Raw genomic sequence first — 54,077 nt, 5'->3', positions numbered from 1 at the left:
GCACCCACCTCCTGGAGCGGGTCGCGGAGTCCGACGACGCCCTCATGGAGAAGTACCTCGGAGGCGAGGAACTGACCGAGGCGGAGCTGAAGGCGGGCATCCGGGCCATCACCATCGACGGCGAGGTCAACCCGGTGCTGTGTGGCACGGCGTTCAAGAACAAGGGCGTGCAGCCCATGCTCGACGCCGTCGTCGACTACCTGCCGAACCCGTTGGACGTCCCCCCGATGATCGGCCACAAGCCGGGCGACGAGGAGACCGAGATCGTCCGCAAGCCGAACACCGAGGAGCCGTTCTCGGCTCTGGCGTTCAAGGTGGCGACGCACCCGTTCTTCGGGACGCTGACCTATGTGCGGGTGTACTCCGGTCGGATGTCCACCGGTGGTCAGGTCATGAACACGACCAAGGGCCGCAAGGAGCGCGTCGGGAAGCTCTTCCAGATGCACTCCAACAAGGAGAACCCGGTCGAGACCGCCTCCGCGGGTCACATCTACGCGTTCATCGGACTGAAGGACACCACCACCGGTGACACCCTGTCCGACGTGAGCAGCCAGGTCGTCCTGGAGTCGATGACCTTCCCCGAGCCCGTCATCTCGGTGGCCATCGAGCCGAAGACGAAGGGCGACCAGGAGAAGCTCGGCACCGCGATCCAGAAGCTGGCGCAGGAGGACCCGACCTTCCAGGTCGAGCAGGACGAGGAGACCGGCCAGACCATCATCAAGGGCATGGGCGAGCTGCACCTCGACATCCTGGTCGACCGCATGAAGCGGGAGTTCCACGTCGAGGCGAACGTCGGCAAGCCCCAGGTGGCCTACCGCGAGACGATCCGCCGCAAGGTGGAGAAGCTGGACTACATCCACAAGAAGCAGACGGGTGGGTCCGGCCAGTTCGCGAAGGTCCAGGTCACGATCGAGCCCCTGGACACCGCCGAGGGCGAGCTCTACGAGTTCGACAACGCGGTGACCGGTGGTCGCATCCCGCGGGAGTACATCCCGTCGGTCGACCAGGGCATGCAGGAGGCCATGCAGCTCGGTGTCCTCGCCGGCTACCCGCTGGTGGGCATCAAGGCCACCCTGCTGGACGGCGCCTACCACGACGTCGACTCCTCGGAGATGGCGTTCAAGATCGCCGGATCCATGGTGCTGAAGGAAGCGGTCCGTCGGGCCGATCCTGCACTGCTGGAGCCGATGATGGCGGTCGAGGTCCGCACCCCGGAGGACTACATGGGTGACGTGATCGGCGACCTCAACTCCCGCCGTGGTCAGATCCAGGCCATGGAGGACATCAGCGGGGCCAAGATCGTGCGAGCGGTCGTGCCCCTCTCGGAGATGTTCGGGTACGTTGGCGACCTGCGGTCCAAGACCCAGGGTCGCGCCAACTACACGATGCAGTTCGACTCGTACGCCGAGGTTCCCAAGAACGTGGCGGAAGAGATCATCAAGAAGATCCGGGGCGAATGAGCTTCTCCCGTCGCGTCGCCTGCCTCGCAGGCGACGCGACGGGGTTCCTCAGGGACGGCACACGTCGTCATCCCACCAGCAGCAGAACACCATAAGGACGCCCCGGCGTCAGACCAACAGTTTTGAAGGAGTACCCAGTGGGTAAGGCCAAGTTCGAGCGCAGCAAGCCGCACCTCAACATCGGCACCATCGGTCACATCGACCACGGCAAGACGACGTTGACGGCCGCGATCTCCAAGGTGCTGCACGACAAGTTCCCGGACCTGAACGCGCAGTCCGCGTTCGACCAGATCGACAAGGCGCCGGAAGAGAAGCAGCGCGGTATCACGATCACCATCGCGCACATCGAGTACCAGACCGAGAAGCGTCACTACGCGCACGTCGACTGCCCCGGGCACGCCGACTACGTGAAGAACATGATCACCGGTGCCGCGCAGATGGACGGCGCCATCCTCGTCGTCGCCGCGACCGACGGTCCGATGCCGCAGACCAAGGAGCACGTGCTGCTCGCGCGTCAGGTCGGCGTCCCCTACATCGTCGTCGCGCTGAACAAGGCCGACATGGTCGACGACGAGGAGATCATGGAGCTCGTCGAGATGGAGGTCCGCGAACTGCTGTCCTCCTACGAGTTCCCCGGTGACGACCTCCCCGTCGTCAAGGTCTCCGCACTCAAGGCCCTCGAGGGCGACGAGGAGTGGGGCAAGAGCGTCCTGGAGCTCATGGACGCCGTGGACGAGAACATCCCGGAGCCGGTCCGCGACACCGAGAAGCCCTTCCTGATGCCCGTCGAGGACGTCTTCACGATCACCGGTCGTGGCACCGTCGTCACCGGTCGTATCGAGCGCGGCGTGCTGAAGATCAACGAGGAGGTCGAGATCGTCGGCCTCAACGAGGGCGCCGTCAAGACCACCGTCACCAGCATCGAGATGTTCAACAAGATGCTCGACACCGGTCAGGCCGGCGACAACGCCGCCCTGCTGCTGCGCGGCATCAAGCGCGAGGACGTGCAGCGCGGCCAGGTCATCGTGAAGCCGGGCACCACCACCCCGCACACGAACTTCGAGGCGAACGTCTACATCCTGTCCAAGGACGAGGGCGGCCGTCACACGCCGTTCTACGACAACTACCGCCCGCAGTTCTACTTCCGCACCACCGACGTCACCGGCGTCGTGAAGCTGCCGGAGGGCACCGAGATGGTCATGCCCGGTGACAACACCGAGATGTCCGTCGAGCTCATCGCGTCCATCGCGATGGACGAGGGTCTGCGGTTCGCCATCCGTGAGGGTGGCCGCACCGTGGGCGCGGGTCGCGTCACCAAGATCACCAAGTGATCGCCGCCTCCGCGAGGAGGTGAATCACCGGGAAGGCCCCGGTCCGCTTCGGCGGGCCGGGGCCTTCCTGTATGCCGCGATTGTCAGCGTGGACGTGGTGCTGACAACCGCGACGGCGTACGCCGGTTGTCCGCGTTTTCGTGTACCCGTCTGCACGAAAGTGCGGACAACCGAGAGGGTTACGCGCGGACGCGCAAGTGGGCGCGTTCGCCCTGGGTCCCGAACAGGCTGAGCACCTCGGTCGCCTGCGGGTCCGCGCTGGCGAACCAGTGCGGCACCCGGGTGTCGAACTCGGCGGCCTCGCCCGCCGCGAGCACCATGTCGCGGTCGCCGAGGACGAGCCGCAGGCGGCCGGACAGCACGTAGAGCCAGTCGAATCCGGCGTGCGTCTTCGGATCGGGCACCGCATTCGGCTGCGCCGGAGGCAACACGATCTTCCACGCCTGCGTACCGCCGGGACGCCGGCTGAGCGGGATGTGCGTCTGACCGTGTCGCCTCACCGGCCGCAGGTGAATGCGCGGGTCACCGGTCGCGGGCGCGCCGACCAGCTCATCGATCGGGACGGCGTACTCACGCGCGAGCGGCAGCAGCATCTCCAGCGTGGGCTTGCGGCGGCCGGACTCCAGCCGGGACAGGGTGCTCACCGAGATGCCGGTCACGGCCGCGATGTCGGCGAGCGTGGCGTGGCGTTGTTCGCGTACGGCGCGCAGCCGCGGCCCCACGCCGGTCAGCACCGACTCGATGTCGTCGTCCATGCGACCTGATGTTCGCACGTCGGTTGTCAGCAACTATCTGGTGCCCGCGCCAGTAACCCGCTGACAACCGGGCTGGGTCAGGAGACCTCGTTCAGCTTCCCGGTGGCCACGTCGAAGACGAAGCCGCGGATCTGGTCCTTGTGGGGGACGAACGGGCTGGCCTTGATGCGGGCGACCGACTGCCGCACGTCGCCCTCGAGGTCGCCGAACGCCTCGGCGGCCCACGCCGGGCGCACGCCGGTGTCCTTCTCGATCGAGGCCTTGAAGTCGTCGTCGGTGAAGGTGAGCATGCCGCAGTCGGTGTGGTGGATCAGGATGATCTCGGTCGTGCCGAGCAGCCGCTGGCTGATGGCCAGGGAGCGGATCTCGTCCTCGGTGATGACGCCGCCGGCGTTGCGAATGACGTGCGCCTCACCTTCGGCGATCCCCAGCGCGCCGTACACGTTGATCCGGGCGTCCATGCAGGCCACGACCGCGACGTGCTTGGCGGGCGGCAGCGGAAGCGGACCCTCGAAGTTCTCGGCGTACGCCGCGTTGTTGGCCAGGTACTCGTCGGTGACCGTCATGGTGGACCTTCCTGCTGCATAAGTGGATACATGAACGACCATAGCAAAGTGTTATCTACGGTGAGGTGAACTTCCGGCAGCGTCCGAGCCCTTGGGGCGAAGGTCGCCGCCCGCGATGAGACGGGGTCCATCGCGCCCCGGCGGCCCTGAGAGAATGCAGTCTCCGCCGCACCCGCACAGAAATGGTGAACCGCCGTGGCCCTGACCGACCTGTCGGCCGATGAACTCCGTGATTTCGCAGCGACCCAGCGCGCGGCGTACGACGACCTGGTCGGCAAGGGACTGACGCTGGACCTCACCCGTGGCAAGCCGAGCGCTGCCCAGCTGGACCTGTCCGAGGAGCTGCTGTCACTGCCCCGCGGTCACGTCGCGGCGGACGGCACGGACGTGCGCAACTACGGCGGTCTGACCGGTCTCGCCGAACTGCGGGCGATCTTCGCCGAGCTGCTCGGGGTCAGCGCCGGCCAGATCGTCGCGGGCGGCAACGCGAGCCTGACGATGATGTCCGACACGCTGCTCTACCACCTCTTCCACGGCGGCGTGGACTCCGAGAACCCCTGGGGTGTCGAGGAATCGGTGAAGTTCATCTGTCCGGTCCCCGGCTACGACCGGCATTTCTCGCTGCTCGAGCACTACGGCGTCGAGATGCTCACCGTGCCGATGACCCCCGACGGCCCGGACGTCGCCGCGGTGCGGGCGCTGGTCGCGGACGACCCGAGCATCAAGGGGATGTGGATCGTCCCGACGTACGCCAACCCCAGCGGCGCCGTGTGCACGCTGGAGGTCGCCTCCGCACTGGCCGCCATGGAGACGGCCGCACCGGACTTCAAGATCTTCTGGGACAACGCGTACGCGTTCCACCACCTCACCGACGACGAAGCCAAGAGCGCGGACATCCTGTCGCTCGCGGAGGTGTCGGGGCACCCGCACCGACCGATCGTCTTCGCCTCCACCTCGAAGATCACCTTCGCCGGGGCAGGTGTCGCCTTCCTGGCAGGGTCGGCCGAGACCATCGCCTGGTACACCGGCCACCTCGCGAAGAGCTCGATCGGGCCGGACAAGGTCAATCACCTGCGGCATGCGCAGTTCTTCGGCGACGCGGACGGCGTGCGCGCTCACATGCGATCGCACCGGGCGATCATCGCGCCCAAGTTCGAGGAGGTGCAGCGCGTGCTGCGGGAGCGCCTCGGCGGCCAGGACGTGGCGACCTGGAACACCCCGACCGGCGGGTACTTCGTCAGTCTCGACGTGCTCGACGGCACGGCGTCGCGGGTGGTGGAGCTCGCCAAGGCCGCCGGGGTGGCCCTCACGCCGGCCGGCGCGTCCTTCCCGTACGGCGACGACCCGCGCGACCGCAACATCCGGCTCGCGCCGACCATGCCTCCCCTGGAGGAGGTCACGCAGGCCATGCAGGCGGTGGCCACCTGTGTGCTCGTCGCGGCAGCGGAGAAGCTCGGCGCTTGAGGTGGACCGGTCTGCCCGGTCTGCCCGATGGGGTGGCCCGGCTGTGCGAGGGTGAGCCCCATGCCCATGGTCGATGCGACGCCGGTCTTCTTCCTCGCAGGAGGCACCGGGATCTCTGCCGAGACACTCGGGAACATGATCCTGCAGCAGTTCCCGACCGTCCGGTTCATCCGGCAGAAGGTCCCCTTCATCACCACGGTCGAGCACGCCGAGGAGGTGCTGGCCAACCTCGACGACGCCAAGACCGACGAGGTGATCCCGCTGGTGTTCTCTACCGTCGCCGACGAGGAACTGCGCGCGGTGCTGATGCGCACCGAATGCGCGTTTGTGGACCTCTTCGGATCGCAGCTCGACCTCGTCGAGCGGGTGCTGCATGTCAACGCGACCCGGGACTCCGGCAGCGCGCACGGTGTGGGGGATCCCCTGCAGTACGACGCCCGGATGAAGGCCGTCGAGTACGCGATCGAGCACGACGACGGTCAGAGCATGCGGGCGATCGACCGCGCCGACCTGATCCTCACGGCTCCCTCGCGGTGCGGCAAGACGCCGACCACGATGTACCTGGCGTTGCAGCACGGTCTGCTGGTGGCCAACTACCCCCTGGTCGAGGAGGACTTCGAGTCCACCGACCTGCCCCGCCCGATCCGGGCGCACGCCAAGAAGTGCTTCGGCATCCTGACCACCCCCACCCGGCTCTCGCAGGTGCGCGGCGAGCGCCGTCCCGGATCGGCGTACGCCTCGCTGACGCAGTGCAGTTACGAGCTGCGGCGTGCCGAGGCTATGTTTCGAGCACATCGGATCCCCAGCATCAACTCCGCCGCGATGTCGGTGGAGGAGATGGCCGCGGTGATCATGCAGACCCAGAAGCTGAACCGCGCTCACTGAGCGCCTTGTAGAAGAGGTACGCATGGCCAGCAGCAACATCGAATGGTTCGCCGATCTCGGGCTCGACGACGTCGACCGGGTGGGCGGCAAGAACGCGTCGCTGGGGGAGATGGTGAGCAACCTGGCCGACGCGGGGGTACGGGTGCCGGACGGCTTCGCGACCACGGCCGAGGCCTACCGGCGCTTCCTCGGTGAGACCGGCCTGGCCGACCGGATCAACGGCCTGCTGGACGACCTGGACGTCGACGACACCCGCGAGCTGGCGCGGGTGGGCGGGGAGATCCGGACCTCCGTGGAGGAGCAGGACTTCCCGAAGGACCTCGAGGACGACATCCGTACGGCGTACGAGAAGCTCGTCGGCGACGACGACGAACCGAGCTGGGCCGTGCGCTCTTCCGCGACCGCCGAGGACCTGCCGGACGCCTCGTTCGCCGGGCAGCAGGAGACCTTCCTCAACGTCAAGGGCATCGACAACGTCCTGCACGCCATCAAGCTGGTCTTCGCCTCGCTCTACAACGACCGGGCCATCTCCTACCGGGTGCACTCCGACTTCGACCACGCATCGGTCGCGCTGTCGGCGGGCGTGCAGAAGATGGTGCGCTCCGACATCGGCTCCTCTGGGGTGATGTTCACCATCGACACCGAGTCGGGTTTCTCCGACGCGGTGTTCATCACCTCCAGCTACGGGCTCGGGGAGGCCGTGGTGCAGGGCGCGGTCAACCCCGACGAGTTCTACGTCTACAAGCCGGCGTTGCGCGCGGGCAAGCCGGCCGTCCTCAAGCGCGGACTCGGCAGCAAGGCCACCAAGATGGTCTACACGAAGGACGCGACGGTCGGGAAGACCATCGAGTTCGTCGACGTGGACGAGAAGGAGCGCGGGCGCCTCAGCCTTACCGACGACGAGGTGCAGGAGCTGGCGACGCATGCCCTCAAGATCGAGGAGCACTACGGCCGCCCGATGGACATCGAGTGGGGCAAGGACGGCGTCGACGGCAAGTTGTACGTGCTGCAGGCCCGCCCGGAGACCGTGAAGTCGCGCCAGGCCGGCTCCACCCTGCAGCGCTACGTGATGGGTTCGCGCGGCGAGGTGATCATCGAGGGCCGCGCCATCGGGCAGAAGATCGGCGCCGGCAAGGTGCGGGTGCTGAGCTCGATGGAGGAGATGCACGACTTCGCCAAGGGCGACGTGCTCGTGGCCGACATGACCGACCCCGACTGGGAGCCGATCATGAAGCGCGCGTCGGCGATCGTCACCAACCGCGGCGGGCGCACCTGCCACGCGGCGATCATCGCCCGGGAGCTCGGCATCCCGGCGGTCGTCGGGACCGGCAGCGCGACCAAGGATCTGGCCGAGGGGCGCGAGGTCACCGTCTCCTGCTCCGAGGGCGACACCGGTTTCGTGTACGACGGCGAGCTCGACTTCGAGGTGAAGGAGACCGCCCTCGACGAGATGCCCGAGATCCCGGTGAAGCTGATGATGAACGTCGGCACGCCCGACCAGGCCTTCGAGTTCTCCCGGCTGCCGAACAAGGGCATCGGGCTCGCGCGGCTGGAGTTCATCATCAACCGCCAGATCGGCATCCACCCCAAGGCGCTGCTCGACTTCGACACGCTCGACGCGGACCTGAAAGGGCAGATCGCGCCGCTCATCTCGGCGTACGACAGTCCGCGCGAGTTCTTCGTCAAGCGGGTGGCCGAGGGCGTCTCGATGCTGGCGGCGGCGTTCGCCCCGGAGCCGGTGATCGTCCGGATGAGCGACTTCAAGTCCAACGAGTACGCCGGGCTGCTCGGTGGCGAGGCGTACGAACCGCACGAGGAGAACCCGATGATCGGGTACCGCGGCGCGTCGCGGTACCTGTCGGAGGACTTCGCGGAGTGCTTCGCGATGGAGTGCGAGGCACTGCGCTACGTCCGCGAGGAGATGGGGCTGCTCAACGTCAAGGTGATGATCCCCTTCGTGCGCACCACCACCGAGGCCAAGGGCGTCATCGACCTCCTGGCGAAGCACGGTCTCAAGCGCGGCGAGCACGACCTGCAGGTCGTGATGATGTGCGAGATTCCCTCCAATGCCGTTGCGGCGGAGGACTTCCTGGAGTATTTCGACGGTTTCTCCATCGGGTCCAACGACATGACCCAGTTGACGCTGGGGCTCGACCGCGACTCCTCCTTGGTGGCGGCCGGCTTCGACGAGCGCGACCCCGCGGTGAAGAAGATGCTGACCATGGCGATCAAGGCCTGTCGCGACAAGGGCAAGTACGTCGGCATCTGCGGTCAGGGTCCCTCGGACCACCCCGACCTCGCCGACTGGCTGCTGGACCAGGGCATCGAGTCCATGTCGCTGAACCCGGACACCGTCGTGGAGACCTGGCTGCGCCTGGCCAAACGCGCCAAGGCCTGACCTCTCCTCATCGGGAGTACCCGCGCGCCGGATCGAGCGCGCGGGTACTCCCGATTTCGTCGTCCCCACCGCGTAGGCGGGCGAAAGCGATCAAGTGCGGTACGCCGGCCGCGGTCCAGAATCGGTGCATGGCAACGCGCGGTGACCTCTTCGGCGAGTTCGTGGCGGTGCTGGCACACGCCCTCGACGACGCCGAGAGCGCGCCCGCCGATCTGGCGGCGCGACTGTTCGTCTCGCGCTCCCACCTCGACCGGATCGTGTCGGCGGTCGCCGGCGAGTCCCCGGCGGCGCTGCGGCGGCGCCTGCTGCTGGAGCGCGCGGCGTACCGGCTGAGCTCCACCGACCGCACCATCCTCGACGTGGCGACCGAGGCCGGGTACGGCTCGCACGAGGCGTTCACCAGGGCGTTCTCCCGCGGCTTCGGGACCCCGCCTGCCGAATGGCGGCGGCGACCGGCCGGCATGGCGATCGCCTCACCCAATGACGTGCACTTCCTGCCACCGGGGAGCATCCGGCTGCCCGGACGACGAAAGGTGAGTTCGATGCATCTGATCGATCGGATGGTGGCCCATCACGTGTGGCTCACGGGGGAGATGGTCGATCGTGCTGCGCGACTGCCCGACCCGGTGCTCGACGAGCGCATCGAGTACGGGCTCGAGGACGACCCGGACGAGATGACCCTGCGGCGGCTGTTGTCCCGCCTGGTGGGTCAGATGGCGATGTGGAACGCCGCGCTCGCGCTGCGCCCGTACGACTGGGACGTCGAGCGGCACGAGACGGTCGGCTCCATGCGGGAACGACTGCGCACCGAAGGTGAGACGTTCCGCGCCCGGGTGCACCAGGCGATCGACCTCGGTGAACTCGACGACACCTTCGTGGACACCACCTGCACGCCGCCGCGGGTCTTCACCTACGGCGGAATGATCGCGCACGTGCTCACCTTCGCCGCGCACCGTCGCACGCTCGTCGCGCTCGCCCTCGACCAGCACGGGATCGGCGACCTCGGGTGGGGCGACCCCCTCGGGTGGGTGCCGAACGACGAGGCGAGCGCGCCGATCGCGCGCTGACCTCAGTCCTTCGCGCGGATCCCGGCCAGGGTGATGTCGACGGCGGCGGCGATCAGGTCGTCGTCCGGCGGACCGTCGTGCAGCATCGCGGCGTTCAGGACGAACCCGGGCAGCATCAACGAGGCTGCTTCGAGCGCGGGCCCGTGCGCCACCGTCGCGAGCATCGAACGGATGACGGCCTCGCCGTCGTCCACCATCTCGTCACGGATCTGCGCCATCTCCTTGCTGGAGACCGCGAGATCGGCGAGCACCGCGAGCAGCCTGTCCACGCGGTAGACCCGCATGACCGTGCGGAACATCGTCAGCTCGGCGATGAGGTCCTCGCGGAGGTCACCGGTCGGGGTGTGGTGCGGCATGTCGTTCAGCCAGTGGAAGGCCTCCCGGAGCAGGTCGCCGCGGGTGGGCCAGTGCTTGTAGACCGTGGCGCGCGAGTAGCCGGCGACGCGGGCGAGGTGCGGATGGGTGAGGGCTTCCTGACCCTCGTCGGCCAGGACCTTGAGGGCCGCGGCCAGGATGTCGTTACGGGTGCGGACCACCCGGGCGTCGGGAGTGTTGTCAGGAGCGGTCGCCATGGTCCACCTCGCTTCTTGCTACTGGACCGATTGTCCACTAGTTTCTGATGAGTTCACAGAAAACCGCGGAATTCATTTCCCCCCGCGGCAGCCGGGAGCCTACGCGTGACGGCGGCATCAGACGGTGTCGGCTCGCGGGGTGAGCGCGTGACGTGTCCTGTTCGAGACCTTCGCCGGTGTCGGGCGTTCGGCACGCCGGGTGCGCACCACCCGGCACCCCCACGTCTCGCACCTATCGGGAGTCTCAATGTCAGCAGTCCTGTTCGGCTCCATCAGCACCATCGCAGACACCTCCGAACTGCAGCGGCAGTCGTTCAACAAGGCCTTCGCGTCCCACGGCCTGGATTGGGAGTGGGACCGGGAGGACTACCTGGAGATGCTGGACCAGAGCGGTGGCCGGGATCGGATCGCGCAGTACGCGCAGAAGCGCGGGCAGGCCGTCGACGCCGACGCCGTCCACAGCACGAAGTCGGAGATCTTCCAGCGCGACCTCGCCTCGTCCGACACCAGGCCGCGTGCCGAGGTGGTGCAGACCATCCGCGACGCCAAGGCCACCGGTTTCAAGGTGGGTCTGGTGACCACCACCTCGCGGCAGAACATCTCGGCGCTGCTCGACGCCCTCAACCCCGACCTCACCAGTGACGTCTTCGACGTGATCGTCGACGCCACGGACGTCGACCAGCCCAAGCCCTCGGGTGCGGCGTACGAGTTCGCCCTCGAGCAGCTGGGCGAGCAGCCCGCGGGATGCGTGGCGATCGAAGACAACGTCGGCGGCGTCCAGGCGGCACGGGCGGCGGGTCTGACCTGCGTGGCCTTCCCCAACGAGAACACGGCCAAGCACGACTTCGGCGCCGCCCAGCGGCGGGTGGAGCAGGTGCGGTTCGAGGAACTCGAGAGCTTGATCTCGAGTCACTGAGTCCGCCCCACGCCTCTTACCAGACAGGAACCCCATGTCGAACCCGCACGCCACCTTCGAGGCCACCAAGACCTCGTTCCACGTCGAGGCCTACGAGAAGATCGCGTACTCGTTGTCGTACGTCGACGGCGTCTTCGCCGTCGAGAACACCGTCCTGGCGGACAGCTACCGGGCCTACGGGCGGTGCCTGATGGTGGTCGATGAGACCGTCCACGGGCTCTACCGCGAGCAGATGGAGCGGTACTTCGACCACCACGGCATCGCGTTGACCGTCTTCCCGGTGCGCATCAAGGAGCCGGACAAGACGCTGCGCACGCTGGAGAGCATCGTGGACGCGTTCGGCCGCTTCGGTCTGGTGCGTACCGAACCGGTGCTGGTGGTCGGGGGCGGCCTGACGACCGATGTGGCCGGCATGGCGTGCGCTACGTTCCGGCGGGCCACCAACTACATCCGGATCCCCACCACCCTGATCGGGCTCATCGACGCCAGCGTGGCCATCAAGGTGGCGGTCAACCACGGGTCGTACAAGAACCGGTTGGGCGCCTTCCACGCCTCCCAGCAGGTGCTGCTGGACTTCTCCTTCCTGCGCACGCTGCCGATCGAGCAGGTCCGCAACGGAATGGCCGAGATGCTGAAGATCGCAATCGTCGGCAACGGCTCGATCTTCGACCTGCTGGAGAAGTACGGCGAGGACCTGCTGGTCACCCGGTTCGGCCACCTGGACGGGACGCCGGAGCTGCGCGAGATCGCTCATCGGGTCACCTACGACGCGATCAACACGATGCTCGAGCTGGAGGTGCCCAACCTGCAGGAGCTCGATCTGGACCGGGTCATCGCCTTCGGGCACACCTGGAGCCCGACGCTCGAGCTCACCCCGACCGTGCCCTACTTCCACGGTCACGCGGTGAACCTCGACATGGCCTTCTCCACGACGTTGGCGGAGCAGCGTGGCCTGATCAGTGTCAGCGAGCGCGACCGGATCTTCTGGTTGATGAGCAGGATCGGGCTCACGCTGGACAGCCCGCACCTCACTCCGGAGCTGCTGCAACGCGGCACCGAGTCGATCGTGCAGACCCGCGACGGGCTGCTGCGCGCGGCCGTACCCCACCCGATCGGCACCTGCGACTTCATCAACGACCTGCCCGAGTCCGAGATGCGCACGACCCTGGAGGTGCACCGGGAGCTGTGCCGGCACTACCCGCGGGATGGAGAGGGTGAGGACATGTTCATCGACTCCCGCGCTCGTGAGGCCACCGACCGGGTCGCCGGCTGACGTGGCGGTCCCCGCCCGTTCGACGGCGTACGCCGCCGGCGCCGCGCGGCCGGTCACTCCGGTCGCGATCGCCGCGCGCGAACTCGCCCGACTGGTGCAGCAGGCGGAGGCGGGATCGGTCGGGTCCGGCCTGGGGCAGGAGTGGCTGGCGCAGTTGCGCGAGTGCCGCGACCTCGTCGCGGGCATCGACCCCTATCTCGAACGGTGCACCACCCCCGAGTCGCCGGACCTGCAGGCACTGGCCCGGCATACGCGCGAGGTGGACTGGGCGACGGGCCCGGGCGCAGGTCATTTGGAGCAGGAGATGCTCTCCGGGCACGTGGAGGGTCAGTTGCTGAAGATGCTGATCCACCTGACGCGGGCCCAACGGGTCCTGGAGATCGGCATGTTCACCGGCTACTCGGCGCTCGCGATGGCCGAGGCCCTCGGCCCGGACGGGCGCGTCGTGGCGTGCGAGATCGACGAGTACGTCGCCGGGATCGCTCGCGAGTGCCTGTCCGCGTCGCAGGCCGGGCACAAGGTGAGCGTGCGGATGGGTCCCGCCCTGGAGACCCTGGCGCAGGCCGCCCGTGCCGGGGAACGCTTCGACCTGGTCTTCGTCGACGCGGACAAGGGCGGGTACTCGGGCTACCTCAACGCGGTGCTCGAGCTGGACCTCCTCAGCCCGCACGGCGTCGTCTGCGTCGACAACACCCTGATGCAGGGTCAGCCGTACCTGGACCGCTCACCCACCCCGAACGGGGAGGACATCGCCGCGTTCAACCGCGAGGTCGCGGGTGATCCGCGGGTCGAGCAGGTGCTGGTGCCGCTGCGCGACGGGCTCACGCTCATCCGCCGCGTCGACCGGTGATGCGGTCCGTCATGTCCCACCGAGCCACCCAGGAGAGTCGTCATGGACACCGTCGCTGTAGGACCGGTCGGCATCAGGGTGGGTGGCCTTCCGCTGGTGGGGATCGACCCCGCCACGGTCGCAGCATTGCAGGGTCTGCTCGCCGAGCACGGGGTGCTCGTACTGCCCGACCAGCGGATCGACGATGCGACCTTCGTCGCCTTCCTCAGGGCGTTCGGGCAGCTGACCTTCTCCACCGGTGAGACCCCGGTGCGGGGGTACGACGACCTCAACCTCATCAGCAACGTCGGGCGGGACGTGCCGCCCAAGAGCACGTTCCATGTCGACACCAGCTACGTCAGCAGACCGCCCGCGTACACCGCGTTGCGAGCGGTGCAGATCCCGAGCGCCGGCGGTCAGACGCTCTTCAGCAACCAGTACCGCGCGTACGACACCCTTCCCGACGACGTGAAGGACAGGCTGCGAGGCCGCACCATCACGCACGTGGTCACCGGCCTGGATCTCGGACCGGACGACGAGACCTCGGCCGAACACCCGATCTTCCGCGAGCACCCGGTGTCCGGGCGCACGTCGCTCTATCTGACGACGGCCGCGCGCTGCCGGTCGATCAGCGGGATGGGGGAGGACGAGACGCGCGAGACGGTGCGGTACCTGCTCGAGCACTCCACCCGCGAGGACAACCTCTACCGGCACGTATGGTCGCCGGGCGATGTGGTCATGTGGGACAACGGCTGCGTGCTGCACCGCGCCGACCATGACGGCGTGGTGGGCGATCGCGTGATGCACCGGGGGATGGTGGCGGACTACCCGCGGCGGATCGCGGCGTGACCGGTGCGGCCCGCGCCACCCTGAGGACCCTCGGCACGCTGACCCTGCTCCAGGTCGTGCTGCCGCTCAATCTCGCGGTGACCGGCGTGCAACTGGTACGTCGGCGGCGCGAGGACGCGGCGCCGGCGCCGCTCACCGTGGCCCGGACGATCCTGATCAGCGGCGGCAAGATGACCAAGGCCCTGGCGCTCGCCCGGGCGTTCCACCGTGCGGGGCACCGGGTGGTTCTGGTCGAGACCGCCACCTATCGCTACACAGGGCACCGTTTCTCGCGCGCCGTCGACCGGTTCTACACGGTGCCCGCCCCGGGTGGACCCGGCTACACCGACGCGCTGCTCGAGATCGTCCGTGCCGAGGGCATCGACGTCTACGTCCCGGTCTGCGCCCCGGCGGCGAGCTACCCGGACGCGGTCGCCGGAGAAGTGCTCTCGGCGTACTGCGAGGTGCTGCACGGCACGCCGGAGGTCATCGCGCGACTGGACGACAAGTTCGAGTTCTCGGCCATGGCCACGGAGGTGGGCCTCTCGGTGCCCGAGTGCCACCGCATCACGTCGCCCCAGCAGTTGCGCGACTTTGACTTCGGCTCGCGCGCGACGCCGTTCATCCTGAAGAGCCTCGCCTACGACCCCGTCAACCGCCTCGACCTGACCCGGCTGCCGACCGCGACGCCGGAGCAGCTCGAGGAGTTCCTGGCGGACAAGCCCATCTCGGAGGCCAACCCGTGGATCCTGCAGGCCTTCATCGCCGGGGACGAGTACTGCACGCACAGCACCGTGCGCGGCGGCCGCGTGCAGGTGTACTGCTGCTGTCCGTCGTCGGCCTTCCAGATCAACTACGAGATGGTCGACAAGCCGCAGATCCGTGACTGGGTGGGCCGGTTCGTCCTGGCCCACGCGTTGACCGGGCAGGTCTCCTTCGACTTCATCGAGGCGCCGGACGGGCAGGTCTACGCCATCGAGTGCAATCCGCGGACCCACTCGGCGATCACCATGTTCTACGACCACCCGCAGCTCGCCGACGCCTATCTGCAGGACGGCCACCCCGTGGTGACGCCGCTGCCGTCCAGCCGGCCGACGTACTGGATCTACCACGAGGTATGGCGACTGCTCACCCGGCCGGGCGACGTGCCGGGAAGGCTGCGGACCATCGCGCGCGGCAAGGACGCCATCTTCGACGCGGCCGACCCGCTGCCGTTCCTGCTCGTGCACCACCTGCAGATCCCGTCCCTGCTGCTGCACAACCTGGTGCGGCTCAAGGACTGGATCCGGGTCGACTTCAACATCGGCAAGCTGGTGCAGGCGGCGGGGGACTGATGGCCCTGCGCGTACTGCACCTGGCGGGCTCGCCGGTGAGTGGGTTCTACGCCGACCTTTCGCGGCTCTACGCCGCGGATGCCCTTGTCGCCGTAGCCGATCCGGACCTCTATGAGTTCGTGGTGGCGTACGTCGCCCCGGGTGGTCACTGGTGCTTCCCGACCGACCTGAGTCCGGAGGCCATCGCCGCCGCACCGTCGATGACGCTCGGCGAGGCGCTGCACCACCTGGCGTCGTGGGAGATCGACGTCGCGCTGCCGCAGCTGTTCTGCATCCCGGGGATGACGTCGTACCGCGCCTTGCTCGACGTGCTCGCCATCCCGTACGTCGGCAACACCCCGGACGCGATGGCGCTGGGCGCCCACAAGGCCCGCGCTCGCGCGGTCGTCGCCGCAGCAGGGGTGAACGTGCCGGCGGGAGAGGTGCTGAGGCCCGGTGAGCGGCCCACCATCGCCACCCCCTCCGTCGTCAAACCGGTCGACGCCGACAACTCCCTCGGCATCGGACTCGTGCGCGAGCCGGGGGAGTACGACGACGCGCTCGCCGCCGCGTTCGAGCACGCCGACGAGGTGCTGGTCGAGTCCTATGTCGAACTCGGCCGCGAGATCCGCGTCGGGCTGGTCGAACGGGACGGGGAGCTCATCGGGCTGCCGCTCGAGGAGTACAGCGTCGATCCCGACACCAAGCCGATCCGCGACCACGCCGACAAGATCGGCGCGGTCGCGGAAGGCGGTCTGAAGCTGATGGCCAAGGACGCCGAGCACGCGTGGATCGTCGATCCGACCGACCCCCTGACCGGGCGTGCCCAGGAGGTCGCGCGTCGCTGTCACCGCGCGATGGGCGCCCGGCACTACAGCCTCTTCGACTTCCGCATCGACCAGCACGGCGAACCGTGGTTCCTGGAGGCCGGGCTGTACTGCTCGTTCGCGCGGACGAGCGTGGTCGCGGTGATGGCCGCAGCGGCTGGCCTCGACCTGCCGGAGTTGTTCGCGACGGCGATCGCCGAGGCCCTGGATCGCCCGGTTCAGTAGGCGATGCGGCCGGCGCGGTCGTGGAACTCGCCGGTCGGCCCGTCCTGGTCGATGGTGGCGAGCGCGACGGTGGCGTCCGTGCCCTCGGTGACGGTCTGGTGGCCGCTGTGCGCGTTGAAGTCGGTGTCGGTGTAGCCCGGATCGGACACGTTGACCCGCATGTCCGGCAGGTTCTTCGCGTACTGCACGGTCAGGGCGACGACGGCGGCCTTGGACGCCGCGTACGGCACCGCCAGAACCGGGTACTCGTCGTGCTCGGGGTCCTGCAGGTAGCGGGGCCATCCGACACCGGACGCGACGTTGACGATCACGGGGTTCGCGGATTTCCTCAGCAGCGGCAGGGCGGCCTGGGTGACCCGCACGATCCCGGTCACGTTGGTATCGAGCACCGAAGCCATTGCGGCCGCGTCGAGGTCGTCCACGCCGTACGCCGTGCCCAGGATGCCCGCGTTGTTGACCAGCACGTCCAGCTCGGGCAGTTCGGTGAACGCCGCCTGCACCGAGGCGCTGTCGGTGACGTCCAGCCGTACGACGCGGGCGCCGATGGCACGGACGGCGTCACCGTCGTCGGGGTTGCGCAGGCCGGCGTAGACGGTGTGGCCGGCGTCGATGAGGCGGCGCGCGGTCTCCAGCCCGAGGCTGCGGCCTGCTCCTGTGATCAATGTCGTGGTCATGCCTCCACGCTGCGCCCCGTTCCTCCCACGTGGGTACGCCCTGCCGGTACCAGTCAGCGCACCGCGCCAGCGAGCATCATGGGAGCGTGGACGAGTTCGCCGAGGTGCTGCGCGCGTGGCGCGACCGGATCGGTCCCCGCGAGGTGGGGCTCCCGCCAGGCGCTGGGAGGCGCGCTCCCGGCCTGCGGCGTGAAGAGCTCGCGACCCTCGCCGGTGTCAGCGTCGAATACCTGGTCCGGCTGGAGCAGGGCAGGTCCCGGCACCCCTCCCCGCAGGTCGTCGGCGCGCTGGCCCGAGCCCTGCGCCTCACCGACGGTGAACGGGACCATCTCTACCGCCTGAGTGGTGCCGCCGTGCCGTCGGACACCCTGGTCTCGCGGCACATCGCCCCCGGGGTGCAGCGCCTGCTCGACCGACTCGGCGACGTCCCGATCGGCGTGCACTCGGCCGCATGGGATCTGCTCTGGTGGAATCCGCTCTGGGCCGCGCTGACCGGCGACCCGTCGGGGCTGCGCGGTGTGGAGCGCAACGTCGCCTGGCGCCACTTCATGAAGGCGCCCGGCGTCATCGACTTCGACGACGAGCACGCCGAGGAGTTCTCCGACGATCTCGCTGCGGATCTGCGCGAGGCCGCCGGTCGCTACCCCGACGACCCCGGCCTGGCCGCCCTGATCGCCCGGCTGCGCGCCGAGTGCCCCGACTTCGAGCTCCGCTGGAGCCGGGCGCACGTCGCGCGGCACCGGTCCAGCACCAAGACCGCGACGTCGACCCCCGTGGGTCCGATCGCCATCGACTGCGACGTCCTCACCGTGCCCGGCGCCGATCTGCGCATCGTCGTCTACACCGTCGCGCCGGGATCGCAGGACGCCTCGAAGCTCGCCCTCCTGGACGTCGCCGGCACCCAGACACTGACGTCCTGATCGCGCCCGGTCGCACGGGACACTGGCGGGTATGGACGGGCTGTCGCTGAGCAGGCGGTATTTCGAGGACGTCGTACGACCGGTCCTGCATGCCCGGTGGCCACGACTGCCGTACGCGGCCGCGCGGATCGGGGGCGGGTCGGAGGTGGTCGGTCGCGACGATGAGATGTCGCGCGATCACGACTGGGGCCTGCGTCTCACCCTGCTGGTCGACGCCGCCCTCGTCACCGCCGCGGACCGACATCTCGAGGCGGAGCTTCCGGACGTCGTGCTCGGGTACCCCGTCCGGTTCGCGATGACGTCCGATCCGTCGATCCGGCACCGCGTCGAGGTCGCGGACCTGCACGACCTGCTCATCGGCCGGCTGGGTTTCGATCCTGTCCGCGCACCCGTCGGCCTGCTGGACTGGCTGTCGCTGTCCGGTCAGGCTGCCCTGGAGGTCGTGGGCGGTGAGGTGTTCACGGACAGCGTCGGTGACCTGGGCGCCGCCCGCAGCGCCCTCGCCCGGTATCCCGATGACCTGCGGCAGTGGCTCGTCGCGTGCGGATGGCGACGGATCGGGGAGGAGCTGCCGTTGATGGGCCGGTGCGGTCTGCAGGGCGACGAGCTTGGTTCGCGGGTGCTGGCGGGGCGATTGGTGGATGCCGCGATGCACCTCGGGTTCCTCCTGGAGCGGCGGTGGGCGCCGTACCCGAAATGGCGCGGCGCAGCGTTCGGGGAGCTCCCGCGAGCGGCGCACGCGGGTCCCGCACTCCTGGAGTGCCTGGCCGCCACCACTTGGGAGGGCCGGGAGTCGCACCTGTGCCGGGCACTCGCGGTCCTGCACGACATCGGTCGTGAGGCGGGGCTGCCAGGTGTCGAGCAGCCGCTGGTGGCGTTCCACGACCGGCCGTTCCGCACCGTCTCCGCCGATTTGGTCGAGGCCCTGACCATGGGGATCGCCGATCGGGGGATCCTGGCGCTCCCGGTGCGCGTCGGCTCGGTCGAGCAGTGCACCGACGACGTCCTCGTGCTGCTGAGCGCCCGGCGGCGTCGCGCGATGGCGGCGGCGCTCTACGGACTCTGACTCACGGCGCGCCCCGGGTGTCGAGCGGGGCGGTCGAGACGCCGTGGATCACCGGCCGCAGGAGACGACCGCCGCGCGAAGGGCCCAAGCAGGTGACACGAGCACTGCTGCGTGCGGCAGGTCACGCGTCGCGACGGCTGCTCGATTTGGCACCTGCCGGGCCCTCTGGCAGACTGTTCTGGTTGCTTGACGCGCGGGCGTCGGCAGGTGCACGGCGCTGGTTCGTTCCGGTTCGTGAAGCATCGACCGATCCCGCCGCCCCGAAAACGTACGACGTGCAGCCGTTCACGGTAGGCGCGCGGCGGGTGAGGGAAGCGCAGGCGGGGTCCCACCGGATCCAAGGCCACCCACGGGTAAGCAGTTCTGTTCCAGGCGTGCATGCGGCGTCAGGGCGACACACCCGAGCGCGGGGGTCGGAGGAACGGCAGGGCACAACAGTTCTTTTCACAGCACGATGACGGCGAGAGAGAGACGCACTCAGATGGCGGGACAGAAGATCCGCATCCGGCTGAAGTCGTATGACCACGAGGTCATCGACAGCTCGGCGCGCAAGATTGTCGACACGGTGACCCGTGCCGGCGCAACGGTGGTCGGCCCCGTGCCGTTGCCGACGGAGAAGAACGTCTTCTGCGTCATCCGTTCGCCGCACAAGTACAAGGACAGCCGCGAGCACTTCGAGATGCGCACGCACAAGCGGCTCATCGACATCATCGACCCGACCCCGAAGGCCGTCGACTCGCTCATGCGTCTCGACCTGCCGGCGGACGTCAACATCGAGATCAAGCTCTAGATCGGTAGGTGACTCATCCATGACACACACGACTGAGCGCTCCGTGAAGGGCGTCCTCGGCAAGAAGCTCGGCATGACCCAGATCTGGGATGCCGACAACCGACTCATCCCGGTCACCGTGGTCGAAGCCGGCCCCTGCGTCGTGACGCAGGTACGCGGTGACGGCGAGGGGTACCACGCGGTCCAGCTCGCCTACGGCGAGATCGACCCGCGCAAGGTGACCAAGCCGATGCTCGGACACTTCGAGAAGGCCGGGGTCACCCCCCGCCGCCACCTCGTGGAGATCCGCACCGCGGACGCCGCCGACTACCAGCTCGGCCAGGACGTCACCGCGGAGACCTTCGGCGACGGACAGGTGGTCGACGTGATCGGCCGCACCAAGGGCAAGGGCTTCGCCGGCGTCATGAAGCGTCACGGCTTCCACGGCGTGAGCTCCTCGCACGGCTCGCACAAGAACCACCGCAAGCCGGGCTCGATCGGTGGCTGCGCCACCCCGGGTCGTGTCTTCAAGGGCATGCGGATGGCCGGCCGGATGGGCGGCGAGCGTCAGACCACCCAGAACCTGACCATTCACGCGGTCGACGCCGAGCGCGGCGTACTGCTCATCAAGGGTGCCGTCCCCGGCCCCAAGGGTGGGCTCGTGCTGGTGCGCACTGCGGCCAAGTCAATCGAGAAAGGCGCCTGAGGTCGATGACTTCCGTTGACATCCAGACCCCCGCCGGCGCGACCGACGGCACGGTCGAGCTGCCCGCCGAGATCTTCGACGTGGCGACCAACGTGCCGCTGATCCACCAGGTCGTCGTCGCGCAGCTCGCTGCCGCACGCCAGGGCACGCACTCCACCAAGACCCGCGGTGAAGTCCGCGGTGGTGGTCGCAAGCCCTACGCCCAGAAGGGCACCGGCCGCGCCCGCCAGGGTTCGACCCGCGCACCGCAGTTCGCCGGTGGTGGCGTCGTCCACGGCCCGCAGCCGCGCGACTACAGCCAGCGCACCCCGAAGAAGATGAAGGCCGCCGCCCTGCGCGGGGCCCTGTCGGACCGGGCCCGCCACGGCCGCATCCACGTCTACACCGGACTGGTCGAGGGCGACGTGCCCTCCACCCGCACGGCGGCGACGCTGCTCGGCAACGTGAGCGAGCGCAAGAACCTGCTGGTGGTGCTCGGCCGTGACGAGCGCAACGCGCTGCTCTCGGTGCGCAACCTGGAGGCCGTGCACACGCTGTACGCCGACCAGCTCAACACCTACGACGTGCTCTGCGCTGACGACCTGGTCTTCACCAAGTCCGCGCTCGATGCCTTTCTTGCCGGACCGCTGCAGGCCGCCAAGCTCACCACGCAGGAGGACGCGAAGTGACCAGCCGGATCCACATCAAGGACCCCCGCGACATCCTGCTGAAGCCGGTCGTCTCGGAGAAGTCGTACGCCCTGATGGACGAGGGCAAGTACACCTTCGTGGTCGACCCGCGCGCCAACAAGACCGAGATCAAGATCGCCGTCGAGAAGGTCTTCGACGTCAAGGTCTCCTCGGTCCACACGCTGAACCGCAAGGGCAAGACGCGTCGTACCAAGGCCGGTCTCGGCAAGCGCAAGGACACCAAGCGCGCGATCGTCTCCCTCAAGGAAGGTGCGATCGACATCTTCGGTGAGGTCGGCTCCGCCGGCTGACCCGCGAGACACGTTGTCGCACATAGGACTTAGAGGGACAAGGACGTAAGGACGTAAGTATGGCTATCCGCAAGTACAAGCCGACGACGCCGGGCCGGCGTGGGTCGAGCGTGGCGGACTTCGTCGAGGTGACGCGCTCGACACCGGAGAAGTCTCTGGTGCGCCCGCTCGCCAAGACCGGTGGTCGCAACTCCTCGGGACGCATCACCACCCGGCACATCGGTGGCGGTCACAAGCGCGCCTACCGGGTGATCGACTTCCGTCGCTCCGACAAGGACGGGATCCCCGCCAAGGTCGCGCACATCGAGTACGACCCCAACCGCACGGCGCGCATCGCGCTGCTGCACTACGCCGACGGCGAGAAGCGCTACATCGTGGCGCCGAACCGCCTCAGCCAGGGCGACCTGGTGGAGAACGGTCCGTCGGCCGACATCAAGCCCGGCAACAACCTGCCGCTGCGCAACATCCCGACCGGTACGGTCCTGCACTGCATCGAGCTTCGGCCCGGTGGCGGCGCGAAGATCGCCCGCTCGGCCGGTGCTCGCGTGCAGCTCGTTGCCAAGGACGGCCCGTACGCCCAGCTACGCATGCCCTCCGGTGAGATCCGCAACGTCGACGTCCGCTGCCGCGCCACCATCGGTGAGGTCGGCAACGCCGAGCAGAGCAACATCAACTGGGGCAAGGCCGGCCGGATGCGCTGGAAGGGCAAGCGCCCGACCGTCCGCGGTGTCGCCATGAACCCGGTGGACCACCCGCACGGTGGTGGTGAGGGCAAGACCTCCGGTGGTCGCCACCCGGTCAGCCCCTGGGGACAGGCCGAGGGCCGTACCCGCCGCCCCAACAAGGAGAGCGACAAGCTCATCGTGCGTCGCCGTCGAAAGAAGCGATAAGCCATGCCACGTAGCCTGAAAAAGGGTCCCTTCGTCGACGACCACCTTCAGAAGAAGGTCGATGTCCAGAACGAAGCCGGCACCAAGAACGTCATCAAGACCTGGTCCCGCCGGTCGATGATCACCCCCGACATGCTCGGCCACACGCTGGCCGTGCACGACGGTCGCAAGCACGTCCCGGTCTTCGTGACCGAGTCGATGGTCGGCCACAAGTTGGGGGAGTTCGCACCGACTCGCACCTTCAAGGGTCACGAGAAGGACGACCGGAAGGGGCGCCGCCGCTGACGGCGGGGTAATCAACGATGTCGAACACAGAGACGATTTCTGAAGGGAGCGCGATGCAGGCCACAGCTTCGGCCCGGTACGTCCGGGTCACGCCGCAGAAGGCCCGCCGAGTCGTGGACATGATCCGCGGCAAGCAGGCAGGCGAAGCCATCGCCGTGCTCACGTTCGCCCCGCAGACGGCGAGTGAGCCGGTGCTGAAGGTGCTTCGCAGCGCCATCGCCAACGCCCGCGTCACCGCCGACAAGCACTCGCAGGCATTCGACGAGCGCACCCTCGTGGTCAGCGCCGCGTACGTCGACGAGGGCCCCACGATGAAGCGGTTCCGCCCGCGTGCACAGGGTCGGGCCAGCCAGATCCTCAAGCGCAGCAGCCACATCACCGTGCAGGTCACCCAGCCGGATTCGCAGGAAGGACGGCGATAACCATGGGTCAGAAGGTCAACCCGAACGGTTTCCGCCTCGGCATCACCACCGAGCACAAGAGCCGCTGGTATGCCGACAGCAACAAGGCCGGCCAGCGCTACCGCGACTACGTCAAGGAAGACGTGGCCATCCGCCGCCTCATGTCCAAGGGCATGGAGCGCGCGGGCATCAGCCGCGTCGACATCGAGCGCACCCGTGACCGGGTCCGCATCGACATCCACACCGCGCGTCCCGGCATCGTCATCGGTCGCCGCGGCGCCGAGGCCGACCGGCTGCGTGGCGAGCTGGAGAAGCTCACCGCCAAGCAGGTGCAGCTGAACATCCTCGAGGTCAAGAACCCCGAGGCGGACGCTCAGCTGGTCGCGCAGGGCATCGCCGAGCAGCTCTCGGCGCGGGTCAACTTCCGCCGCGCCATGCGCAAGGGCATGCAGTCCAGCCAGCGCGCCGGTGCCAAGGGCATCCGGGTGATGGTCTCCGGTCGTCTGAACGGCGCCGAGATGAGCCGCACCGAGTTCTACCGCGAGGGCCGCGTCCCGCTGCACACGCTGCGCGCGAACATCGACTACGGCTTCTACGAGGCCAAGACGACGTTCGGTCGCATCGGCGTCAAGGTCTGGATCTACAACGGTGACCTCACCGCCAAGGAACTGGCACGCGAGCAGGCCGCCGCGCCGTCGCGTCCGGCCCGCCGGCGTGACGACCGTGGTCCGCGCACCGACCGTGGTGGCGACCGGGGCGCGAGCCGTCCCCGCCGCGACGACGCACCGGCTGCCGGGCAGACCGCCGCGGCACCCGCGACCGACGCTCCCGCGCCGACCTCCGAGGGGGTGCAGGCCTGATGTTGATTCCCCGTCGCGTCAAGCACCGTAAGCAGCACCACCCCGGTCGCAGCGGTGCCGCCAAGGGCGGCACCCGCGTCACGTTCGGTGACTTCGGCATCCAGGCTCTCGAGCCCGCCTACGTCACCAACCGGCAGATCGAGTCCGCTCGTATCGCCATGACCCGTTACATCAAGCGAGGCGGAAAGGTGTGGATCAACATCTACCCCGACCGCCCGCTGACCAAGAAGCCGGCCGAGACCCGGATGGGTTCCGGTAAGGGTTCGCCCGAGTGGTGGATCGCCAACGTCAAGCCCGGACGCGTGATGTTCGAGCTGTCCGGTGTGTCCGAAGACGTCGCACGCGAGGCCATGCGCCTGGCGATGCACAAGTTGCCGATGAAGTGCCGCTTCGTCGCACGTGAAGGTGGTGACTTCTGATGGCTACCGGTTCCAAGGACCTCATGCCGAAGGCGCTGCGTGAGTTCGACGACGCGCGTCTCGACGAAGAGTTGGGCAAGGCCAAGCAGGAGCTGTTCAATCTGCGGTTCCAGTCCGCGACCGGTCAGTTGGAGAACAACTCCCGGCTGCGCGCGGTCCGCAAGGATATCGCCCGGCTCTACACCGAGATGCGCGAGCGCGAGCTCGGCATCGGCCAGGCGCCCGCCGACGAGTCCGACTCGAAGGTGAGCTGACATGAGCGAGAACACGCAGGAGAAGACCGTGACCGATGACGAGCGCAACTACCGCAAGACGCGGCAGGGCTATGTCGTGAGCGACAAGATGGACAAGACCGTCGTGGTCGAGGTCGAGGACCGCGTCAAGCACGCGCTCTACGGCAAGGTCATCCGCCGCACCACCAAGATCAAGGCGCACGACGAGGCCAACGACTGTGGTGTCGGCGACCGTGTCCAGATCATGGAGACCCGCCCGTTGTCAGCGCACAAGCACTGGCGCATCGTGCAGATCCTCGAACGAGCGAAGTAACCCAAAAACCACTAGTTCCGCAAGGCTCACCGCTGCGCGGTGAGAACCAGTGAGACGACAGGAGAAAACCAGTGATCCAGCAGGAGTCGCGACTTCGCGTCGCCGACAACACCGGTGCCAAGGAGATCTTGTGCATTCGGGTTCTCGGCGGCTCGGGCCGTCGCTACGCCGGCATCGGTGACACGATCGTGGCGACCGTCAAGGACGCCATCCCCGGTGGCAACGTCAAGAAGGGCGACGTCGTCAAGGCTGTCATCGTGCGCACCCGCAAGGAGCGCCGCCGGGCCGACGGCTCGTACATCCGATTCGACGAGAACGCAGCGGTGATCCTCAAGGGCGACGGTGACCCCCGGGGCACCCGCATCTTCGGCCCGGTGGGCCGCGAGCTGCGTGAGAAGCGCTTCATGAAGATCATCTCGCTGGCCCCGGAGGTGCTCTGAACCATGGCGTTGAAGAAGAAGGTGGCGGCTCCCACGAAGCCGACCATGAAGATCAAGAAGAACGACCTGGTCCAGGTCATCAGCGGTCGTTCGCAGAAGAACGGCGGTGACAAGGGCAAGCAGGGCAAGGTCATCGCGGTGTTCCCCGAGAACGGTCGGGTGCTTGTCGAGGGCATCAACCGGGTGACCAAGCACGTGCGTGCGGGCCAGCCCGGTGGCGGCTCCGGCGGCATCGAGGTCGTGGAGGCGCCGATCCACGTGAGCAACGTGGCCGTGGTCGACCCCGAGACCGGCAAGCCCACCCGCATTCGGACCCGCGTCGAGCAGGTCGAGCGTGACGGGCGCACCAAGACCGTCCGTACCCGCGTCGCGGTGCGTTCCGGAAAGGACCTGTGATGACTGCTTCTGCTACCGAGACCACGACGGCATCGGCATCGTCGACGCCCCGCATGAAGGCGCGCTACCACGCCGAGATCAAGTCGGCCCTGCGCGAGCAGTTCGACTTCGGCAACGTGATGCAGGTGCCCGGCGTCGTGAAGGTCGTCGTCAACATGGGAGTGGGCGACGCAGCCCGCGACTCCAAGCTCATCGACGGTGCCATCAAGGACCTCGCCGCGATCACCGGCCAGAAGCCGGCGGTCACCCAGGCCCGCAAGTCGATCGCGCAGTTCAAGCTGCGCGAGGGCATGCCGATCGGCGCGCACACCACGCTGCGCGGCGACCGCATGTGGGAGTTCCTGGACCGCCTCGTCTCGGTCGCGCTGCCGCGCATCCGTGACTTCCGTGGCCTGTCGCCCAAGCAGTTCGACGGCAACGGCAACTACACCTTCGGCCTCACCGAGCAGTCGGTCTTCCACGAGATCGACCAGGACCGCATCGACCGGGTCCGCGGGATGGACATCACGGTCGTGACGACCGCCAGCAACGACGACGAGGGCCGGGCGCTGTTGCGCGCACTGGGCTTCCCGTTCAAGGAGAACTGACCCGTGGCCAAGACCGCCCTAGTCAAGAAGTCCGAGCGCAAGCCGAAGTTCGCCGTCCGCGGCTACACCCGGTGCCAGCGCTGTGGCCGTCCGCACGCGGTGTACCGCAAGTTCGGCCTGTGCCGGATCTGCCTGCGTGAGATGGCGCACCGTGGCGAGCTGCCCGGTGTCACCAAGAGCTCCTGGTGAGCTCGACGTACGTCGAACAACTTCCCGTCGTGGCCCGCACCGATGCGCGCCATGACATCACTACGAACTACACCGTAGGTCGGCCGCGGACATCCCGTGGCCCCGAAACCGCGGTGAGGAAGGGCAGAGCAGCCCAATGACCATGACCGATCCGATCGCGGACATGTTGACGCGGGTCAGGAACGCCAACTCGGCGCACCACGACTCCACGTCCATGCCGTTCTCGAAGTTGAAGTCCCACATCGCCGAGATCCTGCAGGCCGAGGGCTACATCGGTGGCTTCCGGGTGGAGGACGCCGAGGTGGGCAAGACCCTCATCATCGACCTGAAGTACGGGCCCAACCGGGAGCGCTCCATCGCGGGCGTCCGGCGGGTGTCCAAGCCGGGTCTGCGTGTCTACGCCAAGTCCACGAACATGCCCCGCGTGCTCGGTGGCCTCGGCGTTGCGATCGTGTCCACGTCCTCCGGTCTGTTGACCGACCGGCAGGCAGCAAACAAGGGCGTTGGCGGGGAAGTCCTCGCCTACGTCTGGTGACCAGGAACTAAGGAGGAATCAACGATGTCTCGAATCGGACGTCTCCCCGTTCCGGTCCCGGCCGGAGTCGATGTGTCGATCGACGGTCGCACCGTCAACGTCAAGGGTCCCAAGGGTCAGCTCGACCTGACGCTGCCCGAGCCGATCACGGTCGCCCAGGACGACGGTGTGCTGCAGGTGTCACGCCCCAACGACGAGCGCGAGTCCCGCGCCCGCCACGGTCTGACCCGCAGTCTCATCAACAACATGGTCGTCGGTGTCACCGAGGGCTACACCAAGAAGCTGGAGATCCACGGCACCGGTTACCGCGTGGTCGCGAAGGGTTCCAACCTGGAGTTCGCTCTGGGCTACAGCCACTCGATCACCGTGACCGCCCCCGAGGGCATCTCCTTCGCCGTCGAGAACCCCACGCGGTTCTCGGTCACCGGCATCGACAAGCAGCTCGTCGGCGAAGTGTCGGCGAACATCCGCAAGTTGCGCAAGCCCGACCCGTACAAGGCCAAGGGCGTTCGCTATGAAGGCGAGCGCATCCGCCGCAAGGTCGGAAAGGCTGGTAAGTAAGCCATGGCAAAGATCATCAAGCGCTCCACGAGCAAGCAGGCTGCCCGGGCACGTCGTCACTTCCGGTTGCGCAAGCGCATCTCCGGTACGACGCAGCGTCCCCGGCTGGTCGTCTCCCGCTCCTCGCGTCACGTGTTCGTCCAGGTCGTCGACGACACCGTCGGCAAGACCGTGGCGTCCGCCTCGACCATGGAAGCGGATCTGCGCAGCTTCGACGGTGACAAGACCGCAAAGGCCAAGCAGGTCGGCCAGCTGGTCGCCGCCCGCGCCAAGGAGGCCGGCGTGGAATCCGTCGTCTTCGACCGCGGAGGCAACAAGTACGCCGGCCGTGTCGCAGCGATCGCCGACGGCGCCCGCGAGGGTGGCCTGACCCTGTGATGGCTGCCATGACCGAACTTGCAATCACGAAGGTGAGGAACCACTGATGCCTGGACCCCAGCGTCGAGGTGCCGGTGGCCCTGCTCAGGGCACCGGATCCGACAACAGCAACGCCGCAGGCGGCAACGACCGTGGCGGTCGTGGCGGCCGTGGCGGCAACGACCGCGGTGGCCGCGGTGGCGGTCGCGGAGGTGACGACCGCAACCAGTACCTGGAGCGCGTCATCACCATCAACCGTGTGTCCAAGGTCGTCCAGGGTGGCCGCCGGTTCAGCTTCACCGCGCTCGTCGTGGTCGGAGACGGCCAGGGCAGCGTCGGCGTCGGCTACGGAAAGGCCAAAGAGGTGCCCTCGGCCATCGCCAAGGGTGTCGAAGAGGCCAAGAAGAGCTTCTTCCGCGTCCCGATGATCGGCGAGACCATCCCGCACCCCATCCAGGGTGAGGCGGCCGCCGGCGTCGTACTGCTGAAGCCGGCGTCGCCCGGTACCGGTGTCATCGCCGGTGGCCCGGTGCGCGCCGTCCTGGAGTGCGCCGGAATCCACGACGTGCTGTCCAAGTCGCTCGGCTCGGACAACGCGATCAACATCGTGCACGCCACGGTGGCCGCGCTCAAGGGCCTGGAGCGGCCCGAGGCCGTCGCCGCCCGCCGCGGGTTGCCGCTGGACCACGTGGCCCCGGCCCGTATGCAGCGCGCCATGGCGGAGGCTGCCGCGTCCCCGAAGGCAGGTGCGTGATGGCGTCGTTCAAGGTGACCCAGATTCGTTCCGACATCGGTGGCAAGCCGCAGCACCGCGAGACCCTGCGTTCGCTCGGTCTCAAGCGCATCGGCCACACCGTCGTCAAGGAGGACCGTCCCGAGTTCCGTGGGATGGTCCGCTCGGTCGCCCACCTGGTGACCGTCGAGGAGACTGACTGATGACTGAGAACACCAACGCCGAGACGACCTCGGCGCCCGTCAAGGAGCACGCGCTCAAGGTGCACCACCTGCGCCCGGCTCCCGGCGCGAAGAAGGCCAAGACCCGCGTGGGTCGTGGTGAAGGTTCCAAGGGCAAGACCGCCGGTCGTGGCACCAAGGGCACCAGCGCCCGCTACCAGGTGTCCGCCGCGTTCGAGGGTGGTCAGACGCCGCTGCACATGCGTCTGCCGAAGATGCGGGGCTTCAAGAACCCCGCCAAGGTGACCTACCAGGTCGTGAACCTGGACAAGATCACCGCCCTGTTCCCCGAAGGTGGCGCGGTCGGCACGTCCGAGCTCGTCGCCAAGGGCGCGGTCCGCAAGGGGGTGCCGGTCAAGGTGCTCGGCACCGGCGAGATCGGTGTGTCGGTGCAGTTGACTGTCGACGCCTTCTCGCACTCCGCCAAGGAGAAGATCGAGGCCGCAGGCGGTTCCATCACCTCGGCGTGACCCGTGGGGCCCACCCGAGACGGTGGGCCCACCGGTACACGAACAAGGCCGACGCCCCGGTAGCGTGGCACCCTCTCGAGGGTCTCGCGGCCGGGGCGTCGCCATGCCGGGTATTGTCAGCTCAGTTGCCCACCCGCCACGGCGCATGCCGGCCGGGGCGGCGGACCGAGTGTCGATGCGCTCGTTCAGCCCGTACAACGCAGGCCGTCACCTCACCGGAGGCGCGGCCGCTGTAGGAGGACCTGTTGCTCACCGCCGCCGCCCGCGCGTTCAAGACGCCGGACCTGCGCAAGAAGATCCTGTTCACCCTCCTGGTGATGGCGATCTTCCGGCTCGGATCGCACATCCCGACCCCCGGCATCAGCTTCAAGCTGATCCAGGCGTGCCAGAAGGGCGCCGGGTCCAACCAGAGCTTCCTCGGTCTGGCCAACCTCTTCTCCGGCGGCGCTCTGCTGCAGCTGTCGATCTTCGCGCTCGGGATCATGCCCTACATCACGGCGAGCATCATCGTGCAGCTGTTGACGGTGGTCATCCCGCGCTTCGAGGAGCTGAAGAAGGAGGGGCAGTCCGGGCAGACGAAGATGACGCAGTACACGCGGTATCTGACGATCGGCCTCGCGCTGCTGCAGTCGGCGACACTGGTGACGGCCGCGAAGGCCAACCCCTCGACGTTGCTCGGCGGCGACTCCAGCACCTGCCCCACGATCATGCCGCAGCAGGGTGTCTTCTACCTGATCATCATGGTGCTCGTGCTCACCGCGGGCACCGGCCTGATCATGTGGCTCGGTGAGCAGATCACCGAACGCGGCATCGGCAACGGCATGTCGCTGCTGATCCTCACCGCCGTCGCGGCCCGCGTGCCCGGCTCCGTGTGGGCCATCCACGATCAGGGATGGGGCAAGTTCCTGCTGGTCGTCGTGATGGGTCTCGCCATCACCGTCGCGGTGGTCTTCGTGGAGAACTCCCAGCGTCGCCTGCCGGTGCAGTATGCCAAGCGGATGGTGGGACGACGGATGTACGGCGGGATGTCGACGTACCTGCCGCTCAAGGTCAACATGGCCAACGTCATCCCGATCATCTTCGCGACGTCGCTGCTGTCCCTGCCGGTGCTGCTCGCCGGGTTCGCCCAGCCGAGCGACCGCACCAAGCCTGCGCCGGGTTGGGCGCAGTGGGTGCTGAACAACCTCAACCGCGGTGACCACTGGTCCTACATGGCGCTGTCGACGGTGCTCGTGGTGTTCTTCACGTTCTTCTACGTCTCGATCACCTATCAGCCCGAAGAGGTCGCCGACAACCTGAAGTCGGCCGGATCCTTCATCCCCGGCGTCCGCGCGGGCAAGGCGACGGCGGACTACCTGAACTACGTGTTGACCCGCATCACCGTGGTCGGTGCCGTCTACCTGGGCGTCCTCGCCCTGATCCCGCTCATCGCCCTGGCGATGGTCGGCGCGAACTCCAACTTCCCGTTCGGCGGCGCGTCGATCCTGATCCTGGTGGGCGTCGGGTTGGAGACCGTCAAGCAGGTGGACTCCAAGCTGCAGCAGCACCACTACGAGGGATTCCTGCGCTCGGATGAGCCGGGTGCGAAGGCGTCCAAGACCGCCAAGCCCGCCAAGAAGACCGAAACGGCGGGGGGCCGCGTATGAGGCTCATCATCCTGGGTCCTCCCGGTGCCGGGAAGGGCACCCAGGCGGAGCGCCTGTGTGCCTCCCGCGACATCCCGCACGTGTCGACCGGCGACATCTTCCGCGCCAACATCAAGGACGAGACGCCGCTCGGCAAGCAGGTCAAGGACATCCTCGACGCCGGCGGTTACGTCACCGACGAGATCACCAACGAGATCGTCGCCGACCGGTTGTCGCAGGCAGACGCCGCCGACGGATTCCTGCTCGACGGCTATCCGCGCACGATGGCCCAGGTCGAGGCGCTGGACGAGTTCCTTGCGCGAGGCGGCCACCAGGTCGACGGCGTGCTGCGCCTGATGGTCGACGACGACGAGCTCGTCGCCCGACTGACCGAGCGCGCGAAGACCTCCGGCCGCGCGGACGACTCCGAGCAGGTCATCCGCGAACGGCAGGAGATCTACAACAAGGAGACCCATCCGCTCGCGCAGACCTACGAGCAGCGCGGCCTGCTGCACGAACTGGACGGCATGGGCGACGTCGACGAGGTGACCCGTCGTATCGACGCGACGCTCGACCAGCTCGCCTCCCGCACCGCCTGACGGGGTCCACGCGATGTTCGGCCGGGAGAAACTGCCCGTCAAGACCACCGAGCAGCTGCACGCGATGCGCGCGGCGGGCCTGGTGGTCGGGCGGTGTCTGGAGATGGTGCGCGCACATGCGGTGGCAGGTACGACGACCGGTCGCCTGGACGATCTCGCGCACGCCTTCATCCGCGAGGCCGGAGCGACGCCGAGCTTCCTCGGGTACCAGGGCTTTCCCGCGACCTTGTGCATCTCGGTCAACGACGAGGTCGTGCACGGCATACCGGGGGAGCGGGTGCTGGCCGACGGCGACCTCGTGTCGGTCGACTGCGGCGCCATCGTCGACGGGTGGCATGGCGACGCCGCGATCACCTTCCCGGTCGGCGACTACGCGAGCGAGCAGGACCGTGCGCTGACCCGTACGACGAGGGACGCGCTGTGGGCGGGCATCGCCGCGTTCCGTCCCGGGCGCGGCGTGTACGAGCTCGGTGAGGTCATCGAGGACCGGGTCGCGGCGGGCGCCGCGGCCTGGGCGGCGGACGGCCTGCAGGTCGAGTTCGGCATCGTCGACGGATACACCGGGCACGGCATCGGCCGCGAGATGCACATGGAGCCGACGGTGTTCAACGAGCGCGTGCGCGCGTCGGGACCCGCGATCCGGGAGGGCGCGACGGTGGCGATCGAGCCGATGGTCACCCTGGGCGGTCACGAGACGCACGAACTGGAGGACGGCTGGACCGTCCGCACCGACGACGGGGCACGCGCCGCGCACTGGGAACACACGGTGGCCTCGACGCCGGGTGGCCTGTGGGTGCTGACGGCGGTCGACGGGGGCGAAACCGAGCTGGCGGCGGTCGGCGCGACCTACGCCCCGCTGTCCTGACGGCGACCGACGTCGCCGAAACCGCGCCATCGAGTGCGCTGTTCGGGCAGGATGACCGATTGAAGGGTCAAACACCGGGCACGGGCGGAGGGAGATGGGCCATGAACGACTTCGAGGACTTCTTCCCCCGCGAGGGGGAGCGGCAGGAGGACGACGACTTCGAATACCGCCGCGACCGCCGTGACGACCACACCCCGCTGGTGCCGTTGATGCTCGGTGCCCTCCTCGGCGCGGTCATCTTCGGGATCGGCGGGTTCGTCGTCGGAGCCGCTCGCAGTGGCACCGCCGCGGCCGCTGCCGGCCCCACCGCCTCCGCCGCCACCTCCACCTCGACCAGCACGGTCACGTCGACCGCATCCCCTGTGACCACGACGGTCTCGACCCCGTCGACCGTCTCGCAGACCCGCACCCTCGTGGAGACCGTCATCCTGACGACGGCGGGCGTGCAACGAACCACGACGGTCACCGGTCCCGCCGTCACGAAGACCGTCACCGCGTCGTCGTCACCGGCCACGACCGTGCACTCGCCGGGCAGCACCGTCACCCGGACGGCGACCGCCACGGTCACTGCGACCAGGACCGCCACCGTGACCGTCAGCGGCTCGCCCAAGCCGCCTCGGTAGACCCCTCGGCAGCGCGCCCGTCCTCGCTCCGCCCGCGCGCGATTTGGGCGGGATACGACGGACAGGTAAGCTGATGTGTCGGTTCACGGGTGTGTTCCGCGCTGTTCCGTGCTCGGCTCGCTCGAGACGGTTTCTGCTCGCGCGACCACCTCTTCCTCATCCTGATCCTCGGGCGGGCCCTTGCGGCCGGCGTGCGGTGAGTATGCGGAGCGTGGGGGTCGCAGGCAGGCTCGCGGACCGGTATCGAGGGTCGTCCATTCAGGGCGTGCCCGTTCCGCAGGTGAGTTGGAGGACATGGCCAAGAAGGACGGTGTCATCGAGATCGAGGGCACGATCGTCGAAGCTCTCCCGAACGCGATGTTCCGGGTCGAGTTGAGCAACGGTCACAAGGTACTGGCCCACATCTCAGGGAAGATGCGACAGCACTACATCCGGATCCTCCCCGAGGATCGGGTCGTGGTGGAGCTCAGCCCGTATGACCTGACCCGTGGCCGGATCGTCTTCCGGTATCGCTGACGGAACAACCCGCACAATCCATCACTGCCCGGCCCCGTTCGCGGGTCGGGCACCGACTTCGAAGACACAGGTGCGATGAAAGTCCAGCCCAGCGTCAAGAAGATCTGTGACAACTGCAAGGTGATCCGCCGTAACGGCCGGGTCATGGTGATCTGCGAGAACGCCCGCCACAAGCAGCGGCAGGGCTGACCCGCAGCCAACCGGCAGCGGTCGCGTTCTTCGCCTAGAACGCAGACGACACAACTTCATACGACAACCAATCCCGCGGAACGACGAACGTCGTTGCGTATCGCAGGTGCCCGGCCCCGGTGGATCGACTCACCGGACGTCACCCCCGGCTCGGAGGCCGGGGACCCATCTCAGCCTTCTCCGGCTGGTCATGGGATCGGCACCCGCATCAGACCTCCGAAGACAATCAGGAGAACCGCCAGATGGCACGACTCATTGGTGTCGACCTGCCGCGCGAGAAGCGCGTCGAGGTTGCTCTCACCTACATCTACGGCGTGGGTCGCACCCGCGCCGTTCAGACGCTGGAAGCAACCGGCGTCAACCCGGACACCCGTGTCCGTGACCTCAGCGAGGAGGAGCTGGTCCAGCTCCGCGACCACCTCGAGGCGAGTTTCCGTCTCGAAGGTGACCTGCGCCGTGAGGTGGCCGCCGACATCCGCCGCAAGGTGGAGATCGGTTCCTACCAGGGGCTGCGCCACCGTCGCGGCCTGCCCGTGCACGGCCAGCGGACCAAGACCAACGCGCGTACCCGCAAGGGCCCCAAGCGCACGGTCGCCGGCCGCAAGAAGGCCAAGTAGGCGCGACCCGTTCCCAGCCTGCCGGCTCGGATCCGTCGCCGCGTCTCATCGCGTCTTCCTCACTCATCACTCGCTGAAGTCGAACCAGGAGATCTATACCTATGCCTCCCAAGAGCCGCCCCGCGGCCGGCGCCAAGAAAGTGCGCCGCAAGGAGAAGAAGAACGTTGCGGCGGGCCACGCCTACGTCCGCAGCACCTTCAACAACACGATCGTCTCGATCACTGACCCCAACGGCGCCGTCATCGCGTGGGCCTCGTCCGGTCAGGTCGGATTCAAGGGCTCCCGCAAGTCCACGCCGTACGCCGCGCAGATGGCCGCCGAGGCCGCCGCGCGTCGGGCGATGGAGCACGGCATGAAGAAGGTCGACGTCTTCGTCAAGGGCCCCGGCTCCGGTCGTGAGACCGCGATCCGTTCGCTCGCCGCCGCCGGCCTCGAGGTCGGCGCGATCCAGGACGTCACCCCTCAGCCGCACAACGGTGTCCGCCAGCCCAAGCGTCGTAGCTGAGCGCGACCCGAGTTCAAGGAGATTTGAATCATGGCCCGTTACACCGGCCCCATCACCAAGAAGTCGCGTCGCCTGAAGACCGACCTCGTCGGGGGTGACAAGTCCTTCGAGATGCGTCCCTTCCCGCCCGGCCAGCACGGCCGCGGCCGGATCCAGGAGAACGAGTACCTCCTGCAGCTGCAGGAGAAGCAGAAGGCTCGCTTCACCTACGGCATCATGGAGAAGCAGTTCGTCCGCTACTACAAGGAAGCCGTCCGCCGTCAGGGCCGGACCGGTGAGGTCCTCCTCACCATCCTGGAGTCGCGTCTGGACAACGTCGTCTACCGCGCCGGCCTGGCCCGCACCCGTCGTGCGTCGCGTCAGCTGGTCAGCCACGGCCACTTCCAGGTCAACGGCAAGAACGTCGACATCCCGTCCTACCGGGTGGAGCAGTACGACATCATCACCGTCCGCGAGAAGTCCCGCGAGATCTTCCCGATCCAGCTGGCTCGCGAGACCTTCGGTGACCGTCCGATCCCGGCCTGGCTGCACGTCGTCCCCGGCACCCTGCAGATCCTGGTGCACTCGCTGCCGACCCGCGCGCAGATCGACAGCGTGCTGACCGAACAGCTGATCGTGGAGCTCTACTCCAAGAACTGATCCCCTCCTCGGTTGTCAGCGGATTCCTGGCGGATACGCCTCGAATCCGCTGACAACCGGCGAAGGGTCAACGTGCGTGAGTGGACCGAAGCTCGCGCGCGGCATACACGAGGCGTCAAATAGCGGTCGCCCGTGGGAAGGAAAGAAACAGTGCTCATCGCACAGCGCCCCACCCTGAGCGAGGAAGTCGTCGCCGACAACCGCTCACGGTTCGTCATCGAGCCGCTGGAGCCCGGCTTCGGCTACACGCTCGGCAACTCCCTGCGCCGGACCCTGCTGTCCAGCATCCCCGGCGCGTCGGTCACCAGCCTGCGCATCGATGGTGTGCAGCACGAGTTCACCACGATCCCCGGTGTCAAGGAAGACGTCACCGAGATCATCCTGAACATCAAGAGCCTCGTCGTCTCCTCCGAGCAGGACGAGCCCGTCGTCATGTACCTGCGCAAGCAGGGCCCCGGCGCCGTCACGGCTGCTGACATCGCACCGCCCGCCGGTGTCGAGGTGCACAACCCCGATCTGCAGATCGCGACGCTGAACGACTCCGGCAAGGTCGAGATGGAGCTGACGGTCGAGCGTGGCCGCGGGTACGTCTCCGCCCAGCAGAACAAGTCTGCCGAGCAGGAGATCGGCCGCATCCCGGTCGACTCCATCTACTCCCCGGTGCTGTCCGTGACCTACAAGGTCGAGGCCACCCGTGTGGAGCAGCGCACCGACTTCGACAAGCTGATCGTGGACGTCGAGACCAAGAACTCGATGGCCCCGCGTGACGCCATGGCCTCGGCCGGTAAAACCCTGGTCGAGCTGTTCGGTCTGGCCCGTGAGCTCAACGTCGAGGCCGAGGGCATCGACATGGGCCCGTCGCCGACGGACGCCGTGCTCGCCGCGCACCTGTCGATGCCGATCGAGGACCTGGACCTCACGGTCCGCTCCTACAACTGCCTCAAGCGCGAGGGCATCCACACCGTGGGTGAACTCGTCGGACGCAGCGAGGCCGACCTGCTCGACATCCGCAACTTCGGTGCCAAGTCGATCGACGAGGTCAAGGAGAAGCTGGTCGAGATGGGTCTGCAGCTCAAGGACAGCCCTCCCGGGTTCGACGCGAGCGCCATCGCCGACCGGTACGACGACGATGAGGATGCACCCGAGACCGACGTCAGTTTTGCCGAGGACGAGCAGTACTGAGCCGCTTTGAATCCGCTGCCACCGCAGCGTGATTCGTAGACCAAGGAGATTCAATGCCTACCCCTACCAAGGGCCCCCGCGTCGGCGGCGGTCCTGCGCACGAGCGGCTCATCCTGGCCAACCTGGCCACGGCGTTGTTCGAGCACGACCGGATCACCACCACCGAGGCGAAGGCCAAGCGGCTGCGTCCGCTGGCCGAGCGCCTGGTCACCTTCGCCAAGCGCGGTGACCTGCACGCCCGTCGCCGGGTGCTGACGGTGGTGCGCGACAAGGGCGTCGTACACCGTCTCTTCACCGAGATCGCGCCCGACATGGCCGAGCGCAGCGGCGGCTACACCCGGATCACCAAGATCGCGCCGCGCAAGGGCGACAACGCCCCCATGGCCGTGATCGAGCTGGTCCGCGAGGCCGTCAACGCCAAGCCCCAGCGCGCCGTCGTCGCCGAGGCAGAGGGCGCCACCCGGCGTTCGGCTGCCGACAAGGCCGCCGAGGCCGCGCCCGCCGCCGAGTCCGCTGACGGCAAGTACGGCGCCGATTCGGCCGCCCCGCTGGACGGGGGTGCGTCGCCCGACCCGGAGAAGTTCGTGGTCAAGGGCAACGAGGACTCGATGAAGTACCACGTCGAGGGTTCGCGCTGGTTCGAGTCGACGGTGGCCGAGGTCTGGTTCACCACACCCGAGGCAGCAGCTGCGGCCGGCTTCGAGCCGGCTGGTGGCGCGTCCGCCCAGACCGGTGCGCCGGAAGAGGCGTCCGATGCCTCCTCCGAGTCCGACGACTGACGCAGGACACCTGCTGGCCGAAGGGCCGTCGCCCCACGCGGGGTGGCGGCCCTTCGCCGTACCCGGGCGCGGCGACCGGCCCCCGACGGCGCCGGCATGACCGGGTGCGAGGGTGGGTGCAGTACATCCATCTCTCAGGAGGACCCGATGACCGATCCCAGCGACGACGGCACGATCCCCGAGGTCGAGCAGGACGCGCCCGCCGGCACCACGGAGGCCGACGAGAAGGATGCGCAGGAGGCTTCGGCCGGCGCGACCGCCGCGGACGCCGAGTCCGCCTCGGACGATCCGCAGGCCACCGACGGCTGACCCTGCCCGGCGGGAGTCGCGGCGCGCTCTATAGGGCGCGCCGCGACTCCATCCTCACTCGACAGTGGCTGCGGCGTCTCTCCCGAACGCTCGGGCCAGCGGGACGATGCCGAGGATCAGCACCATCGGTACGGCGAATCCGTAGCGCAGCGAGTCCTTTCCGACCGCTCCGGTCATCACCGAGCCGAGCACGGCACCGAGATAGTTGAACTGGTTGAAGCGTGCGATCACCGCGTCGACCCGGGCTCGCTCAGCCGCAGGGTCCAGGCCGGACCCTTCGTGGGCGATCGATGCCGCCGCGGAGAAACTGAGCGGCGCGACCACCGCCACACCGGTGCCGAGGACCACGAAGCCCGCCATCGCGACGTACGACGACGGCGCGAGGACGACGATCGCGAGGCCCACAGCCCCGACGCAGGCACCTACCCGCAGCAGCGGGGTTGCCCCGAAACGGGCGGCGAGTCGATCGCCGGACCCGCGACCCACCAGCGATGCCGCGAGGTAGGGCAGGGTGGCGACGGCGACGAGCGGGCCGGGAGCATCGAACGTGCGGTCCACGTAGGTGGGACCCCAGGTGGTGACGGCCGTGTCGACCATGTAGAAGAGGACCAGGGCCGCGCCGACCACCAGGATGCGACGCCAGGGCACCTCGAGGACGACGGGCGGTCGGTCGATCGGCGGCCGGGGCGCGGACGGGTCGGCCGCGCGCAGATACGGCAGGAAGGTCGCGCCGAGGGGCAACAGCGCGAGGATGAGGGCGGCGACACCCAGCGACACATGGGTCAGCGCGAGCGCGAGCAGGGTGCCGACGATGCCGCCCAGGGTCCAGGCGGCGTGGAAGCTCGGCATGATCGGGCGTCCGGCTGCATGCTCCAACGTCACGCCCTGCATGTTCGTCGTCGCGTCGACCATGCCGAGTGCACCGCCGTAGAGCGCCATCCCGACCGCGAGCACCCATAGCTGGTGGCTGAACCCGACCACCGGCAGCGCGATCACCATCAGGGCGAACCCGATCCGCAGCGTGGTGTCGCTGCCCCGCCGCGGTGCCAACTGCTCGGCCGCCAGAGAGCCGGCGCCTGCGGCAATCACCAGCGCGAGCAGCAGCGCGGAGAATTCGCCGGGACCGATGCCGAACCGGTCCTGGATGGCGGGCAGCTTCGTGCTCAGCGCGATGAAGACCAGGCCCTGGGTGGCGAATCCGCCGGCCACCGCGACCCGCCGTCGGGTGAAGTCTGCGGGTGGGGTCACCCGCAGATGGTGGCATGCCCGCGGCGTACGACGGCGTGGTTGCGTCGATGTCGTCCCCGCGTCGCCGGATACCCTGTCCGGGTGCGGCTGCGGGTGGACTTCGGGTACGACGGCAGCGAGTTCTCCGGGTGGGCGAGCCAGCCCGGGCTGCGCACCGTCGAGGAGACGCTGGCGCAGGCGTGGGGCACGATCCTTCGCCAGAGCCCGCCGCGTCTGACCGTTGCGGGGCGTACCGATGCCGGGGTGCACGCCCGGGGTGCCGTCTGCCACCTCGATCTGGACGACGCGTCGTACGAGGCCCTCCCCGCCCGCTCGCACCGCTCACCCGCCGACGCCGCCGTACGCCGGCTGAACGGAGTGCTCCCCCGGGACGTGGTGATACGCCGGGTGGCGCGCGCGGCCGAGGGTTTCGATGCTCGGTTCTCGGCCACCAGCCGTCGCTACAGCTACCGGCTCTGCGACGACCCGGCCACCCTCGACCCGATCCGGCGCCGCGACACCGTCCTGGTGAAGCACCCCGTGGACGTCGGCCTGATGGACGCCGCAGCGCGGAATCTGTTGGGATTGAACGACTTCGCAGCGTTCTGCAAGCGACGGGAAGGTGCGACCACGGTACGCACGCTGCTGGACTACCGCTGGACCCGTGAGCCGGACGGCACCGTGACGGCCACCGTGCTGGCCGACGCGTTCTGCCACTCGATGGTCCGCTCGCTGGTGGGTGTCGTGCTGCCGGTCGGCGAGGGGCGACGGTCGGTGCAGTGGCCCGAGCAGGTGCTGCGCGACCGCAGTCGGCACCCGGCGGTGACGGTCATGCCGCCGCACGGTCTGTGCCTGGAGGAGGTCACCTACCCGCCCGACGACGAGTTGGCGGCGCGGGCCGCGCAGTCGCGCAGGACCCGCGAACCCCTCTGAGCCCGAGCGGTCAATCGGCGGCCCACGACACCCGGTGTGGTCGCAACCGCAGCCGGTCACCCGGTCGCATCTGGGCGAGCCGGTCGGTGTCGCGATCGGCCACGACCGCCACCACGGGGTAACCGCCGGTCGTGGGATGGTCGGCCAGGAAGATCACCGGCAGACCGGACGGCGGCACCTGCACCGCGCCGCGTACGACGCCCTCGCTGCGCAGCTGTTCGTCGTTGCGCAGGGAGAGCGCGACGCCGTCGAGGCGGATGCCGACCCGGTCGACCTGTGGACTGACGGTCCAGAAAGCCTCGGCCAGCTGCCCGACGGACCGATCGGTCAGCCGGTCCTCGCGCGGTCCCCAGGTCGCGCGCACCTCGACGGGATCGCGCGCTGTGTCGACACCGGCGACCGCGACCCCGGCCGTGGGCTCACCGGACGCGGCCCCGATCGGGAGGCGATCGCCGGGCGCGAGCGGCGGGGTGCCGAGCCCGGACGTCGGATCGGCGGCGACGCTGCCGAAGTGCCGGGTGCCGCCGAGCCCGCCCCGCACGCACAGGTAGGTGCGCATGCCGTGCCTGGGTGTGGCGAGCGCGAGCCGTTGCCCTCGGCGTACGACGAAGGGGATGCCGAACGGTGCAGGCTCACCGTCGACGGTGGCGCTCACCGGAGCACCCGTGAGCGTGACGAGCAGAGGGGAGTCCGCGCGACAGGCGAAGCGCCCGAGCAGCACCTCGACACCGGCCGCACCCGCAGGGTTGCCGAGGAGTCGGTTGCCCTGGGCCAGGGATGCACGGTCGGCGGCGCCGGAGGCGGGGACCCCGAGGTGGGCCAGACCCGGCCGACCCAGGTCCTCGACCAGCGCCTGCGAGCCGACGGCGAGCACCTCGAGCTCAGCCACGGGCCACCGCCTCGACGAAGCGCACCGTCGTGCCGGCGGTCAGCTGCGCGGCGGGCGTCGCGTCCGGGTCGAACAGCACCTGCTCGGTGTGCCCGATGAGCTGCCATCCCCCGGGTGAGGGTGACGGATAGATGCCGGAGTAGTCACCGGCCAAGGCCACGGCACCGCGAGGGATGCGGCTCCGCGGTGACTCCCGGCGGGGCACGTGCAGGCCGCCGGTGTCACCGATCAGGTAGCCGAATCCTGGCTTGAATCCGACGAATTCAACACGCCAGAGCTGCTCGGTGTGCCGGCGTACGACCTCGCCTGCAGTGATGCCGAGATGCTCGGCGACCTCGGCCAGATCGGCACCGTCGTAGGCGACCTCGACCACCAGCTCGCTCGACGGTTCGCTCGCCCGGGAGGGCGGATCGGACAGCACGCGGGCGCGCAGCCAGTCGGCGACCGACGGCACCAGCGCGGGTGTCGCCACGGCGACCAGCACGGTGCGGTGCGCCGGCACGTACGACGCGACGGCGGCCGGTCGCGCCGAGTGCAGCCAGTCGTGCAGGGCATCCCGCTCCCCCGTGGAGTCCAGCTCGACGAGGATGGCCGACTCCCCGCACGGCAGCAGTCGCATGGTCGGGTCCTCAGTCCAGGAACGAGGCGACCTGCACCTCGGCCGTCGAGAGGGCGGAGCGCACCGCCCGCGCCATCGCGACGGCGCCGGGTGAATCACCGTGCAGACATACCGAATCCGGGGACACCTCGACATCCGAGCCGTCGATGGAGCGCACCCGGCCGTCGGTGACCATCCGCACGACCCGATCCGCGACCAGGCCGGCGTCGTCCAGCACAGCGCCGGGCTCGCGGCGGTCGACCAGCGTGCCGTCCGCGACGTACGCGCGGTCCGCGAACGCCTCGACGACGGTCCGCAACCCGGACGTCCTCGCCGCCGCGAGCACAGCCGATCCGGGCAGGCCGAGGATCGGCAGGCCGTCGTCTACCGAGCGGACGGCGGCGACCACCGCAGCGGCCTGCTCCTCGTGGTGCACGATCGTGTTGTAGAGAGCGCCGTGCGGTTTGACGTAGGTGACGCGGGCGCCCTGACTCCGGGCGATCCCGTCCAGCGCACCGATCTGGTAGACCACGTCGGCGAAGAGATCCTCCGGCGACACGTCGATGAAACGGCGTCCGAAGCCGGCCAGGTCGCGGTAGCCGACCTGCGCGCCGATCCGCACGCCGCCCGCCGCGGCCGCACGGCAGGTGCGCACGAGCGTGGCCGGGTCGCCGGCGTGGAAACCGCACGCGACATTCGCGGAGGTGACCGTCTCCAGGAGGGCGTCGTCGTCGCCGAGCTGCCATCGGCCGAAGCTCTCGCCCAGGTCGGCGTTCAGATCGATGGTGGGGCTCACCGCTTCATTCTCACCCGGGCGGTGACCAGGGTTGTAAGAAGTCGTTCGCCGGTCGGCCCTCGACCGCGGCCGTCAGCGACGCACCGTCGGCGCCGTCGATCTGCTCGCGGATGATGTCGGCGTGTCCGGCGTGCCGGGCCAGTTCCTCGATGTGGTGCAGGAGGTAGAACCGCTCTGTGGTCGGGGTGTCCTGCAGCACGCCGTCCCACGGCGCGGGCGGTTCGATGGACGTGCTGTCGGGGTCGGCGGACCGCGCACTGGCGAGGAACGCCTCGGCGGCCGTGTCGAACCGTCCCAGTGCCGCCTGCAGCGTGTCGTCGTCGGAGAGGGCGAAGCTCCCGGTGAATCTCGCGAAGCCCTCCGGTGTCAGCTCGGTCGTGCGGCTGCCCTCGGCGTCGCGTCGTAATCGACCGTTCATCACGTACGTCGCGTGCGTGACGAGGCCTCCGATGGACAGGGCACTGCGACACGGTGTCTGCCGTGCCTGCGCCTCGGTCAACCCGTACGCCGCGGCACGGATGGCGGCGATCTGCGCCTGCAGATAGAGCGCGATCTCCTCGTTCTCGGTGTGCATCCCCGGTGTCGGCATGTGCGGTCCTCTCTGGCTTGCTCCTACCCGGTCTCTCCGTGAACCGACGATAGGAGTGCGCACCGACAGCCACCGGTAAAACGAAATGACGCATCACGCGCGGACAGGGGAGAATCGTCGTCCGTGGGACATGTGGACGTGAACGGCATCGGATATCACCTGCCCGACGGCAGGCCGCTGCTCGGCGACGTCAGCCTGCGGGTGGGTGAGGGCGCGAAGGTCGCCTTGGTCGGACCAAACGGCACCGGGAAGACGACGTTGCTGCGGATCATCTCGGGGGAGATCGCGGCGGACTCCGGTGCTGTCACTCGCACGGGCGGGCTCGGCGTGATGCGCCAGTTCATCGGCAAGGTGGGCCGGGACGGCACGAGCGTCAGCGTCCGGGACCTGCTGGTCGGCGTCGCGCCGCACCCGGTGGCGCAGGCTGCGCGAGCGGTCGACGCCGCCGAGCTGGCGATGATGGAACGCGACGACGAGCCCACCCAGATGGCGTACGCGCAGGCGCTCGTGGACTGGGGCGAGGTGGGCGGTTACGAAGCCGAGATCCTGTGGGACGTCTGCACGGTCGCCGCCCTCGGGGTGGCCTACGACAAGGCGCAGTGGCGCGACGTCGCCACCCTGTCCGGTGGCGAGCAGAAGCGCCTGGTCCTGGAGGCGCTGCTGCGCGGCCCCGACGAGGTCCTCCTGCTGGACGAGCCGGACAACTATCTCGACGTGCCCACCAAGCGGTGGCTCGAGGCCGCCCTGAACGAGTCGCCCAAGACGGTGCTCTTCGTCAGCCACGACCGGGAGTTGCTCGACCAGGTCGCCACCCGTGTCGCGACGTTGGAGCCCACGGGTGCCGGATCGATCGCCTGGATGCACCCGGGACGGTTCGCGACGTACGCGCAGGCACGCGTCGACCGCAACAACCGTCTGGAGGAGCTGCGCAAGCGCTGGGACGAGGAGCTGGCCAAGCTGAAGGCGCTCGTGCTGATGTACCGGCAGAAGGCCGCGTACAACTCCGACATGGCCGCGCGCTACCAGGCCGCGCAGACCCGGTTGCGCCGCTTCGAGGAGGCCGGGCCGCCGGAGGTCACGCCGAACGAGCAGAAGGTCACCATGCGCCTCACGGGCGGCCGGACCGCCAAGCGCGCGGTGATCTGCGAGCACCTCGAACTCGCCGCCGGCGGTGCGTCGTCACCGACCGAGGTCCTGATGCGGCCCTTCGATCTGGAGATCTGGTACGGCGAGCGGGTGGCGGTCCTCGGGTCGAACGGGTCGGGCAAGTCGCACTTCCTGCGGCTGCTCGCGGCCGGGGGCAGCGACCCCGACCTCGAACATCAGCCGGTCGGCGATGTGCAGCCGGATCCCGTGGTGCACCAAGGCATTGCGCGCCTGGGCTCCCGGGTGCGACCGGGATGGTTCGCGCAGACCCATCAGCACCCGGCGCTGCTGCGGCGCACGCTCCTGGAGATCCTGCACCGCGGCGACGAGCACCGCGACGGGATGCCCCGCGAGCAGGCGTCACGCGCGCTGGACCGCTACGAGCTGGCGCGCTCGGCGGAGCAGACCTTCGATTCGTTGTCCGGTGGCCAGCAGGCGCGCTTCCAGATCCTGCTCCTGGAGCTGTCGGGCGCGACGTTGCTGCTCCTGGACGAACCGACCGACAACCTCGACCTGCACTCGGCCGAGGCGCTGGAGGAGGGGCTCGCGGCGTTCCAGGGGACGGTTGTAGCGGTCACGCACGACCGGTGGTTCACCCGCGGGTCCGACCGGTTCCTGGTCTTCGGTCAGGAGGGCGACGTCTACGAGTCGGACGAGCCGGTGTGGGACGAACGCCGGGTGCGTCGCGCGCGTTGACCGCCAGAGTCACCGCGCGCCCCTATGGAGCGCGCCGCGACCCCAGCGGGACTCAGCCGCCGATGAGGCGGTCCAGGAACTGCGCATGCAACTCGCGCAGGCGCTCGCGCTGGTCGTCGGCCCGGTCGAGTAGCTCCTGCAGGCGGTCCGTGTTCAGCCGGGTGTCGTGCTCGGCGAGGGTCAGCAGCGTCTCCCATACCCGCGACTTGGCCTGCACCGCGGAGCTGAGCGCCTCCAGTTCGAAGACGTCCGATCCCGAGGACCGTTGTAGCAGTGAGCCGTTGGGCTTCAACCGGCCGACGTACTCACCCAGGATGCCGACCAGCATGGTGAGCGACACCTGCCGGATCCCCAGGGCAGCCATCATCGAGCCCAGCGCCGACCGGTCCTCGCTGACCTCGTCGCGGATCCGCGCGACCTCGGCACGGATCGCTTCGTCGCTGTGCCCGCTCGCGACCCGGTCGAAGAGCTGCACACCTGCCGACGCGCCGGCGTAGTGGTCACGCAGGTAGAACGGCAGCCAGTCGCTCTCGTCCTCGGCGCTCACGGCTTCAGCACCACCTTCACGCACCCGTCCTCCTTCTTCTGGAACATGTCGTACGCCGCGGGCGCGTCTTCGAGCGATGGCCGGTGGGTGGCGAGCGACGCCAGCCCGAACGGGTCCGCCGCGTCGTCGGCGTACGGCATCAGGTCACCGATCCAGCGCTTGACGTGACACTGGCCCATCCGCATCGAGATGCCCCGGTCGAACATCTCCATCATGGGCAGCGGGTCGGCCTCGCCGCCGTAGACCCCGCTGACCGACACCGTGCCGCCGCGGCGTACCGACTTGACCGCGGTGATCAGCGCAGCGGTGCGGTCGATGCCCGCCTTGTCGGTGAAGGGCTTGGCGATCGCGTCGGGCAGGTGACCGACCGCGGTGATCGCGGCCTCCAACACCGGAGAGCCGTGGGCCTCCATGCCCACGGCGTCCAGCACGCTGTCCGGTCCGCGGCCGCCGGTGCGGTCGAGCAGCTCGGCGGTGACGTCGTCGGACTGGTTCATGTCGAGCGTCTCGATGCCGAATTTCGCCGCGGCGTCGAGGCGCTCGGGCACGAGGTCGACCCCGATGACCCGCAGCCCGCGCTGGTGGGCGATGCGGGTCGCCAGCTGGCCGACCGGGCCGAGTCCGAGTACGGCGATGGTGCCGCCCTCGGGTACCTCGGCGTACTCCACGCCCTGCCAGGCGGTGGGCAGGATGTCGGACAGGTAGAGGTAGCGCTCGTCCGGCCCGTCGCCCTCGACCTTGATCGGCCCGAACTGCGCCTGCGGCACTCGCAGGTACTCCGCCTGCCCGCCCGGGACGGCGCCGTACAGATCGGTGAAGCCGAAGAGCGAGGCGCCCTTGCCCTGCGAACGCACCTGCGTGGTCTCGCACTGGGCCATCAGGCCGCGTTCGCACATCCAGCAGTGCCCGCAGGAGATGTTGAAAGGGATCACCACACGGTCACCGGGTGCGATGTGGTGCACGTCGGGACCCACCTCCTGCACCACGCCCATGGTCTCGTGGCCGAGGACGTCGCCGGGGTGCAGGAACGGTCCGAGCACTTTGTAGAGGTGCAGGTCGGACCCGCAGATGGCCGTCGAGGTGACCTTGATGATGGCGTCCGTCGGTTGCTGGATGCCGGGGTCCGGCACCGTCTCGACGCTGACCTTCTCGGTGCCCTGCCAGGTGAGTGCTCGCATGTGCTGACGTCCCTCCGCGCGGCGTACGCCGCGGTCGTAGTGCGGTCATCCGGGGCATACCCGCCGGACACCCGGGCTCAAACCCGTGGAGGAAACTGACCGCAGCGCCGACAACCCATGTGCGAGGAGCGCGCGACCTCGTCCGTCAGCCGAGCGCGCCGACCGCGCGTGCCACGACCAGCAGGGAGGTGAGCAGCGCAGCGGACGCCTGGGTGCCCATCAGCAGCTTCGCGCGGCTGGTCAGCGGCATGGTGTCCGTCGGGCTGAACGCGCTGGAGTTGGTGAGCGAGAGGTAGAGGTAGTCGATGAAGACCGGGCGCCAGTTGCTGGTGATCGAGGAGGTCCGCGCGACCTCGGCGGCCGCGTCGTGGTTCTCGTCCTGGGAGAAGCGCCAGTCGGCCGGCGGGAGTTGGCTGCGGGGGGCCTCGCGGCGGCGTACCGGCCCTCCGCGATCCATCTCCCAGTAGAGGAGCGCGAACCCGATCACGTTCGTGGCCCACACCTGCAGCCCGCCGTAGAGCAGGTCCTTGCCGCTGCCCGCGTGCGCGATGGAATGCACCAGGACACCGAGCGAGACCATGTTGGCCACGATCAGCAACCCGCACTGGATGATCGCGACCCACCCGGACCACCGCGTCTCGCGGGTCAGCCGCCACGGGTTGGTGGCGATCAGCGCTGCGAGCAGCACGACCTCGATGGCGGGGATCACGTAGCGCGGCGCGAGCAGGAGGGAGTCGGGAAGGAAGGTGTAGAGCCCGATCGCGACCAGCACCGCGAGGGTGGGCGGCAGACGGTGTTCGTGGCCGCCGGCGCCTCGTTCGTCGTCGTCGTTCATCGCGTGGCCGGGGTCTGACCGGACGGCCCGTCGACCGGGAGCAGAGCGGTGTACGCCGTCACGCGGCGTGCGCCGGGCGAGCCGGCGCCCACCCGGCGATAACGCTCGAACACCTCCGAGAGCTCGGCGGCCAGTGCTGACAGCTGCTCGGTGGTGACCAGCACCGGGTGATCCTCCAGGCCGCAGTTCTGCTGCCACCCCTGCGGCCACTCCTGCCGCTCGGTGGCCCACCGGTCGGCTCTCGTGGCGAAGTACTCGACGTAGTCACGCTGCAACCACAGCTCGGCCGCGTGCTCGTCCGGTGTCGCGGGACCTTCGTCCGCCTGCTCCACTACCTGCGCCACCCACACCCGGCGTCGGCCGGTCCCGCTCCCGTCGTCCGCGACCAGGCCCGACTCCTCCAGTCTGCGCAGGTGATAGCTGGTCGCGCCGGTGTTGGTCCCCAGGGTCCGAGCCAGGTCGCTCGCGGTGGCGGGACCGTGCACCCGCAGCTGGCCGAGCAGGCGTGACCGCAACGGGTGCGCCAGGGTGCGCAGTGACTTCGCGCGGGGGGAGGGGGTGGGCACGTGTGCAGAATAAGTGTGGACCGGCCACCTCAGGTGGGAAGGCGGTCGGCGTGGCTGCGGCCGGATGGGATCAGACCTCGACCGCGGTACGCCGCACGAACGGGTCCCGGCCGCTCTGCAGCGCCCGCAGCGAGTGCAGCAGGGGCGCGGCACACAGCACCGCGACGATCATCCGCCCGATGTTCCACTCGATGGTCTGCGGCAGCAGGGTCGACAGTCCGGCGACGACGGAGCAGGCCACCAGGAAGGCCACCACCGGGCGAGCGGACGGGATGGGGGCGTGCCGTTTGCGGATGGCCAGCCGCAACCAGACGGCCTGGGCGACCAGACCGAACAGGGTGCCGAGGGCCGCCCCCCGGAGCCCGAGGGGACGCAGCAGCGCGAACGTCACGGCCAGCTTCACGATCAGGGCGGCCGCCGAACTCCAGGCGATGGGATGGGAGACCCGGATGGTGATGAGCATCCGCGAGGTCGCGCCTGTCGCGGCCACCGGGAGGGCCGACAGGCCGATGAGGAAGACCACGATCGACAGGGACTGCTGGTCGTAGTCGGCCGGCGCGACGATCCGCAGCAGGGCGGGCGAGGCGACGGTGATGGCGAGCAGCGCCCACCCCAGCAACCAGTAGACGCCGTCCCGGGACGAGGCGATCAGGCGCCATCGGTCGCCTACGTCCACCACGCTCTTCAGCCGCGGCAGCCAGGCACGGTTGGTGAAGAGCAGCACCAGAGTGATGGCGTTCCCCACCGTGAAGGCGACCTGGTACCGCGCGACCTGGCCTGGCCCGAACGCCGCCTGGATGATGAAGCGGTCGGCCGCGTTGAGGACGAAGTCGGCCAGTCCGGACAGCAGCAGCGGCAGGCCCAGCAGGAGGGCGCGCCGCAGGGTCTCGGTGTCCTTCAGACCGCTGATCCGCGGTTTGGTCCACCACAGGCCGGTCACCAGGGCGGCGGCGTTGCCGATCGCTCCGCCCCAGGCGTAGGTCAGCGCGGAACGGTGGACGGTGAAGAGGAGTACCAGCCCGAGGACCTGGCTCCCGACCGTGGACAGGACGCTGATGGTGCAGAACCGCAGCAGCTTGTCCTCGGCCTGCAGCAGCGCGAGGACCATCAGGCAGCCGGCGCCCGGTGCCGTCCACAGGAGGGTGACCGTGGGCAACCCGCCGGGCCCGTCGAAACCGATGGCGGTCGCCCACAGCGGTGAGGTGATGGCGGCGAGGCCCGTCGCCACGAAGGCGAAGACCACCCCCGACGCGAGCAGGCCCCGCGAGCGCCGGTCGTCCGCGTCCTCGACCCGTTGCATCTCCAGGGCCTGGTCGGTGCCGAACACCGACACGAGGATGAGCAGTTGGTAGAGCGCGATCGCCGCCGCGAGCGTTCCGAACTGAGCCTTGGGGATGACGTGGGTCAGGATCGGCGACACGAGGGTGCCGACGATCAGCTGCATCGACCACACGACGACGTACAACATCCCCCGCCCGAAGAGGTCGGGACCTCCGTCCGGCACGGACCCCTCGCTCGGAGGGGCGTCGTCGGCCTGGAGCACTAGGCCGTCGGTATCGAGATGGTCCGAAGATCGGAGTCGATCAGATCGGTCAGTTCGGCACTCTCGTCGGACAGTTTGCGTGCGAACAGCGCCGGGCGATCCGTGCGGGTGCGAGCCTCCCGGATGCCCGGGAAGTGAGCGGTGGTGAGCCAGTGCGGGCTCGGCGTCGGGTCCTCGCCCCAGTCCATGAACCACAGGGCCTGATCCCGCGACTCGAAGACCTGATCGGGACCGCCGAGAGCCTTGCTGAGCAGCAGCGAGTGGATGGTCACCTCGTCGGGTGTCCAGCATCGGCGGAAGTACCGCCACAGATCCGGCCGCCGATCCAGCAGGTCGAGGACGTATTCCGCGTGTGCCCGGCACAGCACCTTCGACTGCGAACCGCCGGCCCGCTCGACCCCAGCGGGCACCCGGCGCGGGATGGGCAGCACCATGCGGTGCTTCCCCCACGGCCACTGGCGGAACCAGAATCGGTCCGCGCCGCCGTTGCGCCCCCAGGCCGCGCGGGGGACCGGATCGACCTCGACGAACGAGCGGCCAGCGTTCTTGCCGAAGTACTCGATGATGGCCGAGACGTTGGCGAGGGGGTAGTCCGCGCCGGTCAGCAGGATCAGGTGCTCTGCGTCGGTGGACTCCAGCGCCGCGCGATAGCCGGCGAGTTCGGCCTCCAACACCTCGTAGCGAGCCCACCCGGCCCGCAGTCGCGGTAGGAGGGTCACGGTGTCCGGGAGTCCGGCGGTCATCTGCGCGTGGACGTCGGGCGGGGTGTTCGCGTCAATGTGAACGAACGTGGGCAGCGGCTCGATCGCGGCGATCAGACGGTGGAAGTGACGCGGCTTGTCGTGCGCGACCACCACCACGGCCGGAAGGCGACGGGACATGGCCGCGATGCTACGCGACGGTGGCCAAGGACTTGCTGAGATCACCGGGACGGGGCCGCCGAGGCCGGTAGATACCCGGATCGAGGTCGTTCCGGTGCACAATAGTTATGCATGGCACCGTCCGATCGCCCCTCCGTTCGCTTCTGGTCATCCTCAATGGCGTTGTCGAACAACGCTGTTCGCGTAATTGTGAGGAGTGCGACAGGTTCCGTAAACTGGTGAGGTCGCGTTCACGCGCCCATCGACGTTCGACCATCCGCCGCAGGTGCGTCCCGCAAGGGGCGATCGGCAGGCGGCAGGTACGACAGCCCAGCACGACAAACGATTCAGAAAGTTGACGAACGTGCGCACTTTCACGCCCAAGACGGCGCAGCTCCAGCAGGAGCGCGCCTGGCACATCATCGACGCCACCGACGTCGTGCTCGGCCGCCTGGCCACGCACGCGGCGAGCCTGCTGCGCGGCAAGCACAAGACGACGTACGCGCCGCACATGGACACCGGTGACTTCGTGATCATCATCAACGCCGACAAGGTGGCGTTGACCGGCTCCAAGATGCAGAAGAAGATCGCCTACCGGCACTCCGGCTTCCCGGGCGGCCTCAAGGCGACCTCCTACACCGACCTGATGGCCAAGGACCCGGCCAAGGCGGTCGAGAAGGCCATCCGCGGGATGGTCCCCAAGACCAGCCTGGGCCGCGCCCAGATGAGCAAGCTCAAGGTGTACGCCGGCCCGGAGCACCCGCACGGTGCCCAGCAGCCCGTCCCGTTCGAGATCACCCAGGTCGCGCAGTAACGCGCCGGCTGCCCCCCACCCTTTCAAGACCCCAGGAGAATCGTGGCTGACGATCAGACCACCGAGCTCGACGTCCTCGAGACCGACGAGCCCGCACTGTCCGAATACACCTCAGAGTCCGCCGGCCCCGTCGGGGAGGACGGCGAGGACGCCCCCCGTCGTCGTACCGCCTCCGAGCCCGGCGCCGGCACCGGCCGCCGCAAGCAGGCCATCGCCCGGGTGCGCATCGTGCCCGGTAGCGGTGAGTGGAAGGTCAACGGCCGCACGCTGGCCGAGTACTTCCCGAACAAGGTCCACCAGCAGCTGGTCAACGAGCCCTTCCGGGTGCTCGAGCTCGACGGCGCGTACGACGTGCTCGTGCGGGTCTCCGGTGGTGGCCCGTCCGGTCAGGCCGGCGCCGTCCGCCTCGGCGTCGCGCGCTCGCTGAACGGGATCGACCCCGAGCTGAACCGTGCGGTGCTGAAGAAGGCCGGGTTCCTCACCCGCGACGCGCGGGTGCCCGAGCGCAAGAAGGCCGGCCTCAAGAAGGCCCGTAAGGCTCCGCAGTACAGCAAGCGGTAAGAGAAGTCCACGAAAGCCCCGACGCTCGGACTGGTCGACTGGTCGACTGGTCCGAGCGCCGGGGCTTCTTCATGTCCGTGATGTAGGAAGGTGTGCCCATGGGACGAATGTTTGGCACCGACGGGGTGCGCGGCCTCGCGAATCGTGACGTGACCGCAGAGCTCGCGCTCGGCCTCGCGGCCGCCGCGGCGCGCGTGCTGTCCGAGGAGGGCCAGTTCGCCGGCCATCGACCGCACGCCGTGGTCGGGCGCGACCCGCGGGCCTCCGGTGAGTTCCTCTCCGCCGCCACCGTGGCGGGCCTGGCCTCGGCCGGCGTCGACGTGCACGACGCGGGGGTGCTCCCGACCCCGGCCATCGCTCACCTGACGGCGCACAGCGGCGCCGATCTGGGGGTGATGATCTCCGCCTCGCACAACCCGATGGCCGACAACGGCATCAAGTTCTTCTCCCGGGGCGGGCACAAGCTCCCCGACACGATCGAGGACGCGATCGAGAGCCACCTGCGTCAGGACTGGGACCGGCCCGTGGGGGCCTCGGTCGGTCGGGTCACCACCTACGTCGAGGGTGCCGACCGCTACATCGCGCACCTGCTGGGAGCACTCCCGCACCGTCTGGACGGGCTGCACATCGTGCTCGACACCGCGCACGGGGCGGCGTACGACGTCGCACCCCGCGCCTTCGAGCAGGCGGGCGCACGGGTCACCCTGATCGGCGCAGCGCCCGACGGCATCAATATCAACGAGGACTGCGGGTCCACCCACCTGGAGCCCCTGCGACGTGCGGTGTTGTCCGCCGGAGCCGATTTCGGACTGGCCTTCGACGGGGACGCCGACCGGTGCCTGGCCGTCGACGGCGCAGGGCAGGACGTGGACGGCGACCAGATCATGGCGGTGCTGGCCATCGACCTGAAGCGCCGTGGCCGGCTGGCGCAGGACACGCTGGTCGCCACCGTGATGAGCAACCTCGGGCTGCACCACGCGATGCGCGCGGCAGGGATCACGGTGCGACAGACCGGTGTCGGCGACCGCTACGTGCTGGAGGAGATGCGCGCATCCAACCTGTCACTCGGTGGCGAGCAGTCCGGCCACGTCATCCTGCTCGAGCACGGGACCACCGGTGACGGCGTCCTCACCGGACTGCTGCTCGCGGCGTGCGTCGCCTCCCAGGGAACCCCGCTGGCAGAGCTCGCCGCCTGCGTCACCCGGCTGCCGCAGCGACTGGTCAACGTGCCGCACGTCGACAAGGACGCCGTCGACCACCACGCCACCGTCCAGTCCGCCGTCCAGGACGCCAAGGCGCAGCTGGGGGACACCGGCCGCGTGCTATTGCGCAAGTCCGGCACCGAGCCGCTCGTCCGGGTGATGGTCGAGGCGCAGACCTCGCAGCAGGCCGACGATCTGGCCCAGCAGCTGGCCGCGGTGGTCGCGGCCGAACTCGCTCTGGACTGAGTCTTCGGGGGTCGTGCCCGCCGGGGGAATTGTGCTGCCCCCGGCACGTTGACCCAGGAGACAGTTCCCCCCACGAAAGGTGTCCCCATGCCCTACGAAGCGCTCGACGAGGTCGTCTACACCACCGGTGCCACCGCTCAGGGCGGTCGTGACGGTCACGTCAAGAGCGAGGACGGCGTCGTGGACGTCGTGCTCGGCAAGCCGGGGAGCAAGACCAACCCCAAGGCGAACCCCGAGACGCTCTTCGCCGCCGGGTACGCCGCGTGCTTCTCCGGCGCTCTCAACGCGGTGGCGTCCCGCGCCGGGCACGACACCAGCGACTCGACGGTGACCGCCTCGGTCAGTCTCGGCAAGGTCGGCGAGGGATTCGGGCTGGCCGTGAAGCTGGTCGCCCACATCCCGGGTGTCGACGACGCCACCGCCCAGCAGTTGGTCGAGCAGGCGCACCAGTTCTGCCCCTACTCCAAGGCGACCCGCGGCAACATCGACGTCTCGGTGTCCGTGGCCTGAACTGCCGCCACGCTCCCGACCGCGCCCTGTGCCGCTGACGCGGCCGGGGCGCGGCCTCGTTGTCAGCGGAGCCGATCTCCTACGCGGGCTACGCGCGGCAGCGTAGAGAAGTGACCGCGGCGCCCATCACCTACGCGGGCCACGCGCGGCAGCGTAGAGAAGTGACCGCGGCGCCCATC

68 protein-coding genes (1 of these 68 running past the window's edge) are annotated in these 54,077 nt (G+C 68.8%); 53 read left to right on the top strand and 15 right to left on the bottom strand.

Translation table 11 applies throughout. The features are described from left to right. Positions 1–1,460: the 3' portion of an elongation factor G gene (gene fusA, locus J4030_RS10115; RefSeq protein WP_307864646.1), read on the top strand. It extends 646 nt beyond the left edge of the window; the window shows 1,460 of its 2,106 coding nt (coding positions 647–2,106); its start codon lies beyond the left edge, outside the window; its stop codon occupies positions 1,458–1,460. A gap of 137 nt (positions 1,461–1,597) precedes the next feature. Continuing rightward, positions 1,598–2,791 carry an elongation factor Tu gene (tuf, locus tag J4030_RS10110; RefSeq protein ID WP_208049106.1) on the top strand — a complete coding sequence of 398 codons (1,194 nt, stop codon included), beginning with the start codon at positions 1,598–1,600 and terminating at the stop codon, positions 2,789–2,791. A gap of 179 nt (positions 2,792–2,970) precedes the next feature. Here tuf and J4030_RS10105 read toward each other — a convergent pair whose 3' ends face one another. Then, positions 2,971–3,546: a helix-turn-helix domain-containing protein gene (locus J4030_RS10105; protein WP_208049105.1), complete on the bottom strand. Its 576-nt coding sequence runs from the start codon at positions 3,544–3,546 to the stop codon at positions 2,971–2,973. A gap of 77 nt (positions 3,547–3,623) precedes the next feature. Further along, the gene (locus tag J4030_RS10100) at positions 3,624–4,112 is read right to left on the bottom strand and encodes a carbonic anhydrase (protein WP_208049104.1); all 489 of its coding nucleotides are present in this window, start codon (positions 4,110–4,112) and stop codon (positions 3,624–3,626) included. A 195-nt stretch (positions 4,113–4,307) separates the two neighbouring features. Here J4030_RS10100 and J4030_RS10095 point away from each other — a divergent pair, with 195 nt between their 5' ends. From J4030_RS10095 to J4030_RS10080, 4 genes are all read left to right on the top strand, one after another. Next, positions 4,308–5,576 carry an aminotransferase class I/II-fold pyridoxal phosphate-dependent enzyme gene (locus J4030_RS10095; RefSeq protein ID WP_208049103.1) on the top strand — a complete coding sequence of 423 codons (1,269 nt, stop codon included), beginning with the start codon at positions 4,308–4,310 and terminating at the stop codon, positions 5,574–5,576. Positions 5,577–5,636: 60 nt separating this feature from the next. After that, complete coding sequence (locus J4030_RS10090) at positions 5,637–6,461, top strand: pyruvate, water dikinase regulatory protein (RefSeq protein WP_208049102.1); 825 nt, start codon at positions 5,637–5,639, stop codon at positions 6,459–6,461. Between the two features lie 22 nt (positions 6,462–6,483). Then, the gene (gene ppsA, locus J4030_RS10085) at positions 6,484–8,859 is read left to right on the top strand and encodes a phosphoenolpyruvate synthase (RefSeq protein ID WP_208049101.1); all 2,376 of its coding nucleotides are present in this window, start codon (positions 6,484–6,486) and stop codon (positions 8,857–8,859) included. 128 nt (positions 8,860–8,987) lie between these two features. Beyond that, positions 8,988–9,926 (top strand): AraC family transcriptional regulator, encoded by a 939-nt coding sequence (locus J4030_RS10080; protein WP_208049100.1) that lies wholly within the window; start codon positions 8,988–8,990, stop codon positions 9,924–9,926. A gap of 2 nt (positions 9,927–9,928) precedes the next feature. Here J4030_RS10080 and J4030_RS10075 read toward each other — a convergent pair whose 3' ends face one another. After that, positions 9,929–10,498 carry a TetR/AcrR family transcriptional regulator gene (locus tag J4030_RS10075; RefSeq protein WP_208049099.1) on the bottom strand — a complete coding sequence of 190 codons (570 nt, stop codon included), beginning with the start codon at positions 10,496–10,498 and terminating at the stop codon, positions 9,929–9,931. 247 nt (positions 10,499–10,745) lie between these two features. Here J4030_RS10075 and J4030_RS10070 point away from each other — a divergent pair, with 247 nt between their 5' ends. Genes J4030_RS10070 through J4030_RS10045 form a run of 6 tightly spaced genes read left to right on the top strand, consistent with a single transcriptional unit; the run spans position 10,746 to position 16,709 of the window. Next, positions 10,746–11,414 carry an HAD family phosphatase gene (locus J4030_RS10070; protein ID WP_208049098.1) on the top strand — a complete coding sequence of 223 codons (669 nt, stop codon included), beginning with the start codon at positions 10,746–10,748 and terminating at the stop codon, positions 11,412–11,414. Between the two features lie 34 nt (positions 11,415–11,448). Further along, a complete protein-coding gene (locus J4030_RS10065) occupies positions 11,449–12,687 on the top strand; it encodes a sedoheptulose 7-phosphate cyclase (protein ID WP_208049097.1) in 1,239 nt (412 codons plus the stop codon). 1 nt (position 12,688) lies between these two features. Next, a complete protein-coding gene (locus J4030_RS18500) occupies positions 12,689–13,537 on the top strand; it encodes a class I SAM-dependent methyltransferase (RefSeq protein WP_208049096.1) in 849 nt (282 codons plus the stop codon). Between the two features lie 42 nt (positions 13,538–13,579). Then, a complete protein-coding gene (locus tag J4030_RS10055) occupies positions 13,580–14,365 on the top strand; it encodes a TauD/TfdA family dioxygenase (RefSeq protein WP_208049095.1) in 786 nt (261 codons plus the stop codon). Further along, positions 14,362–15,678, top strand: a complete 1,317-nt coding sequence (locus J4030_RS10050) for a hypothetical protein (RefSeq protein WP_208049094.1) — start codon at positions 14,362–14,364, stop codon at positions 15,676–15,678. The genes J4030_RS10055 and J4030_RS10050 overlap by 4 nt, the downstream gene beginning before the upstream one ends. Beyond that, entirely contained in the window at positions 15,678–16,709 is a 1,032-nt protein-coding gene (locus J4030_RS10045) for a hypothetical protein (protein WP_208049093.1), read from the top strand. Before J4030_RS10050 ends, J4030_RS10045 begins: the two co-directional genes overlap by 1 nt. Here J4030_RS10045 and J4030_RS10040 read toward each other — a convergent pair. Further along, complete coding sequence (locus J4030_RS10040) at positions 16,703–17,383, bottom strand: SDR family NAD(P)-dependent oxidoreductase (RefSeq protein WP_208049092.1); 681 nt, start codon at positions 17,381–17,383, stop codon at positions 16,703–16,705. The two genes, J4030_RS10045 and J4030_RS10040, sit on opposite strands and share 7 nt — an antisense overlap. Positions 17,384–17,469: 86 nt before the next feature. Between J4030_RS10040 and J4030_RS10035 the strand changes: the two genes are divergently transcribed. The 35 genes from J4030_RS10035 (at position 17,470) to J4030_RS09865 (ending at position 38,162) form a co-directional block, all read left to right on the top strand. Continuing rightward, positions 17,470–18,303 carry a helix-turn-helix transcriptional regulator gene (locus J4030_RS10035; protein ID WP_208049091.1) on the top strand — a complete coding sequence of 278 codons (834 nt, stop codon included), beginning with the start codon at positions 17,470–17,472 and terminating at the stop codon, positions 18,301–18,303. Between the two features lie 31 nt (positions 18,304–18,334). Continuing rightward, on the top strand, positions 18,335–19,369 hold the full coding sequence (locus J4030_RS10030) for a DUF4037 domain-containing protein (protein WP_208049090.1): 1,035 nt from the start codon (positions 18,335–18,337) through the stop codon (positions 19,367–19,369). A 481-nt stretch (positions 19,370–19,850) separates the two neighbouring features. Beyond that, on the top strand, positions 19,851–20,159 hold the full coding sequence (rpsJ, locus tag J4030_RS10025; RefSeq protein ID WP_012867945.1) for a 30S ribosomal protein S10: 309 nt from the start codon (positions 19,851–19,853) through the stop codon (positions 20,157–20,159). A gap of 19 nt (positions 20,160–20,178) precedes the next feature. Beyond that, positions 20,179–20,844, top strand: coding sequence for a 50S ribosomal protein L3 (gene rplC / locus J4030_RS10020; protein ID WP_208049089.1), 666 nt, complete (start codon positions 20,179–20,181; stop codon positions 20,842–20,844). 5 nt (positions 20,845–20,849) lie between these two features. Then, complete coding sequence (gene rplD / locus J4030_RS10015; protein ID WP_208049088.1) at positions 20,850–21,512, top strand: 50S ribosomal protein L4; 663 nt, start codon at positions 20,850–20,852, stop codon at positions 21,510–21,512. Beyond that, positions 21,509–21,823, top strand: coding sequence for a 50S ribosomal protein L23 (gene rplW, locus J4030_RS10010; protein ID WP_307864645.1), 315 nt, complete (start codon positions 21,509–21,511; stop codon positions 21,821–21,823). Before rplD ends, rplW begins: the two co-directional genes overlap by 4 nt. A gap of 59 nt (positions 21,824–21,882) precedes the next feature. After that, the gene (gene rplB / locus J4030_RS10005; protein WP_179482583.1) at positions 21,883–22,713 is read left to right on the top strand and encodes a 50S ribosomal protein L2; all 831 of its coding nucleotides are present in this window, start codon (positions 21,883–21,885) and stop codon (positions 22,711–22,713) included. A gap of 3 nt (positions 22,714–22,716) precedes the next feature. After that, positions 22,717–22,998 (top strand): 30S ribosomal protein S19, encoded by a 282-nt coding sequence (gene rpsS / locus J4030_RS10000; RefSeq protein ID WP_179482581.1) that lies wholly within the window; start codon positions 22,717–22,719, stop codon positions 22,996–22,998. 53 nt (positions 22,999–23,051) lie between these two features. Continuing rightward, the gene (gene rplV, locus J4030_RS09995) at positions 23,052–23,420 is read left to right on the top strand and encodes a 50S ribosomal protein L22 (RefSeq protein ID WP_179482579.1); all 369 of its coding nucleotides are present in this window, start codon (positions 23,052–23,054) and stop codon (positions 23,418–23,420) included. Between the two features lie 2 nt (positions 23,421–23,422). Then, a complete protein-coding gene (gene rpsC, locus J4030_RS09990; RefSeq protein WP_208049087.1) occupies positions 23,423–24,259 on the top strand; it encodes a 30S ribosomal protein S3 in 837 nt (278 codons plus the stop codon). Further along, complete coding sequence (gene rplP / locus J4030_RS09985; protein WP_179482575.1) at positions 24,259–24,678, top strand: 50S ribosomal protein L16; 420 nt, start codon at positions 24,259–24,261, stop codon at positions 24,676–24,678. Before rpsC ends, rplP begins: the two co-directional genes overlap by 1 nt. Next, a complete protein-coding gene (rpmC, locus tag J4030_RS09980; RefSeq protein ID WP_208049086.1) occupies positions 24,678–24,932 on the top strand; it encodes a 50S ribosomal protein L29 in 255 nt (84 codons plus the stop codon). Before rplP ends, rpmC begins: the two co-directional genes overlap by 1 nt. Before the next feature lies 1 nt (position 24,933). Then, a complete protein-coding gene (gene rpsQ, locus J4030_RS09975; protein ID WP_208049085.1) occupies positions 24,934–25,224 on the top strand; it encodes a 30S ribosomal protein S17 in 291 nt (96 codons plus the stop codon). A gap of 71 nt (positions 25,225–25,295) precedes the next feature. Then, positions 25,296–25,664, top strand: coding sequence for a 50S ribosomal protein L14 (gene rplN / locus J4030_RS09970; RefSeq protein ID WP_145229687.1), 369 nt, complete (start codon positions 25,296–25,298; stop codon positions 25,662–25,664). Between the two features lie 3 nt (positions 25,665–25,667). Continuing rightward, a complete protein-coding gene (gene rplX / locus J4030_RS09965; protein WP_243763149.1) occupies positions 25,668–26,060 on the top strand; it encodes a 50S ribosomal protein L24 in 393 nt (130 codons plus the stop codon). Beyond that, entirely contained in the window at positions 26,060–26,647 is a 588-nt protein-coding gene (gene rplE / locus J4030_RS09960) for a 50S ribosomal protein L5 (protein ID WP_208049084.1), read from the top strand. Before rplX ends, rplE begins: the two co-directional genes overlap by 1 nt. Before the next feature lie 3 nt (positions 26,648–26,650). After that, entirely contained in the window at positions 26,651–26,836 is a 186-nt protein-coding gene (locus tag J4030_RS09955) for a type Z 30S ribosomal protein S14 (RefSeq protein ID WP_179482566.1), read from the top strand. Positions 26,837–26,972: 136 nt separating this feature from the next. Next, positions 26,973–27,371 carry a 30S ribosomal protein S8 gene (gene rpsH, locus J4030_RS09950; RefSeq protein WP_179482564.1) on the top strand — a complete coding sequence of 133 codons (399 nt, stop codon included), beginning with the start codon at positions 26,973–26,975 and terminating at the stop codon, positions 27,369–27,371. A 24-nt stretch (positions 27,372–27,395) separates the two neighbouring features. Then, positions 27,396–27,932 carry a 50S ribosomal protein L6 gene (gene rplF, locus J4030_RS09945; RefSeq protein ID WP_208049083.1) on the top strand — a complete coding sequence of 179 codons (537 nt, stop codon included), beginning with the start codon at positions 27,396–27,398 and terminating at the stop codon, positions 27,930–27,932. 3 nt (positions 27,933–27,935) lie between these two features. Next, positions 27,936–28,310: a 50S ribosomal protein L18 gene (rplR, locus tag J4030_RS09940; protein WP_208049082.1), complete on the top strand. Its 375-nt coding sequence runs from the start codon at positions 27,936–27,938 to the stop codon at positions 28,308–28,310. A 46-nt stretch (positions 28,311–28,356) separates the two neighbouring features. Further along, positions 28,357–29,043, top strand: coding sequence for a 30S ribosomal protein S5 (rpsE, locus tag J4030_RS09935; protein WP_208049081.1), 687 nt, complete (start codon positions 28,357–28,359; stop codon positions 29,041–29,043). Then, a complete protein-coding gene (rpmD, locus tag J4030_RS09930; RefSeq protein ID WP_208049080.1) occupies positions 29,043–29,225 on the top strand; it encodes a 50S ribosomal protein L30 in 183 nt (60 codons plus the stop codon). Before rpsE ends, rpmD begins: the two co-directional genes overlap by 1 nt. Beyond that, complete coding sequence (rplO, locus tag J4030_RS09925; RefSeq protein WP_208049079.1) at positions 29,225–29,713, top strand: 50S ribosomal protein L15; 489 nt, start codon at positions 29,225–29,227, stop codon at positions 29,711–29,713. Before rpmD ends, rplO begins: the two co-directional genes overlap by 1 nt. 245 nt (positions 29,714–29,958) lie before the next feature. Next, on the top strand, positions 29,959–31,359 hold the full coding sequence (secY, locus tag J4030_RS09920; RefSeq protein WP_208049078.1) for a preprotein translocase subunit SecY: 1,401 nt from the start codon (positions 29,959–29,961) through the stop codon (positions 31,357–31,359). Then, on the top strand, positions 31,356–31,937 hold the full coding sequence (locus J4030_RS09915; protein WP_208049077.1) for an adenylate kinase: 582 nt from the start codon (positions 31,356–31,358) through the stop codon (positions 31,935–31,937). Before secY ends, J4030_RS09915 begins: the two co-directional genes overlap by 4 nt. A 13-nt stretch (positions 31,938–31,950) precedes the next feature. Further along, complete coding sequence (map, locus tag J4030_RS09910) at positions 31,951–32,802, top strand: type I methionyl aminopeptidase (protein ID WP_208049076.1); 852 nt, start codon at positions 31,951–31,953, stop codon at positions 32,800–32,802. 101 nt (positions 32,803–32,903) lie between these two features. Beyond that, a complete protein-coding gene (locus tag J4030_RS09905; RefSeq protein ID WP_208049075.1) occupies positions 32,904–33,425 on the top strand; it encodes a hypothetical protein in 522 nt (173 codons plus the stop codon). Positions 33,426–33,719: 294 nt separating this feature from the next. Continuing rightward, a complete protein-coding gene (gene infA / locus J4030_RS09900) occupies positions 33,720–33,941 on the top strand; it encodes a translation initiation factor IF-1 (protein WP_013493543.1) in 222 nt (73 codons plus the stop codon). Between the two features lie 75 nt (positions 33,942–34,016). Further along, entirely contained in the window at positions 34,017–34,130 is a 114-nt protein-coding gene (gene rpmJ, locus J4030_RS09895) for a 50S ribosomal protein L36 (protein WP_179482544.1), read from the top strand. Positions 34,131–34,372: 242 nt separating this feature from the next. Next, positions 34,373–34,747, top strand: coding sequence for a 30S ribosomal protein S13 (gene rpsM, locus J4030_RS09890; RefSeq protein ID WP_208049074.1), 375 nt, complete (start codon positions 34,373–34,375; stop codon positions 34,745–34,747). A gap of 101 nt (positions 34,748–34,848) precedes the next feature. Beyond that, on the top strand, positions 34,849–35,253 hold the full coding sequence (gene rpsK / locus J4030_RS09885; RefSeq protein ID WP_179482542.1) for a 30S ribosomal protein S11: 405 nt from the start codon (positions 34,849–34,851) through the stop codon (positions 35,251–35,253). Between the two features lie 30 nt (positions 35,254–35,283). After that, positions 35,284–35,892, top strand: a complete 609-nt coding sequence (gene rpsD / locus J4030_RS09880; RefSeq protein ID WP_208049073.1) for a 30S ribosomal protein S4 — start codon at positions 35,284–35,286, stop codon at positions 35,890–35,892. Positions 35,893–36,042: 150 nt separating this feature from the next. After that, on the top strand, positions 36,043–37,074 hold the full coding sequence (locus tag J4030_RS09875; protein ID WP_208049072.1) for a DNA-directed RNA polymerase subunit alpha: 1,032 nt from the start codon (positions 36,043–36,045) through the stop codon (positions 37,072–37,074). 53 nt (positions 37,075–37,127) lie between these two features. Further along, the gene (gene rplQ / locus J4030_RS09870) at positions 37,128–37,853 is read left to right on the top strand and encodes a 50S ribosomal protein L17 (protein WP_208049071.1); all 726 of its coding nucleotides are present in this window, start codon (positions 37,128–37,130) and stop codon (positions 37,851–37,853) included. A 147-nt stretch (positions 37,854–38,000) separates the two neighbouring features. Beyond that, a complete protein-coding gene (locus J4030_RS09865; protein WP_208049070.1) occupies positions 38,001–38,162 on the top strand; it encodes a hypothetical protein in 162 nt (53 codons plus the stop codon). Positions 38,163–38,216: 54 nt separating this feature from the next. Here J4030_RS09865 and J4030_RS09860 read toward each other — a convergent pair whose 3' ends face one another. Continuing rightward, on the bottom strand, positions 38,217–39,410 hold the full coding sequence (locus tag J4030_RS09860) for an MFS transporter (RefSeq protein ID WP_307864644.1): 1,194 nt from the start codon (positions 39,408–39,410) through the stop codon (positions 38,217–38,219). Between the two features lie 81 nt (positions 39,411–39,491). On the opposite strand from J4030_RS09860, the gene truA reads away from it, so the two are divergent. Continuing rightward, complete coding sequence (truA, locus tag J4030_RS09855) at positions 39,492–40,322, top strand: tRNA pseudouridine(38-40) synthase TruA (RefSeq protein ID WP_307864643.1); 831 nt, start codon at positions 39,492–39,494, stop codon at positions 40,320–40,322. 10 nt (positions 40,323–40,332) lie between these two features. On the opposite strand, the gene J4030_RS09850 is transcribed toward truA, so the two are convergent. The 4 genes from J4030_RS09850 to J4030_RS09835 are packed head-to-tail and all read right to left on the bottom strand — an operon-like array spanning position 40,333 to position 43,194. Further along, positions 40,333–41,211, bottom strand: coding sequence for a biotin-dependent carboxyltransferase family protein (locus J4030_RS09850; RefSeq protein ID WP_208049068.1), 879 nt, complete (start codon positions 41,209–41,211; stop codon positions 40,333–40,335). Next, positions 41,204–41,830, bottom strand: coding sequence for an allophanate hydrolase subunit 1 (locus J4030_RS09845; RefSeq protein ID WP_208049067.1), 627 nt, complete (start codon positions 41,828–41,830; stop codon positions 41,204–41,206). The genes J4030_RS09850 and J4030_RS09845 overlap by 8 nt, the downstream gene beginning before the upstream one ends. A gap of 10 nt (positions 41,831–41,840) precedes the next feature. Continuing rightward, complete coding sequence (locus tag J4030_RS09840; RefSeq protein ID WP_208049066.1) at positions 41,841–42,605, bottom strand: LamB/YcsF family protein; 765 nt, start codon at positions 42,603–42,605, stop codon at positions 41,841–41,843. A 10-nt stretch (positions 42,606–42,615) separates the two neighbouring features. After that, complete coding sequence (locus J4030_RS09835) at positions 42,616–43,194, bottom strand: DUF664 domain-containing protein (protein ID WP_208049065.1); 579 nt, start codon at positions 43,192–43,194, stop codon at positions 42,616–42,618. Between the two features lie 123 nt (positions 43,195–43,317). Here J4030_RS09835 and J4030_RS09830 point away from each other — a divergent pair, with 123 nt between their 5' ends. Continuing rightward, positions 43,318–45,036 (top strand): ABC-F family ATP-binding cassette domain-containing protein, encoded by a 1,719-nt coding sequence (locus J4030_RS09830; RefSeq protein WP_208049064.1) that lies wholly within the window; start codon positions 43,318–43,320, stop codon positions 45,034–45,036. A gap of 52 nt (positions 45,037–45,088) precedes the next feature. On the opposite strand, the gene J4030_RS09825 is transcribed toward J4030_RS09830, so the two are convergent. The 6 genes from J4030_RS09825 to J4030_RS09800 form a co-directional block, all read right to left on the bottom strand. Further along, positions 45,089–45,583 (bottom strand): hypothetical protein, encoded by a 495-nt coding sequence (locus J4030_RS09825; protein WP_208049063.1) that lies wholly within the window; start codon positions 45,581–45,583, stop codon positions 45,089–45,091. Beyond that, positions 45,580–46,761, bottom strand: a complete 1,182-nt coding sequence (locus J4030_RS09820; protein WP_208049062.1) for a zinc-dependent alcohol dehydrogenase — start codon at positions 46,759–46,761, stop codon at positions 45,580–45,582. The genes J4030_RS09825 and J4030_RS09820 overlap by 4 nt, the downstream gene beginning before the upstream one ends. Positions 46,762–46,906: 145 nt before the next feature. Further along, positions 46,907–47,596 (bottom strand): hypothetical protein, encoded by a 690-nt coding sequence (locus tag J4030_RS09815; RefSeq protein ID WP_208049061.1) that lies wholly within the window; start codon positions 47,594–47,596, stop codon positions 46,907–46,909. Beyond that, entirely contained in the window at positions 47,593–48,162 is a 570-nt protein-coding gene (locus J4030_RS09810; protein ID WP_208049060.1) for a helix-turn-helix transcriptional regulator, read from the bottom strand. The genes J4030_RS09815 and J4030_RS09810 overlap by 4 nt, the downstream gene beginning before the upstream one ends. Positions 48,163–48,232: 70 nt before the next feature. Continuing rightward, on the bottom strand, positions 48,233–49,666 hold the full coding sequence (locus J4030_RS09805; RefSeq protein WP_208049059.1) for a lipopolysaccharide biosynthesis protein: 1,434 nt from the start codon (positions 49,664–49,666) through the stop codon (positions 48,233–48,235). A gap of 38 nt (positions 49,667–49,704) precedes the next feature. Beyond that, positions 49,705–50,586: a beta-1,6-N-acetylglucosaminyltransferase gene (locus tag J4030_RS09800; protein ID WP_208049058.1), complete on the bottom strand. Its 882-nt coding sequence runs from the start codon at positions 50,584–50,586 to the stop codon at positions 49,705–49,707. Positions 50,587–50,929: 343 nt separating this feature from the next. Here J4030_RS09800 and rplM point away from each other — a divergent pair, with 343 nt between their 5' ends. From rplM to J4030_RS09780, 4 genes are all read left to right on the top strand, one after another. Further along, positions 50,930–51,379: a 50S ribosomal protein L13 gene (rplM, locus tag J4030_RS09795; protein ID WP_208049057.1), complete on the top strand. Its 450-nt coding sequence runs from the start codon at positions 50,930–50,932 to the stop codon at positions 51,377–51,379. A gap of 42 nt (positions 51,380–51,421) precedes the next feature. Then, complete coding sequence (rpsI, locus tag J4030_RS09790; protein ID WP_208049056.1) at positions 51,422–51,940, top strand: 30S ribosomal protein S9; 519 nt, start codon at positions 51,422–51,424, stop codon at positions 51,938–51,940. 98 nt (positions 51,941–52,038) lie between these two features. Then, entirely contained in the window at positions 52,039–53,388 is a 1,350-nt protein-coding gene (glmM, locus tag J4030_RS09785) for a phosphoglucosamine mutase (protein ID WP_208049055.1), read from the top strand. Positions 53,389–53,475: 87 nt separating this feature from the next. Further along, positions 53,476–53,898 (top strand): organic hydroperoxide resistance protein, encoded by a 423-nt coding sequence (locus J4030_RS09780; protein ID WP_208049054.1) that lies wholly within the window; start codon positions 53,476–53,478, stop codon positions 53,896–53,898. Positions 53,899–54,077: the final 179 nt, after the last annotated feature.

Origin of the sequence: Allobranchiibius sp. CTAmp26, from assembly GCF_017565405.1 — a bacterium.
In the GTDB taxonomy this organism is placed as follows: Bacteria; Actinomycetota; Actinomycetes; order Actinomycetales; family Dermatophilaceae; genus Allobranchiibius.
Note: the sequence above shows the minus strand (reverse complement) of the source record. Positions and strands in the feature narration are given on the sequence as shown.

Excerpts from the sequence above, each read along its gene's own strand:
- J4030_RS10105 (WP_208049105.1), bottom strand. The coding sequence starts at position 3,546 with ATGGACGACGACATCGAGTCGGTGCTGACCGGCGTGGGGCCGCGGCTG.
- J4030_RS10100 (WP_208049104.1), bottom strand. The coding sequence starts at position 4,112 with ATGACGGTCACCGACGAGTACCTGGCCAACAACGCGGCGTACGCCGAG.
- J4030_RS10090 (WP_208049102.1), top strand. The coding sequence starts at position 5,637 with ATGCCCATGGTCGATGCGACGCCGGTCTTCTTCCTCGCAGGAGGCACC.
- ppsA (WP_208049101.1), top strand. The coding sequence starts at position 6,484 with ATGGCCAGCAGCAACATCGAATGGTTCGCCGATCTCGGGCTCGACGAC.
- J4030_RS10080 (WP_208049100.1), top strand. The coding sequence starts at position 8,988 with ATGGCAACGCGCGGTGACCTCTTCGGCGAGTTCGTGGCGGTGCTGGCA.
- J4030_RS10075 (WP_208049099.1), bottom strand. The coding sequence starts at position 10,498 with ATGGCGACCGCTCCTGACAACACTCCCGACGCCCGGGTGGTCCGCACC.
- J4030_RS10070 (WP_208049098.1), top strand. The coding sequence starts at position 10,746 with ATGTCAGCAGTCCTGTTCGGCTCCATCAGCACCATCGCAGACACCTCC.
- J4030_RS10065 (WP_208049097.1), top strand. The coding sequence starts at position 11,449 with ATGTCGAACCCGCACGCCACCTTCGAGGCCACCAAGACCTCGTTCCAC.
- J4030_RS10055 (WP_208049095.1), top strand. The coding sequence starts at position 13,580 with ATGGACACCGTCGCTGTAGGACCGGTCGGCATCAGGGTGGGTGGCCTT.
- J4030_RS10045 (WP_208049093.1), top strand. The coding sequence starts at position 15,678 with ATGGCCCTGCGCGTACTGCACCTGGCGGGCTCGCCGGTGAGTGGGTTC.
- J4030_RS10040 (WP_208049092.1), bottom strand. The coding sequence starts at position 17,383 with ATGACCACGACATTGATCACAGGAGCAGGCCGCAGCCTCGGGCTGGAG.
- J4030_RS10030 (WP_208049090.1), top strand. The coding sequence starts at position 18,335 with ATGGACGGGCTGTCGCTGAGCAGGCGGTATTTCGAGGACGTCGTACGA.
- rpsJ (WP_012867945.1), top strand. The coding sequence starts at position 19,851 with ATGGCGGGACAGAAGATCCGCATCCGGCTGAAGTCGTATGACCACGAG.
- rplC (WP_208049089.1), top strand. The coding sequence starts at position 20,179 with ATGACACACACGACTGAGCGCTCCGTGAAGGGCGTCCTCGGCAAGAAG.
- rplD (WP_208049088.1), top strand. The coding sequence starts at position 20,850 with ATGACTTCCGTTGACATCCAGACCCCCGCCGGCGCGACCGACGGCACG.
- rplB (WP_179482583.1), top strand. The coding sequence starts at position 21,883 with ATGGCTATCCGCAAGTACAAGCCGACGACGCCGGGCCGGCGTGGGTCG.
- rpsS (WP_179482581.1), top strand. The coding sequence starts at position 22,717 with ATGCCACGTAGCCTGAAAAAGGGTCCCTTCGTCGACGACCACCTTCAG.
- rplV (WP_179482579.1), top strand. The coding sequence starts at position 23,052 with ATGCAGGCCACAGCTTCGGCCCGGTACGTCCGGGTCACGCCGCAGAAG.
- rpsC (WP_208049087.1), top strand. The coding sequence starts at position 23,423 with ATGGGTCAGAAGGTCAACCCGAACGGTTTCCGCCTCGGCATCACCACC.
- rplP (WP_179482575.1), top strand. The coding sequence starts at position 24,259 with ATGTTGATTCCCCGTCGCGTCAAGCACCGTAAGCAGCACCACCCCGGT.
- rpmC (WP_208049086.1), top strand. The coding sequence starts at position 24,678 with ATGGCTACCGGTTCCAAGGACCTCATGCCGAAGGCGCTGCGTGAGTTC.
- rpsQ (WP_208049085.1), top strand. The coding sequence starts at position 24,934 with ATGAGCGAGAACACGCAGGAGAAGACCGTGACCGATGACGAGCGCAAC.
- rplX (WP_243763149.1), top strand. The coding sequence starts at position 25,668 with ATGGCGTTGAAGAAGAAGGTGGCGGCTCCCACGAAGCCGACCATGAAG.
- rplE (WP_208049084.1), top strand. The coding sequence starts at position 26,060 with ATGACTGCTTCTGCTACCGAGACCACGACGGCATCGGCATCGTCGACG.
- rpsH (WP_179482564.1), top strand. The coding sequence starts at position 26,973 with ATGACCATGACCGATCCGATCGCGGACATGTTGACGCGGGTCAGGAAC.
- rplF (WP_208049083.1), top strand. The coding sequence starts at position 27,396 with ATGTCTCGAATCGGACGTCTCCCCGTTCCGGTCCCGGCCGGAGTCGAT.
- rplR (WP_208049082.1), top strand. The coding sequence starts at position 27,936 with ATGGCAAAGATCATCAAGCGCTCCACGAGCAAGCAGGCTGCCCGGGCA.
- rpsE (WP_208049081.1), top strand. The coding sequence starts at position 28,357 with ATGCCTGGACCCCAGCGTCGAGGTGCCGGTGGCCCTGCTCAGGGCACC.
- rpmD (WP_208049080.1), top strand. The coding sequence starts at position 29,043 with ATGGCGTCGTTCAAGGTGACCCAGATTCGTTCCGACATCGGTGGCAAG.
- rplO (WP_208049079.1), top strand. The coding sequence starts at position 29,225 with ATGACTGAGAACACCAACGCCGAGACGACCTCGGCGCCCGTCAAGGAG.
- J4030_RS09915 (WP_208049077.1), top strand. The coding sequence starts at position 31,356 with ATGAGGCTCATCATCCTGGGTCCTCCCGGTGCCGGGAAGGGCACCCAG.
- map (WP_208049076.1), top strand. The coding sequence starts at position 31,951 with ATGTTCGGCCGGGAGAAACTGCCCGTCAAGACCACCGAGCAGCTGCAC.
- J4030_RS09905 (WP_208049075.1), top strand. The coding sequence starts at position 32,904 with ATGAACGACTTCGAGGACTTCTTCCCCCGCGAGGGGGAGCGGCAGGAG.
- infA (WP_013493543.1), top strand. The coding sequence starts at position 33,720 with ATGGCCAAGAAGGACGGTGTCATCGAGATCGAGGGCACGATCGTCGAA.
- rpmJ (WP_179482544.1), top strand. The coding sequence starts at position 34,017 with ATGAAAGTCCAGCCCAGCGTCAAGAAGATCTGTGACAACTGCAAGGTG.
- rpsM (WP_208049074.1), top strand. The coding sequence starts at position 34,373 with ATGGCACGACTCATTGGTGTCGACCTGCCGCGCGAGAAGCGCGTCGAG.
- rpsK (WP_179482542.1), top strand. The coding sequence starts at position 34,849 with ATGCCTCCCAAGAGCCGCCCCGCGGCCGGCGCCAAGAAAGTGCGCCGC.
- rpsD (WP_208049073.1), top strand. The coding sequence starts at position 35,284 with ATGGCCCGTTACACCGGCCCCATCACCAAGAAGTCGCGTCGCCTGAAG.
- rplQ (WP_208049071.1), top strand. The coding sequence starts at position 37,128 with ATGCCTACCCCTACCAAGGGCCCCCGCGTCGGCGGCGGTCCTGCGCAC.
- J4030_RS09865 (WP_208049070.1), top strand. The coding sequence starts at position 38,001 with ATGACCGATCCCAGCGACGACGGCACGATCCCCGAGGTCGAGCAGGAC.
- J4030_RS09845 (WP_208049067.1), bottom strand. The coding sequence starts at position 41,830 with ATGCGACTGCTGCCGTGCGGGGAGTCGGCCATCCTCGTCGAGCTGGAC.
- J4030_RS09835 (WP_208049065.1), bottom strand. The coding sequence starts at position 43,194 with ATGCCGACACCGGGGATGCACACCGAGAACGAGGAGATCGCGCTCTAT.
- J4030_RS09820 (WP_208049062.1), bottom strand. The coding sequence starts at position 46,761 with ATGCGAGCACTCACCTGGCAGGGCACCGAGAAGGTCAGCGTCGAGACG.
- J4030_RS09815 (WP_208049061.1), bottom strand. The coding sequence starts at position 47,596 with ATGAACGACGACGACGAACGAGGCGCCGGCGGCCACGAACACCGTCTG.
- J4030_RS09800 (WP_208049058.1), bottom strand. The coding sequence starts at position 50,586 with ATGTCCCGTCGCCTTCCGGCCGTGGTGGTGGTCGCGCACGACAAGCCG.
- glmM (WP_208049055.1), top strand. The coding sequence starts at position 52,039 with ATGGGACGAATGTTTGGCACCGACGGGGTGCGCGGCCTCGCGAATCGT.
- J4030_RS09780 (WP_208049054.1), top strand. The coding sequence starts at position 53,476 with ATGCCCTACGAAGCGCTCGACGAGGTCGTCTACACCACCGGTGCCACC.